Source organism: Neisseriales bacterium, assembly GCA_016699915.1.
In the GTDB taxonomy this organism is placed as follows: domain Bacteria; phylum Pseudomonadota; class Gammaproteobacteria; order Burkholderiales; family Q3-R57-64; genus Q3-R57-64.
Map to the genome: position 1 here is coordinate 634,386 of CP064990.1, position 57,671 is coordinate 692,056.

The following is a 57,671-nucleotide window of genomic DNA, read 5'->3' on the forward strand; positions in this document are numbered from 1 at the left end:
ACCCCAAACCTTGGTCTTTAGCAATGACTTCAAAACGTACATCAGGATGATAAAGCGCCACGATCGATACACCATTTTCTTTAAAAATGATCAATAATTTTGCTAAATCAAGCGATTCTGGTGTTTTAGCAACACTAACATCCAACAAAAAACTTGCGCTAAGCATATTTTTGTTATCGATAGCAAGTTTTTTGTGGAGTGCATCGGCAATCTCCTCTGGTTGGATTGACCGCAACACAATTGACATCAAATCAACAGTCGTTGATTTGATGTCAAAAGCACGCCGACCATGTAAAGCAGCAACACCCATTGAATATCTTAAGTTAACAATAAAACACAATGCAATAATCTTAAAGCAAGCAATTAACCAACCCAGCGATAGGTAAAATTAACAGCTGTCGTTGCTTCGCAGCAATTATTGTGACATCCACTGCATGCATGTTGTGCACAGGCTGGCTCGATATCATCCATAGACTGTACGCGACCTTTACTTATCCAGTACTCTAACATACCTTGCGCAGCCCCCTCTGGAATATCAAAATGCAAAGCAACGTCCTTCAAGCTTGCCTGCTTCACCTTTCTTAAATAATCCCGTAGAGCGATCAACATGCTCGTTTCAATTCAATGGTGGCACGATAACTTGCCCTAGCGGATCGACCGTATCGGCGAAGGATAGCAAAAATCACGATAAATGCTACCGTTATCCCACCTAACCAACCCGATGATTGAGCTGGGGTAACAAAAATATTTACTGCTTGATAGTAAAAAGTAGCCAACATCCACGCAGTAGCAAAGGTCCATACACCCACCAAAGCTGTCCACTTAGCATTCGTCTCGCGATATACAGCACCCAATGCGGCAACACAGGGTGTATAGAGCAAAGTAAAGATCAAAAAAGCAATCACTGAGGCTTGCGTACCAAAAGACTGATGAATTTTGCTCATTGTCTGATATTCAACGTCTTGCTCCTCTGCAACAGCCCGAATACTGTTTTGGCCATCAAATAGAGTTGAAATAAGTGGCAACGCATCCAAAGCAAAAAGACTTTTCAGATTTTCTGGAATCGTCAAAAAAGCCTCTTTGGTACTTGCCCATAAATCAAATTGAGCGTTTTCTTCAGAAGCAGTAACAGGTTCACCCATTTGACTATAAAGCGCATTCAGGGTACCGATAACCGCCTCTTTAGCAAAGATACCCGTGACGATACCAACTGTTGCTGGCCAGTTATCTGCCTGTACACCCAATGGCGCAAAAAATGGCGAGACAGTTTTAGCAATCTGTGATAACACCGATTGCTCAGTATCCTCGTGACCAAAGGTACCTTCTTTACCTAAAGAATTAAAGAAACTCAAAATGACAACCATCAATACAATGACCTTACCAGCACGAATCACAAAACTTTTCAAGCGATCCCATGTCGTACAAAGTAAGTTACGTAAGATTGGTATACGGTAAGGCGGCAATTCCATGATAAAAGGAGCAGCTCCGCCTGGTAGTATCGTATGTTTCAAAATAATACCCGTCACAATCGCAACAACAATACCGCCTATATACAACCCGAAAACAATATTGTGTCCACTTAATGGAAAGAAAATAGCAACCAATAATGCATAAACAGGTAACCTTGCTCCGCATGACATGTAGGGAATCATCATGATTGACATTAAGCGTTCCCTTTTATTTTCAAGGGTACGAGTACCCATGATAGCAGGTACGTTACAACCAAAGCCAACAAGCATCGGTACAAAAGCCTTACCGGGTAATCCTAAAACACGCATACCACGATCAACAACCATCGCTGCCCTTGCTAGGTACCCTGAGTCTTCCAAGAAGGACAAACATAAAAACATAGCACCAATCACTGGCACAAAAGTAGCTACCGTTTGAATACCACCACCTAAACCATTCGATAGGACGGTAATAAGCCAACTTGGCGCTTCGATTTGATTGAGCAAGTGCGCAATGCCTTCTACACATAATGCCCCAAATAAAATATCAAAAAAATCAATAAACGCAGAACCAAAATTGATAGCAATCCAAAACATCACGTACATCACACCTAAGAAGATAGGAATACCAGTTAGGTTACCTAGGGCAAAGCGATCCAGTCGTCCAATCAAACGCTTATTAGCTTGATAGGGTCGGCTGATGGTACGACGACATAAGTGATCAATAGCACTGTATCGAGCGCTGGCTAGAGCAACATCCATTTCGCCATCATAGGCATCGGATAAGGTTTGCCAACAAACATCAAACGCTTTTTGTTCAGCTTTATTGAGCCATTTTGCACCACGATGTAGTAGTAGCTCAAAAAGTGCCCAACGCGTCATGGTATGAATACGACTTTTGCTTGGTAACGCACCCAAAAATTGTTGTAAGGCAACGGACTGTTTTTTGTCTAAAATATTCAACTTAGGAACCGGACAAAGGGGAGAAGCCATAGACTCAGCAATAGTTTGGCGAAGTTGATCCAACCCTTCTTTGCGACTTGCAGAAATAGGAATAACCGGGCAGCCCAACGCATCAGATAATTGTTGGATATCAATTTTTTCATTGTTATGACGCACAGCATCCATCATATTTAACACAACAATCATGGGATGATTTAAATCCAACAGTTGCATCGTTAAATAAAGCCCACGCTGTAGATTAGTCGCATCAACGATATTAAGTAACAGGCTATCTGGTGCAGATAAAACAAAGCGCCGTACAATCAATTCATCTTCTGCAATACCTTCTTCCTTGCTTTCAATAGCATAGGTACCCGGCAAATCAATCACATCAAAACGCTTATTTTGATAGGCATAGTAACCACTTTTCTTATCAACAGTTACCCCTGGCCAATTGCCTGTATATTGATGCGAACCTGTTAGCATGTTAAAAAGCGTCGTTTTGCCGCAATTCGGATTACCGATTAACGCAAGATTAGCCAACATATTCGCACTCCTCAACATCAATTGTCGCCGCTTCACTACGCCGTAAACAAAGACGAGTGCCACACACTTCAATTTCCAATGGATCACCCAGTGGTGCTGCCTGAACCATAGTCACCAAAGCACCCGGTATAACCCCCACGGCAAGAAGCTTCCTACGAAATGGCAAGGCATCTTTCGTTAATTGAGTAATTTTTGCACTACAACCGCAAGCTAACGCTTCGAGTGTCTTGGAAGACATGATGAGACTCTCTTTCCTTCATTTAAAAACCTGTTAACACCTTGAGTTTACAATAATTCTAGTGCTAAATCCACTGTCCATCAGGACTTGTCAATAATCGCTCTAGTAGTTCCTAACTTAAACCGTAACGTAACGCGATCTCCATGGGTCAATTCATCAGGCGCATAAACAGGCGTGCCATCTAATTTGCTCACTGCTACGTAGCCCTTTTGCAGAATCAAATCTGGATTTAATCCAGAAAGTTGAAGATGACATCGATTCACTTTTTCAGTTAGGTAGTTTAGTTTTTGCCGCATCGCATGCTGTAATTTCATCTGTATCTGCTCAATACGATTATTAGCAGGTGCAAGATCCGGTATTTGTTGTCGCAAATACAATGTTGTGTGCGTTAATCGCGTTTGACAATTGCGTAAATGTTGAAAAACAACCTGCGTTAATTGCGTATAAATACCCATCAATCTGTCACGCTGATTTACCCATTTACGCCAAGGAGAAATAAGGCGAGACGCCATATGATCTAGCCGCTGCGCTTTATTGTTAATTTGCCATATAAGGGTACGTTGTAAATTGGAGCGAGCATGATCCAACTGTTTTTGCAAGGTAATATAATCTGAAGATGCCGCAGTCGCCGCTGCGGTAGGCGTAGCGGCTCGGTAATCAGCCGCGAAATCACAAAGTGTAATATCCGTTTCATGACCCACTCCGCTGATTGTCGGGATAGATGAAGTAGTTATTGTGCGTACCACCGCTTCATCATTAAAAGCCGCTAAATCTTCAATACTGCCACCACCACGACAAATAATTAGTACATCTACTTCTTTACGTTGATTAGCCATTTGAATGGCTTGGATAATTTGTAGCGGTGCATCAATACCCTGCACGGATGTTGGGTATAGAATAATAGGTAAACCAGCAGCTTGTTTTTGAATGGTACTCACCACATCTCTTAGCACCGAAGCATGCATGGATGTGATAACACCAATAGCCCGTGGGTAAGAGGGTAAAGGGCGTTTTTTACCAACATCAAAAAGCCCCTCTTGAAACAGCTTATTTTTAAGTTGATTAAATGCCTCGTAGAGTTTGCCAAGCCCAGCTTCTCTGATGACTTCAACAGTAATTTGAAATTCGCCACGTGGTTCGTAAAGCGACACCTGCCCATACAGCTCAACTTGCCCTCCATTGCTTGGCGTGAAGGCTAGTTTCGCCAATTGATACCGAAATATTACACACCGTACTTGTGCTTTGTCATCTTTAAGAGAAAAGTAAGCATGGCCAGAAGAGGATAGAGCCCAGTTGGATATTTCGCCACCGATCCATTGGTGCGGCATATAACCTTCCAAAATAGCTCTGGCTAGACTATTTAATTCAGAAACACGGATAACTGTTTTGGGTAGTTTTAATGAGGCTGTTGGATCAATCAATGAACTCAGTTTCATATCAGACGATCTAATCGCATTATCTTCATTTAAGTAATGTATTAAGTTTTAAAATCATATTAGCATTTTGCACAAAAGATCATTTCGGTTTAGACTGGTCATTATTAACCAATTTGTCATGCATAATAGCGTCATGGATACAAAATTCTTGGCTATTCTAGTTTGCCCTTTATGTAAAGGCAAACTCACCTATCATCCAGATGACCAAGAATTAATCTGCTACACACATCGTCTAGCTTACTCAATACGAGAAGATATCCCAGTAATGTTGCCTCAGGAAGCGCGCCCATTAAATGATAACGAAATTAAACCAACCATTAAACACACATAAAATTACTTAAAACACCTTATGAAGCTTATCCTACTTGGACCACCTGGTGCTGGTAAAGGCACACAATCACATTTTATCCAAACGCAATATGGTATCTTGCAAATTTCAACGGGTGATATTTTACGACAAGCTATTCGACATCAAACTCCACTAGGTAAAATCGCTAAGGAAACTGTTGATAAGGGTCAATTGGTCACTGACGATGTTGTCATAGGGTTGATGTTAACACGCATTGCTGAATCGGACTGTCAGACTGGATTTTTATTAGATGGCTTTCCGCGCAATTTAGCGCAAGCACTTGCCTTAAAAAAGGCCGCTATCACAATGGACTATGTTATTGAAATTGCTGTACCCGATCAAGTACTCGTTAATCGCCTTGCTGGTCGCCGTATACATCCTGCTTCAGGGCGCACCTATCATACTTTATTTAATCCACCTCGGAAGCCTGATCAAGATGATCTGACTGGGGAGCCACTTATACAGCGACCAGATGATGAAGAAACCACGATCAAAGAGCGTTTATCGGTATACCATAATGAAACGAAAATCCTCGTTGATTTTTATCAAAACGAAGCGCGCAATACCGGTAAGCCATGCTATCAGCGTGTAGATGGTACGCAACCAATTGAAGTGGTTAAACATACCATTTTTCAGGTCATTGGAACACCATCACTTTAACCGCTATTACGAAATCCTGCTGCAATACCGTTAATAGTATGATGAATGATAAAAAGCACTTCTTTATCATTTGGTTGCTGGCGAAACCGTTCAAGTAATTTGATTTGAACCCAATTTAATGCGTTCAAATAAGGCAGTCGAATGGATAAGCTATGCGCTAAAGCAGCGTTGTTTTCTAGTAACATAGTCTGGTTAGCAATCCACAAAAAAGCCTGATGCGTGCGATGCCATTCTTGTTCAATTAAACCAAAAATCGCTTCAGCATTTTGTTTATCAGATACCAGTTTCGTGTAGCGCTTAGCAATCGTCATGTCTGTTTTGGCCAATACCTGCTCTAAATTAGAAAGTACCATTTGAAAAAAAGCAGAGCGTTGATATAAATTCTTTAAATGCTGGCGACCGGCTTGACCATGCTTGGCAATAAACATATCAAAAGCACTACCAAAACCAAACCAGCCTGGCAGCATGGTACGAGATTGTGACCAAGAAAATACCCAAGGAATAGCACGTAAATCTTTAAATGAAGATAAATTTTTGCGTGAAACGGGGCGACTGCCAATATTCAATTTAGCAATTTCTTTGATCGGGCACGCTTCTAGAAAATACTGCATAAAGCCTGGCTTTTCAATTAATGCACGATAGGTCTGATAGGCATAACCTGATAATTCATCCATGATATGGATATCTTTGTCGGTAATGGGTTTGCTTAGCAGACTTGCTTCAATTGTAGCCGTTACAATCGCTTCTAAATTACGTGTACTGTTATGTTCATCAGCATATTTAGAAGTAATGACTTCTCCTTGTTCGGTAATACGCAGCCTACCGATCACAGAGCCTTTCGGCTGTGCAATAATGGCCTGATAAGAAGGCCCACCACCGCGCCCAACTGATCCACCACGACCGTGAAAAAGTTGCAGCTTAACACCGAACTGCGCAAATACTTTAACCAGTCTTGCTTCGGCTCGATAGAGTACCCACTGGCTCGTCAAATAGCCACCATCTTTATTGCTATCTGAATAACCCAACATCACTTCTTGACAATTTCCAGCATGGTGAAGTAATGAGCGATACCAAGGAATATTGAAAAGTTTTTGCATAATCTGGTCGCATTGATGCAATACCTTAATGGTCTCAAACAAGGGCACTAATTGAATGTGTGTTCTAGGAATATTATGGTCTAAATAAATGAGCCCTGTTTCTTTACAGATAAGTGCTAAAGCTAAAATTTCACTCACCTGTGAACAATGTGAAATGATGCTTTGCGTAATGGCTTGGGCACCAAAACGCATTTTGATATTAGCTGCTGATCGAAAAACGGCTAATTCTTTTTGGCTCTCCTTACTATAGGACAATAAGTCAGAGTAAAGCGGTCGTGGTTTAGAGAGCTCTCGGACAAGCACCGTTATTTTTTGTGTTTCATCCAGCTCAAGATAGCATTCGAGGCCTGCTTGTTGAAATAACTCATTGACCAATAATTGATGTGATAAAGCATGCTGTCGCAAATCAACGGGCATTAAATAAAAACCAAAAATAGTCACCGATCGCTGTAATTTAGCTAGCGAACCACTGACTAAAAGTTCACTACCGTGCGAAATTAATGAATCGGATAGCACGTGAAGATCCGCAAGAAAGGCATCAGCATTTAGATAAGCATCCTTAGGATCGCGTTGCTTCGGAACATTCAAATTTAAAGATAAAGCAGTCGCCGATAAACGCTGCTCAATTCTTGCAATAGCACGCCGATATGGCTCTTCAAAACGGGCTTTAGTGTAGTCAGGCGAAACACTAGCGAGTGCCTCTAGTTCGGGTGACACAGTGACTTCACGTACAGACAAAGACAACTCTCGATAAAGCACATGCAGCACTTCAAAATAATGCTGAAATAGTACTTCTCCTTGCCGCTTAAAAGTATGCTGTAATACCCTATAACCAATGAGTGGGTTTCCGTCTCGATCCCCTCCTATCCAACTGCCAATTTTTAGAAACGACGGTATGGCTGGTAGAGCTGTTTTTTTCCATAGCGCTTTGAGGGAAGTTTCCAGCTTTTGATAAAAACGTGGTAACACAGCAAAAAAAGATAGAGGATAGTACAGTACGCCGTTTTCAATTTCATTAGATACGGTCATTTCAAAGGAGCGAATAGCAGAAGTTTGCCAAAGCATAAGGATGGTGCGTTGCATTTTTTTAATAATCACCAACCTTTCTTCCTCAATAAGATCATCCTTATCCAATTGATGTAAAAAATTACGCACGGCTCGTTGGCCATCTAAGATACTTTGGCGTTGCACTTCAGTAGGATGTGCAGTCAACACAGGTACGATATTTGCTTGTTCTATCAAAGCAAATAAACGCTTCACTGATACTTTTTTTGTTTTTAATTTCTGTAAAGTATACTGAAGACTGCCTTGACGATGGGATGATCCAAGCAATAAATGTGCTCGGCGGCGACGCTCTCGATGGACATCTTCAGCAATGTTATAAAGTTGCGTATAAAGCGAGCAAGCATGGGCAAGAGCAGCCACTGATCGCAAATCTAGTGATGCTAAAGAACTTTCAATAATTTTTTCGGTAGCCTTGCTACTTGCTAGCAACTGCATCAACTTAAAAACATGCTTACCAGCGTGTCGTAAAATGATTTCGCCGAACAATTGATCAAGAAGCGCTAAATCGCGTTGAATAGGTAAATCTTTATCCGGTTGCATGTCGGTTATATCAATCTATCCTTAGATAGGTAGGTAGCCGTATTATAAGCGATCCTAGAACACCTCTTGCAATATTGGTTACGAAAAAAATAAAGAGTCGATGCAAGGCTAAAGTGTCGCTTGGTTATTTATGTAAATACGACTAAAATGGCATCCGAATAACAAATATTGGGATCGTGACATGGAATTTGCTATAAAAAGTAGCTCGTCAGCAAGCATCGCAAAGAACTGGGTAATTGTCGGAGTATATGAAGACGGTACAATGCCCTTACGTACACAAGAGTTGGACAATTTATCGAGTCATGTCATTAGCGATGCGATACAAGCAAAAGAATTACGTGGCAAAACAGCAGCTTATTTAATTTTCCCATGTAGAAAAATAATCGGCATAGGTCTTGGCGCAAAAGATCGAATTAATTTATCTTCTTATCGCAAAATACTAAAAAGTGCAGCACAAGCACTTAAAAAAACACAAGCTACGCATGTCATCAATTATTTGACCGAACTGTCGGTTAAAGATTGTAAAATAGGTCATCAAATAGCCGAAGCCATCAGCCTATTTGAAGATCAGTACTATCAGTTTCGCCAATTTAAGACGCAGCAAAATGAGCACAATTTTCCGCTACGCAAAGTTACTTTGGTTGTGCCTACTCAAGCCATTCAAGAAGCAAGAATGGGTCTTATTAATGGGCAAGCCATTGCACAAGGCGTAACATTAACTAAAAACTTAGCAAATCTACCTAGCAATATTTGCACACCAGACTATCTAGCTAACCAAGCTTGTCAACTTGCTAAAAAAACAAAAATCAAAGTAAAAGTACTCAAAGAAAAAGAGCTGATAAAGTTAAATATGAACGCCCTTTTAGCCGTGGCTAAAGGAAGCGTTGAATCGCCTCGATTGATTGTGTTGAACTACCAATATGCAACATCCAAAAAAACCAAACCTATTGTTTTAGTTGGTAAGGGTATCACTTTTGATTCGGGTGGTATCTCGCTTAAACCAGCGCTTAACATGGAAAACATGAAATTTGATATGTGTGGTGCCGCTTCTGTTTTGGGTACTTTTCAGGCTGTTGCAACAATGAAACTACCAATTAATTTAATCGGTCTTATTCCCACCTGTGAGAATTTGCCAAGCGGCCATGCCTGTAAGCCTGGTGATATTATTAAGACAATGAGTGGTATGACGGTAGAAATCTTTAATACCGATGCAGAAGGTCGCTTAATTTTATGTGATGCGCTACATTACGCAAAACAATTTAATCCACAATACGTCGTTGATATTGCTACCTTAACCGGAGCTTGTTTGATGACCTTTGGCCATATTGCCAGCGCTTTATTTGCCAACTGTGATGATTTGATCAAAAAAATAGTGGACGCTTCCGAGCAAAGCGGAGATCGCACTTGGCCTATGCCATTATGGGAAGATTACGATCAACAAATTAAAGGGCGGTTAGCTGATCTTGTTAATATTGGTGGTCCAACAGCTGGTTCCATTACAGCAGCAAAATTTCTGTCGCATTTTACTAAAGCATATCATTGGGCACATTTAGATATTGCTGGTATTGCTTATACGAAAGATAAATATGCAACAGGGCGACCAGTGCCATTACTTGTCCAGTTTTTACAGCAATACGCTTTAGAGCTTTAAGTTCAACTATGTCACGCGTTGACTTTTACTATCCTTTAGCAGATGTTATGGCTTTTGCAAGGAAGCTCTTACAAACTGCCTATCACAGGCAGAACCGTGTCTTTGTATTGCTTGCTAATGCTAGCGTGCTGCAAGATTTTAGTGTGCGTTTATGGTGTTTGAAAGATGATGCGTTTGTGCCGCATTGCGATATCCAAGCTAAAGAAGCGTCCGAAACACCTATCATTTTGGGAACAAGTATCCTGGAGCATAATGAAAAATTACCAGCTATTTTGCTGAACTTGACTGAGGATGCCAACCCTAAAAATTATGCCATGTCTTTTGAGCGAGTGTTAGAAATGACGCAAAATACTAAAGAATCACAAGCTGTTGCTCATGAACGGCTTATATATTACCAAAATCAAGCATTTGAAATATACCAGCATGATATGTCAGCAAGTTTGGTAGGATAAACATTCATCGTATGAAGAGGGATTTCCTATCAAATCTATCTTAACTGTAAGATGGTCATTATTCTTTGCAGTACTCGCCTTATGTTGTCATGGCTGTACATCTCAACACTTGCCCGACTCTATCTCTTCACGATTGACCGTGGCAAGCTATCACCCAACACAATTTTCAAACTTGCCCAATTGGCCTGGTCAGTTAACCCAAGCCACCATGAATACTTTTCTAAAAAGTTGTATTAAGCTGACTCATCAACCACATTGGCAAGATGTGTGCAAAAAAGCCAAAGCGCTTTCACAAGAACCTAAAGCTTGGCGAGCTTTTTTTGAAACCGAATTTACGCCCTGGCAAATCGTTACACCATCAACTAATTATGGTCTTATCACCGGATACTATGAACCCCTTTTAAGGGGTGAACGTCTACCTCGCAAAAATACACCCTATTCTATCTATGGAATTCCAAAGGATATGTGGCAAGTACTCTTCCCTAACACTTTACATGATCGGTCTGTTTTAGTAGTACGCCCCTTAGCAAATCAAAAAATGGCAGTTATCGCCAATCGAATAAAACCTGACAAAAATGAATATATCCTTTACCCGAAGAAATTTTGGTTTGATCGCCAAACTACGATCTTATCAACGCGCATGGTAGGCAATGAACTCATTCCCTACTACACACGTAGCGAAATACACCAAGGCTATGGCGTGAAAGATGCACCTGTTATAGCATGGCTAGAAAATTGGGTAGATTTGGCTTATTTGCAAATACAAGGCTCGGGACGCATACAGCTAGAGGACAACCATACAATTCGGATCAGTTATGCGGCTAGTAACGGCCATCCCTTTGTATCAATCGCTAAATGGCTGATAAAATCACAAAAACTAAGTACCATTCAAGCTTCCCAAACTGGCATCAAGCGCTGGCTTAATAAGCATCCTACTGAATTTAAAAAAATATTGACTGTTAATCCACATTACGTTTTCTTCAAAGAGGCACGCATCGCCGAAGAAGAAGGTCCTATTGGTGCTTTAGGGGTTCCATTAAGTAGCACGCTAAGTGTTGCAGTTGATGAGCGTTATATACCGCTTGGCGCTCCCGTTTATATCGCCACACAACATACTACTACCAACCAATTGGTTTTTGCTCAAGATAAAGGAAGCGCGATTAAAGGACCACTTAGACTGGATTGGTTTTTGGGATACGGAAAACAAGCGGGACTTAAAGCCGAGAAAATGCACCAGCTAGGTAGTGTTTGGTTATTTTTACCCAATCATGTTGTGCCATCCGATATAGGACTTGATGCTGATTAGCAAGTACTACAACTCAACCTGGGCACCTAATTCGACAACACGGTCTAAAGGAATCTGAAAAAAATCTGTTGGTCTTAAAGCATTCTTGCTCATCCAAATAAATAAACGTTCGCGCCAAGGTGCCATGCCAGGACGCGATGTAGAAATAAGCGCTTCTTTGGATAAGAAAAATGATGTTTCCATCAGATAAAATGATAACCCTCTTTCTGCACAAGCAGTAATGATACTAGGTATATTAGGCGTTTCTTTAAAACCATAGCGCGCAACAACGCGCGAGAATGTTGGTGACAGAGAACTTACCTCCACACGTTCAGCAGACCCAATAAAAGGTACATCCTCCGTTTTAATCGTCATGATCACAACACGCTCATGCAATACCTTATTGTGTTTTAGGTTATGTAATAAAGCATGTGGCACACCCTTAGCAGTTCTATCTAGGAAGATAGCGGTACCCTGAACACGTTGGGGAGTTGATATTTCTACTTCTTTGATGAAAGCTTGGAGCGGTAAAGCTTGCTCTTGAATACGTTGAGAAAGTATTCGGCGTCCACGCCACCATGTGCTCATCAATGTAAAGATCAATGCACCAATCACAAGTGGTAACCATCCTCCATGCATAATTTTAAAGATATTAGCACTGAAAAAGACCAGATCAATCGCCAAGAAAAGACCGGTTAGCCCCCCCGCTACAAAAATTGGCCAATGCCAATGCCGATGCATCACCACGAAGAAAAGTAAAGTAGAAGTAAGCATCGTACCGGTTACCGCAATACCATAAGCCGCTGCCAAATGGCTGGACGAGCGAAAATCCAACACAATCACTAAGACAATGGCCAATAATACCCAATTAATAAAAGGCAAATAAATTTGACCCATTTCTTGTACAGAAGTATGACGAATTTGCATGCGTGGACAAAAACCCAGCTGTATAGCTTGACGCGTTAAAGAGTAAGCTCCAGAAATAACCGATTGCGAAGCAATAACCGTTGCAATAGTAGCCAAACAAACCAAGGGAAGAAGCGCCCAATTGGGTGCTAATAAGAAAAACGGGCTCTCTGCTAGTGCTTCAGGGTGACGCAGTAATAAAGCGCCCTGCCCAAGGTAATTTAAAACTAAACTCGGTAAGACAAGACTAAACCATGCATATTGGATTGGACGACGTCCAAAATGACCCATATCAGCATAGAGTGCTTCGGCACCTGTGAGAGCTAATACAACGGCTCCTAATCCCAACAAGGAATGGCTGCCATAGGTCCATATAAAATGGATGCCGTGCCAAGGATTTAAAGCAAACAAGATGCTAGGCATTTGCCAAATATTAAGTAGGCCTAGTATAGCAAGCGTCAAAAACCATATAAACATAATAGGGCCAAAACAAATCCCTACCCTCGCTGTACCAAAACGCTGAATCAAAAACAAAACCAGTAAAATCACGATAGCCATCGGCAACACATAAGGCGCCAATGCCACATTAACAATTTGCAATCCTTCAGAAGCAGACAACACAGAAATAGCAGGCGTAATGGCAGAGTCACCATAAAACAAAGCAGTACCCATCAAACCCAATAAGATAACAACCCAGCGTGCACTAAGCCGCAGTCGCTTACGTGCCAACGCCATTAATACCATGATGCCACCTTCTTGATGGCTGTCTGCTTTCAAAATAAATAGGACATATTTGAAGCAAACCACCAACATAATGGCCCAAAAAATTAGCGATATAAATCCCAATACATTGAAGGGCTCAGCAGACAAACCTTCTGCTAAAAAACATTCTTTGACAGCATATAACGGGCTTGTACCAATATCGCCGTACACGACACCAAGTGCTGCAAGCGTGATACCAGTAAGTGACTGATTACGGATTGCAAATTCAGTAGACATAAAACCAATGAAGAGCCTGAAAGTCGCCATTGTGGCTGACAAAGTGATAAGATGCAAATCTTTTAAAGAGAATAGTGGTTGTTTTTGCCATGGATACTGACAATCAGTAATTCCTATTCACCCAACCGTAACGGCTAATATTTATTGGGATGTTTGTATGCGTGCTTCTGCATTTTTTATGCCTACTTCTAAAGAAACTCCCGCTGAAGCAGAATTAATCAGTCATAAACTGATGCTGCGGGCAGGTTTAATCAAAAGGGTGGCAGCAGGTATCTATACATGGATGCCTTTAGGGTTATTGGTATTACGCAAAGTGGAAGCTATTGTACGCGAGGAAATGAATAAAATTGGCGCAATAGAATTACTCATGCCCGCTCTTCAACCTGCTGAATTATGGCAAACTTCAGGTCGCTGGACATTATATGACCAAGAGCTCTTACGATTAAAAGATCGGCATGAACGCGATCTTTGCATCGGGCCTACTTATGAAGAAGTGATCACAGATTTAGTGAAAAAAGAAATCAGACACCATAAACAATTACCGCTGATTTTTTACCAAATTCAAACAAAATTTCGTGATGAAATCCGTCCACGTTTTGGCGTTATGCGTGCGCGGGAATTCATGATGAAAGACGCTTATTCTTTCCACGCTGATAAAACTTGCCTACAAAAAACTTATCAACGGTTATATGATAGCTATTGTCGTATTTTTACAAGAATTGGGTTTCAATTTCGCACAGTCGTTGCAGACACAGGAACAATCGGCGGGTCTTTTTCTCATGAATTTCAAGTGCTAGCCGATACGGGGGAAGATATAGTCGCTTATTGCCTACATTCCGATTACGCTGCCAATATTGAATTAGCTGCCATCCATCCCCCCAAATCTACTATAAGACCAACACCTACTCTTCCTATACAAAAAGTACATACACCCGCAATTAAAACGATTGAAGATTTATCGAAATTTTTGCACTGCCCTGCATCGGCTGTAATCAAATCAATTGTAGTTGATGGTGAAAAAAGCGAGCAACCCGTATTACTATTACTACGTGGCGACAATGTACTAAATGAAGCAAAAGCAAGTAAATTACCCGGCATTAAATCTCCTCTAACGTTTTCTAGCATAACAACAATTCAACAGTATTTTGGTGCTGAACCGGGTTTTGTCGGACCCATTCCGTTTTCGGGTTTGGTCTACGCAGATTACAACTTAATAAATCAGTCGGACTGGATAACAGGCGCTAATCAAAATCACTACCATTTTATGGGCGCAAATTTTGGACGCGATTGCCCAGAACCTATTTTTGTTGATCTACGTCAGGCTGAGACAGGCGATCCAAGCCCGTGTGGCAAAGGGTTACTTAAGTTAGCTCGTGGCATTGAAGTAGGTCATATTTTTCAATTAGGCACGAAATATTCGCTCGCCATGCAAGCTATGTTTTTGAATAAAGACAATACTAAACAGCCTATTGAGATGGGCTGCTATGGAATCGGTATCTCACGGATTGTAGCGGCATTCATCGAACAACATCATGATGAACAGGGAATCATTTTTAATGAAGCTATTGCGCCGTTTGATCTCGTTATTGTTCCACTAGGCTACCATCAACACGAAAAAGTACGCAATATTGCCGATACACTATATCAAGCACTCGCAGGTACAGGGCGACATATTTTGTTAGACGATCGCAACGAACGGGCTGGTATACTACTGACTGATTCAGAATTGGTTGGGATACCGCATCGCTTTGTCGTTGGAGAACGCAGTATTCAAAAAAACCAAGTGGAATACCAAAACCGGCAAAACAAAACAACCCAAACACTACCTTTAGAATCTGCAATATCTTTTGTTTTAAATCAATTTGCTACAATAGCTTAACGCCGTAATATTTCTGATTGATATCACAATGCATACGTTATCCATAAAACCAGCGAAAAAATTACCGTGCCGTTTGCCGAATCAAGCAACGCGCATTAAAATTAGACAGCTCACATATAGACAAAATAAGCCCGCTGCACACCAACCTGTTCGAATACAAAAAATATTATCGGCATCCGGACTAGGTTCTAGGCGTCATATTGAAGCGGCCATATTTAATAAAGCTATCACAGTTAATGGACAAATCGCACAATTAGGTCAATGCATTACCCCATCTGATCACATTATGATGGACAATAAACCCGTGCGATTAATTTGGTCTGATACACTGCCGAGAATTATTCTTTACAACAAACCAGAAGGTGAAATCGTAACACGTAAAGACCCTAGTGGTCGTGTTAGTGTTTTTGATCGCCTGCCACAAACAAAAAGTAGTCGCTGGATTAGCATTGGCAGGCTGGATTTAAATAGTTGCGGCTTATTGATCTTAACAACGCATGGAGGACTTGCACACCATTTCATGCATCCTCGCTTTGAAATTGATAGGAAGTATGCGGTACGAGTGTTAGGTATCCTAACTGACGCACAAAAAAAACAGCTTTATCAAGGCATCATGTTACCAACAGGACTTGCTCGTGTAGTAGCTATTCAAGAAGTAGCTCACCATAAACTAGGATCTGCTAATAAGTGGTATCACGTTACCTTAAAAGAGGGTAAAAACCGAGAAGTAAGAGCTTTATTTGCAGCCATTGGATTAACCGTTAGCCGTTTGATCCGAATACAATTTGGTCCAGTTGTATTGCCAACCCGCTTAAAGTGCGGTCAGTATCAAGAATTAAATGCTGTAGAAGTAGCAAATATTTTAAAATGGGCAAAATTTCCAATACACCGTGGATAACAGTTGGCTAATTAAACGTTGGAATTTTTAAAATAATTGCTTGGGATGAAAAATTACATTACAAAACGCGGCTGGCAAAAACTCTCCAGTGAGCTTTGTCAGTTAGTTCGCCATGAACGGCAAAAAATAGTCGAGCTAGTCAGTTGGGCAGCCAAAAACGGAGATCGCTCGGAAAACGGCGACTATTTATATGGGAAGAGTCGACTCAGAGAAATTGACCGACGCATTCGCTTTTTAAGCAAACAACTGGAAAATGCGGAAGTCGTGGAAACCACCCATCATCAAGATAATCCGCAAATTTTCTTTGGTGCAACCGTTACCATCCAACGTAATAATCAAACACTACAAACAGTCACTATTGTAGGCATTGATGAATCAGATGCTCAGCAAGGCTATATTAGTTGGATATCTCCACTTGCTCGTGCATTACTGCGAGCAAAAATAGGTGACTCAATACAGTTTAACGGTCCAAATGGTGCAGAAAACATCCAAATTATACAAGTATCCTACAACCCGACCATGTAACCTCAAAAAATTGGGCGCATCTATCATTATGATAGACCAGCTTCTTGCCGTAAAATTAATGATCTATCTATTTTTTCCCACGAAAACTCAGGTTCTTCACGACCAAAATGGCCGTAAACTGCTGTTTTTTTATAAATAGGACGTAATAAATCTAACATTTCAATAATTTTTTTAGGTCGTAAGTCAAAATGACGCTTAACAAGCACCTCAATATCCTTAGAAGGAATGGCATTGGTTCCAAATGTATCAATAGCGATAGAAATTGGCTCGGCAATACCAATAGCATAAGATATTTGAATCTGACATTGCCTAGCAAGCTTGGCCGCAACAATATTTTTTGCAATATAGCGACCCGCATAGGCCGCTGAGCGATCTACCTTCGTCGGATCCTTGCCTGAAAATGCTCCACCACCATGAGGTGCTGCAGCACCATAAGTATCCACCATGATTTTTCTTCCTGTTAAACCACAATCTCCATTAGGGCCACCCGTTACAAAACGCCCCGTTGGATTAATAAAATATTTTGTTTGCTTTGTTAACATGTGCGGAGGCAATATAGGTTTGATGATTTCCTCAATGACTGCTTCTTTTAAGTCATCATAAGCAATGTCTGGATCGTGCTGTGTGGATAATACAATTGTATCAATACGACTAGGCTGTCCTGTTTGCTGATCATATACGCAGGTAATCTGGCTTTTTGCATCGGGTCTTAGCCATGGTAAGCAACCATTTTTTCTAAGCTCCGCTTGACGCTGCATTAAACGATGCGCATAGTAGATTGAAAAAGGCATCAAGGTAGGCGTTTCATCGCAAGCATAACCAAACATGATGCCTTGATCACCCGCGCCTTGATCTAGATCAATGCCTTCTCCTTCATTAACACCTTGTGCTATATCTGTGGATTGTCCACCGTAACAGGGTATTATCTTGCAAGTCTGACTATCAAACCCTAACTCACTGTTATCATAGCCAATTAAACGGATCGTTTCGCGAACAATTGATTCATAATCGATCTTTGCTTTTGTAGTAATCTCACCTGCCAACACGACTAAATTTTTACTAACAAGTGTTTCGGCTGCCACACGCGCATAAAGGTCTTGGCTAATTGCATCATCTAAAATAGCATCAGAAATTTGATCGGCTATTTTATCGGGATGGCCTTCTGATACCGATTCAGATGTAAAAAAATATTCGCTCATATTCACTTTTCATTTAAATAATGCTTATTTCAAAGATAAATAAAGCTAAAATTAGCATATACCCGTACTACCAAAACCACCATCAGCTCGGTTACTTGGCAAAAAATCTTCCACAACATTAAAATGCACTTGAACAACAGGAACGACTACCAATTGTGCAATGCGTTCCATTGGGGATAACGTAAAGGCTTCTTGTCCACGATTCCACACAGAAATAAAAATCTGTCCTTGGTAATCGGAATCAATCAAACCCACTAAATTACCCAGCACAATGCCATGTTTATGACCTAACCCAGAGCGAGGCAATATCAGTGCTGCTAGTCTTGCCTCAGCAAGATGGATCGCAATGCCTGTTGGCACTAAAATCGTTGTATTAGGTAAAAGCACAATTGACTGATCAATCACCGCGTAAAGATCAAGTCCAGCGGAGCCGTCTGTAGCATAGCGTGGTAACTGATTACTTAGCCGCTTATCAAGAATTTTAAGGTCAACGCCAGTACGGATTCGATCAATCATATAGAAATGACATAACGATTGATCATGCAATTTTGCATATGAATTAGAGCCATTTTTTTAATTAATCAACACAGTAAAATAAGTTCTTGCTATGCGTTACACAATCCAATAGACAACCATCGTTGAGTCTACTATACTTCGGCGCCTCTAATCAAGGAAGTGAATTGTGCATACCACCATATTACCCGTCCCACCGGAAGCCTCCTATCGCGAACTGACTTGGCGTGGTATGTTGCTCGCTGCAGTCATGACAGCTATTTTCACTGCTTCAGATGTCTATCTTGGCCTTAAAATTGGCTTAACTTCCTCTTCTGCTATTCCTGCTGCTGTCATTTCGATGGCTGTACTAAGTTCATTTGCTGGCTCCAATATTCTCGAAAACAATATGGTTCAAACACAAGCTTCAGCAGCAGGGACACAATCACGTATTATTTTTGCGTTACCAGCATTAATCATGATTGGCTACTGGAAAAATTTTTCCTTTCTTGAAACAACTCTCATTGCATTGGCTGGTGGCATGTTAGGCGTGGTATTTTCTATCCCATTACGACGCGCCCTCGTCGTCAATAGTCAACTACCTTATCCAGAAGGCGTAGCAGCAGCAGAAATTTTAAAAGTAGGTAGCGCTATCCGAGAAAGTCATACGAAAAATCATACGCAATCCACTGACAAACCACGTGATATTCAGGATATTCTTTCAGGTAGTTTATTTGCCGCTATCATTAACTTATTAACAACAGGATTACAGCTTTTATCAGGAAGTTGCGCTTATTGGATTCACACAAGTTATGGCGGTATGTTTCAGTTATCAGCTGGTTTTTCATTGGCAATGACTGGCGCAGGCTACCTCATTGGTGCTACAACAGGTTTATCAATATTCATTGGATTATTGTTGGGTTGGGGCATCATTTTGCCTTATTTGACTGCCACAACACCTGTTCCAACAAATTTTTCATCAAACCTGCCCGCTTTTGCAATGATGCTTTGGCAAACAAAAGCACGTTTAATTGGTGCGGGTGTCATGACAGTTGGTGCGTTATGGACGATTATTGCTCTATTCAAACCATTGATGGATGGATTGCAAACTTCTTTTCGTGCCAAACGAAAAACCGATGCAATCCATAACATTAGAACAGAACAAGATCTATCATCTAGTACGATGATTGGCATCATAACAATAGCACTAATCATATTAACTGGGGCGTTTTATTGTTTTGCTGCTGATATATCGACCAACCCAACAAAATTAGTATTATTAATCAGCTCATCTATTCTTTTTACTTTTGTGATAGGTTTTTTAGTTGCTTCAGTTTGTGGCTATATGGCTGGTGTTTTTGGTTCATCTGGTAGCCCTATTTCAGGTATTGCTATCATCGCTATTATGGGTGCATCGTTGTTATTACTGGCTGTAGGACATATTACTGGGCTCACAAAAACGGATGCAGGAATACATTTTGCGATGGCTTTAGCAATTTTTATCACCAGCGTTATTATTACGATTGCTTGTATTGCCAATGATAATCTTCAGGATCTCAATACAGGATATTTAGTCGGCGCCACACCGTGGCGGCAGCAAGTAGCATTACTAATTGGCTGCGCTATTGGTTCACTTGTTATTGCACCGATCATGCAATTAGTTTATCAAGCTTATGGTTTTATCGGAGCTATGCCAAGACCAAATATGGATCTTTCGCAAGCTTTAATTGCCCCACAAGCCACACTCGTTAGCATCATTGCAACAGGTATCTTCAACGGAACAATTGCTTGGAAAATGATTTACATCGGGGTCGGTATGGGCGTTGTCCTACTATTCATTGATCACTTACTAAAAAAATTCACCCGTTTTCACTTACCACCTTTAGCTGTCGGTATCGGTTTATACTTACCACCAAGCGTTGAAATGCCACTTGTTATTGGCGCGGTTCTGGGCTGCTTGATTGATTACATATTACGAAAAAAATTACCTAGCAACGATACACAAAGCGCTATACGCATAAAACAAGTAAATCGACGAGGCACACTACTTGCTTCAGGCCTTATTGTAGGGGAAAGCATAGTGGGCGTATTCATGGCTATCATCATTGTTGCCAGTGTTGCGCAAGGCGGATCCGATGCACCATTATCTTTATTGCCCTATTTAGGAGGTGATACATACCGACCCATTGCAGAGTGGCTAGGGCTAAGCGTTTTTATTATTTCTTGCATTATTTTTGTCAGAAAAATTATTGTAATAAAATAAATCTGATTTTAGACCATAGGTATTTTTTTCGTAATCCCTCAATCTAATGAATGCTACTCAACAGCAGCTTATCAACATGGTAAACTCATACAATCGGAATGATGTTTTTCGAAAGTACGCATATATCGCAACTCGTCAATTGGTACTTTGATGAGTGCTGCGGCTTTATTTTCATCAATATAGCCCTCGCCCAAAGCACGAAACACTAATTGCTCAAAAAACTGCGTTGTCTCTACGGGATACGCATCGCCAGGCTCTTGAATATGCCAACCATTGATTTTAAATTGACGTAATTGTCTATTAAATGCACTAACAGGCAAAATCTCTAAAGCTTTGGCTCGATATAAAGTCGCCATCATACTGATACCAAATTTTTTCTTAATTAGCATCAGTTCACTTAATTCAATATGTTTGCGATAAGTACCTAGTATTTGTTTGGCTGGCTGGCTCGGTAGCAAAAAAGCACCCGCAAAATAGTGGCATGCTAATTCCTCATCCACGGCAGGATCCAATCGATTAGCTAATATAAGGTGACCCAATTCATAGGCTAACGTGAAACGCTGGTGGTCACCAGGCCAATTGCGATCAACCACAATAATAGGCGTTTGGCCAATCCAAGCAGTTAAACCATCAAATTTCTTATAACTTGTTTCGTCCATATGAGTGGTTATCACTCGAATGCCATGGCTTTCTAAGATATCAACAAAGTGCATAATATCAACTAAACCCAATGCCCAATATTGGCGAATTTTATAGGTAACTTGCTCAATATCACGCAATGCAGTAATGCGTTTAGGCAAACGAAGTGGCAAACTAAAAGGGATAATGGGAACCGATGGAAAGAGGCGCTCTAAATCAATACGTTCTTCAACTTGACTAATAATATCCCATTGAATTGCTTCTAATCGTTTCTTCGAAAGACGGTAGCGGGTACGATATTTCACTGCTTGCAAAGTAATTTTTTGAGGCAAAAAGAAATAGGTGGGACATACACCCAATGCATCGGCTAGCTTTGCGACGACTGAAGAAGAAGGATTAACTCCTTCGTCTTCGTAACGTTTGATCGCAGCATGCGTCAAACCAATACGATTACCCAATGCACGCAAAGAAAAACCAGCAGACTTTCTAGCACGTCGTAACCGCCACCCTACAACTGCCCCACCCCATTTTTGATCTCTCTCAAAAAGCTCTTGTTGAGAAACCCGGTACATTGTATATATCACCCCAAAACGATCATCCTGACTTTATTATCGTAAAGTCAGTCACTCATCCTTACATCAGCATTACACTACATACAAAAAGATGGTGCCCGAGACCAGAATCGAACTGGTACGACTTTTTAAGTCGACGGATTTTAAGTCCGTTGTGTCTACCTGTTCCACCACTCGGGCTACTCATCAACTGCATGATCTACCCATAACTGGAGGCGGGAGTCGGAATCGAACCGGCGTAGACGGCTTTGCAGGCCGCTGCATAACCACTTTGCTACCCCGCCATTTTATCGTGACGCTTTAAGTGCATGACTATATGCGGGAAATGGAGCGGGAAACGAGTCTCGAACTCGCGACCTCAACCTTGGCAAGGTTGCGCTCTACCAACTGAGCTATTCCCGCACAAACTCCAATCATCTTTGATTATAAAGCCTTATATAACACTGTCAACTATTGAAATAGACTATTTAACTTGATCAAACGATTCACGAATAGCAATATTTAAATAAAATAACATTGACCCTATCGTGAGCAAAACAGCAATCCACATCAAAATATTACCTAACAACAGCGTTGGAACAAATGGAAGAAGCGGATTCGCCCAAAGGAGTACTACTATAGCTGTAATCTGCATCGCTGTTTTAAATTTGCCGATCCAATGCACAGCAACGCTTTTTTGTTGTCCGATTTGCGCCATCCATTCTCTTAACGCGGATACTGCAATTTCCCGACTGATAATAATCATCGCCAACACTGCAGGCATTCGCCCAAAATCAACCAATAAGGTTAACGCTACGACAATCATACATTTATCTGCTACCGGGTCTAAAAAGGCTCCAAATGCTGAAGATTGTCCTAATTTACGCGCCAAAAAACCGTCCAACCAGTCGGTGAATCCAGCAACACCAAATAGCAGCACGCTGATACCATTTTTTGTTGCTTCCAGCAATAATGTGTCAGGTATATAGAATATCGCAACAAATGCAGGTAATAGCGCAATGCGTAGCCAAGTTAATATATTGGGAATGCTCAACAACATAGTATTAGCTCATGAATGTTAATTTCAAGATAAGCAAGTCTATCTTAATTTCGTTGCACTTACTCATGTAAAGCTTGATAAATTTTTTCAGCCAGAGCATGACCAATTTGATTGATTTGTGCAATATCTTCAACGCTCGCCGCTGTAACACCTTTGAGTCCTTCAAAATGAGTGAGCAATAATTGCCTGCGTTTTGGACCAATACCCACTATATTTTCTAGGCAAGAAGTACGTCTTGCCATTGCACGACGGCGACGGTGAGCACCCACTGCAAATCGGTGCGCTTCATCACGAATCAATTGAAGTAGTAAAAAACCTAAGTGATCCGCTGGCAACTGTACTGTTTGGCAACGATAGGACAAAATAAGCCGTTCTTTACCCACTTCTCTGTTTTCAGCTTTAGCAATACCGATCACGGGCAACTTCAACGATAATGCTTGCAATACTTCAAGAGCAACAGCAACTTGACCTTGCCCACCATCGATAAGTATGGCGTCTGGGTATGATGTATTCTCTTGAATGGGTCGCGCATAGCGCCTCTGTAATACTTCCCGCATTGCTCCATAATCATCTCCAGACTTGGCGTTACAAATACGATAAGAGCGGTATTCGGATCGCTGCATTTGTCGGCGATCATACACAACGCAAGAAGCCATCGTTGCTTCGCCTTGTGTATGACTCACATCAAAACATTCGATACGCTCAAGTGGGTATATCCCCAGGATCGCTTGCAACGCATCATGCTTTGCCTGTGCAGTAGCAGTATGTTGCTGCTTTTGTGTCAAAGCTAATCGGATATTCTTTTCAGCCATTTGCAACCAAACTAATTTTTCTCCCCTTGGGCGAGAAATAAATAAGCAATGTTTATTAACATCTTGGATCAGGTAGTCTTGCAAACAATTGCTTGGCGCATAACGAAGCACCACTTTATCCGGTAAGGGGTAACGGGTATAGTGTTGCATTAAAAATACCTCCGTCACAGTACGCTCATCAACCATGTTAGCGTGAAGTGGAAAAAAATTTTTATCGCCTAAGTGATTTCCATTACGGATCATCACTAGATTAATACCTGTCAATTGGCCTTCTGATGCAACGGCAATAACATCCACCTGGCTCACTACATTGTGGCTTGATATAAACTGCTTGGCTTGGATTGTGGTTAGTGCTTGGATTTGATTACGCAATCTTGTTGCCTCCTCAAAAATCAATTGATTAGCAGCTAGATGCATACGTTTTGATAAATCGCTCACCAATTTTTTTGTATGACCCGACAAAAATAGAGCGGCATCCCGCACAGCATGTTGGTAAGCTGAATGCGTAATCTTATTGGTACATGGTGCTGAGCAATATTTAATTTGGTAAAGTAAACAAGGACGTGAACGATTTTTAAAAACGGTATCATGACAAGTCCGTAATTGGAAAACACGTTGCAAAACTTCCATACTGGTACGTGCTGCTGTGCTGTGGGGAAAAGGCCCAAAATACTGATGGCACTTATTAGGCGTATCCCGGCAATAAGATAATTGCGGCCATTCATGGGAAGACAACCTCAGATAGGGGTAGCTTTTGTCGTCCCGAAATAAAATGTTATAACGCGGTAAAAGTGATTGAATCAACTGATACTCTAATAGTAGAGCTTCAGTCTCTGATCTTGTTACCGTTGTATCAATCCCACCAACATGTTGCATCATGTGGCCGATACGAGGAGATAAGGTATGATATTGGAAGTAACTTTTAACGCGTCGCTTCAAATCGACAGCTTTGCCAACATAAAGTACCTTGCCTGCTTTGCTGAGCATTCGATATACACCAGGTAAATGCGGTAAGCTTTCAGCGTATTGCCTCAAGGGTAAAAGAGCACTTGGCAAACTATTTTTTGATTTCAAGGATCACGATCCAATTGATTGGGTAGCCATATCCACAGTATAATACGGAGTCTTTATTATGACATCTATAGGGCTTTGGTGATGCTTGTAACTGAACAAGCCTATACTTTTGATGATGTGTTGCTGTTGCCTGCTTATTCTGCTGTGTTACCACGCGACACCGTATTGCATACTTTTCTGACACGTCACATCGCTTTAAAAATTCCACTTGTATCAGCTGCTATGGATACGGTTACCGAGTCACGTTTGGCAATCGCCCTTGCTCAAGAGGGTGGTATTGGTATTTTGCATAAAAATATGTCGGCTGCTAAGCAAGCCCAAGAAGTGCAACGTGTCAAGCGTTATGAAAGTGGCGTTGTACAGGAGCCGATTACCGTTAATCCACATACGCTCATTCGGGATCTGATGCAATTGGCCAAAAAACACCGTATTTCAGGATTTCCAGTACTGGATAATCAACAAGTTGTCGGAATTGTTACAAATCGTGATTTACGTTTTGAAACACGTCTTGATCAGCCCATCTCAACCATCATGACCCCACGAGAAAAGCTTATCACAATCCAAGCAGGTGATTCGCCTGAAAAAGCACGCGATCTGATGCAACAACATCGACTAGAGCGCATTTTAATTATTGATACAGCTTGGCATCTTAAAGGGTTAATCACTGTTAAGGATATTATCAAAACCAGCGAACACCCTAATGCCAATAAAGACAAACAAGGTCGACTATTGGTTGGTGCAGCTGTTGGCACAACTGGCGACACAGGTTCACGCATTGAACAACTCATTGAAGCGGGCGTTGATGTTATTGTCGTTGACACGGCCCATGGCCATAGTGAACGTGTTCTTAAAATTATCCGCTGGATTAAACAACACCAACCCAATATCGACGTTGTTGGCGGTAATATTGCAACCGCATCCGGTGCATTAGCATTAGCTGATGCGGGCGCTGATGGCGTTAAAGTGGGTATTGGTCCCGGATCCATCTGCACAACACGTATTGTAGCAGGCGTTGGTGTGCCGCAATTGACTGCTATTCACAATGTTGCAAAAGCCCTAGAAAAAAAAGATGTGCCGTTGATTGCTGATGGAGGCATCCGCTTTTCAGGCGACATTGCCAAAGCGCTTGCGGCTGGCGCTAACTCAGTTATGCTTGGCGGTATTCTAGCTGGTGTAGAAGAAGCTCCAGGAGAAATTGAACTATATCAAGGACGCACTTACAAAGCTTATCGGGGCATGGGTTCTTTGGGCGCTATGTCTCAAGGCTCTTCGGATCGTTATTATCAAGAAAACGAAGTAGATCGCAGTAAGTTTGTGCCGGAAGGTATTGAAGGTAGAGTGCCTTGTAAGGGATTGATGAAACCAGTTATTCACCAACTCATTGGGGGGTTACGTGCCTCCATGGGTTATTTGGGCTGTAAAACAATCGCTGAAATGCATCAAAAAGCAGCGTTTGTTGCTATTACACAGTCAGGCATGAAAGAATCGCATGTTCACGACGTGCAAATTACTAAGGAAGCGCCAAACTATCACATCAGTCGTCTCTGAATTATGGCTATCAACAGACTTTACCGATCCGCTTACAGCAATTTTATTGACCGCTTTTTAGCAACACATGAGGCTGTACAAATTTCCCGTGCTACACTGCGTAAAACTTGGTGGCAAAATGAGTTGGATGAAGATACTGCTCGTCGCTTTAAAGCATCTTCTGTGCCTAAAAAATCTTACACATATGAATAATTAATCACACTATTTAGGAATTAAAGGCAATGAATTTATCGAATATTGGACCCGGTCAAGCAATACCTAATAACTTTAACGTTATTATCGAAATCAGCGCACACAGCGATCCTATTAAATATGAATTGGACAAAGTAGGCGATATCATCGCCGTGGATCGCTTTTTAGGTACTGCTATGTCTTACCCTGCCAATTATGGATTTGTACCCCAAACACTATCTGAAGACGGCGACCCGGTTGATGTTTTAGTTGTATCTCCTTTTTCGCTCCCACCAGGTGTACTGATTCGCTGTCGTGCTTTGGGCATGCTAAAAATGGAGGATGAATCAGGGGTTGACGCAAAAATCATTGCCGTGCCAATTGAAAAAGTCTGCCCTATGTATCGTACCATCCAATCATTAGAAGATTTACCAGAATTATTGCGTAACCAAATTAAACATTTTTTTGAACACTACAAAGATCTCGAAAAAGGCAAATGGGTAAAAATACGAGGTTGGACAGATCTTGCCTCAGCACATCAAGAACTCATAGATGGTATTGCACGATTTCAGTAGTGCGGATGGATATAACCTTGTTTGGCAAGGTTTAACGGATCAACTGATGCACAAGCCGGATTGCCGATAATAAACTTTCTGGCTTGGCGTTGCCAGTACCAGCTAGATTGAGTGCTGTACCATGATCAACTGAAGCACGAATAATCGGTAACCCGAGCGTCATATTTACGCTTTGACCAAAACGCAAGCTTTTTAAAATAGGCAGCCCTTGATCATGAAACATCATGAATATCGCATCTGCTTTGGCAAGTTTTGCTTGCTGATAAATCGTATCAGCAGGAAATGGGCCTTCTAAAAACATGCCTTGTTGCCGTAATTTGTGAACCACAGGCTCAATGATTTGTATTTCTTCTTGTCCCAAGAATCCTGATTCTCCGGCATGTGGATTAAGACCTGCTATAAAAATATGTGGCGTAGGAAGATGAAAGGTATGGATAAGATCATGGTGCAATACTTTAATCATCGCTTCGAGTTGATCAAAAGTAATGGCATCTGGTACCTGCCGAAGTGGGATATGTGTTGTAGCAAGCGCTATACGCAAACGAAACGCAACAAACATCATCACAGGATGCCGCACATGCAATTTGTTGGCAAAATATTCAGTGTGGCCACAAAATGTAATCCCTGCACGATTGATCAGGGCTTTGTGAACCGGACATGTTATGAGTGCTGCAAATTGATTTGCCATACAACCTGCTAACGCTGTATCAAGCAACCGCAAAACATAAGCAGCATTATTTTCATCTAACTGGCCCGCAATACAAGATTTAGTAAGTGGCACGTGGCAAATGAATATACGCCCTGCTTGGTGCGATTTGTTTTCTTGAAATTCATCCAAAGTCACCGCTAAACGTAACTGCGCTGCTCGTTCCTCTAATAAATCACGATCGCCAATTAATACAAGTGAACGGCGTGCTGAGCGTGATGCTGCATATAAAGCAATATCAGGACCAATGCCAGCAGGTTCACCCGTCGTAATAGCAACAATGGGATGATTCATTCAATGCAATAACCGTTTTTCGATATAAGCAGAATGGCGCAATTGCTGCAGATAATCCGAAAACACTTCTTGAGCATTCTGCTGCATAAGTTGTTGGCGTACAATATTCTTAAGTATCGCATCCGTATCTGAGGCACGAATACCAAGTACTTTAATCACATGCCAACCGAACTGCGTTTGTACAGGTTCACTGACTGTATTAAGTGGCAACCTCAAAAAAGCGTTTTCAAACGCTGTAGCTGTTTGACCTAACTCTACCCAACCAATATCTCCCCCTTTTGCGCGACTCGTATCCTCTGAATATTGTTCAGCTAACGTCGCAAAATCTTCTCCTTTATCAAGACGTGCTTTAATGCTTTTAATTTGATCCAAAGCCACTTTTGCGCTGTCTTGATCACTTACTTTAAGCAAAATATGCAAAATATGATATTGCTCAGATTGCTTTTGATCGATATGTAATGGTCGCATACCATTTAGTTTGAAGACCGATAGACCATTTGGCACTGAAATCAAATCGGTGTAGTCCCCTGCCCTCAATGGGGTTATGATTTTGGCGAGCTGATCGGGTAATTGGTAAGCAGCCTGCCAAGCAGGCTGATCAACTCGTAGCACGATATGGTTTTGAGCAAGCATCGCTGTGACTTCATCTATAGATTGGCCTGCCTTAAGCGACAAAAAAGCTTGCTCAACTTGTTGAATAGCTTGTTCTGAACGACTTTGGTCAAGTCCATCTGGAAATATAAAAGATATTTTTTCAATTGAATATTCATTCAGAGAAAATTTAGTTGGATTTGTTTTGATCGCCTGGATAATATCACTATCTGTAATATGGATACGCTCATTAATCACCCGTTTTCGTAAAGCCTCAATCACTATTTCGCGCTGAATCATTTGATACAGCTCTTGCTGCGTAGTCATTGGTTGTGTAGCAAGCAATTGACGCTCAAATTCCTCTAAAGTCATCTGATGCTGCTCTGCATTAGATTTAAGTAGATTTTTTGCGTCTTCTTGTGTGATACGCAATCCCAAATTCTGAGCCTCTTCCATGATGACGGCTTCATCAATCATCCTTTCTAAAATATAGTCACGCAGAACGTCATCAGCAGGCAATTTAGTATGTTGCGCAACAAGCTTAACTTTCGCAGCCTCTACACGTTTATTTAAGGCAATAGAAGTAATTGCTGTTTTGCCAACAATGGCAACAATCTGATTGGTGTGGGCAGCTGAAACCATTAATAAAGTCGTTTCTTGATTCGCTACAGCAGCAGCGCTTAGCGCAATCCAACACACCATACTAATCAATTTGCTTAATTTCATGATGGTAACTCAATATACAATATCAATTTTTCAACCCAGTCATTCTAACAGCCTATAGGTTATTATTGGACGATATGTTGCGACAAGCTCAATTAAAAGCATGGCTAGCTACTTACTATCCCGAACCCATTCACCTAGAATTTGCAGCAGCTGACGCAGAATTTCGACGCTATTTTCGCTTATTTTTACCCGATGGTCATTGTTTTATTATCATGGATGCATTACCCCACAAAATGCATATCGCTTCTTATATTCAAGTGCGCGAACAATTTTCTATGTTAAACGTGCCAAAAATTTTTCGCTTTAATCAAAAAAAAGGATTTATGGTGCTTGAAGATATGGGCGATACTACTTATTTAACAGCTTGCATGCACTCAACAGATCATGCTTATCATCAAGCCTTATTATTTGATGCTGTGGATGAATTAATCACCCTACAACAAGCCAGTCAGCCTAATTGTTTACCCATTTATCACGCTCTGTTACTGCGCAAAGAAGTGGAGGAGTTTATCGCCTGGTTTTGCCGCTACGAATTGCAACACCCATTTAATCCACGACAAAAAGCCTGTTGGGATGCTTTTTTAGCCATACTACTTCCTGCATTAACACAACAACCGAAGGTATTCGTGCATCATGATTACATGGTGCGCAACATTATGTATACGGGCGCAAGACCAGGTATCTTAGATTTTCAAGATGCCGTATATGGTCCCATTACTTATGATATCGCTTCTTTATTAAAGGATGCCTTTATTGAGTGGGATGAAACACTCATCCATAACGTAGCGCTGAGATATTGGACACAAGCACAAGCAGCACATTTACCTGTACCCAATATTTTTTCAGTCTTTTGTCAAACAGTAGATTGGATGAGTATTCAGCGCCACTTAAAAGTAATCGGTGTTTTTGCTAGGTTATATCACCGGGATGGCAAAAAACAATACTTACCAGAAATTCGAAGGTTTCTAAACTACCTAGATCAAACTACGAGCCGTTATAAGGTATTTTGGCCATTTAATCAATTATTGCATGAATTAACCGATCACTATGTTGTCTCCTGATCAAGTCAGATAGAATACCTGTATGCAACCTGATGAATCTTCTTCCCTAACGCAATTGACTAAATCGCCTGCCTTGCCAGCGCAAACAAGACGCGTATTGGGTATTGATCCAGGTAGCTGTATAACAGGGTTTGGCATCATTGATATCATAGGGCATCGCCACCAGTATGTCGCATCAGGTACGATTGCTACTGCCTCGCATGCTGTGCTATCTGATCGCTTATTAACTATCCTTTCACATCTATTTGAGATTATTGACACCTACCAGCCTACCGAAGCGGCTGTTGAAAAAGTATTTGTCAATGTCAACCCTACAGCAACGTTGATGCTAGGGCAAGCAAGAGGAGCCTGTATCAGTGCTTTGGTATTACGGAAACTGCCCGTTACCGAATATACAGCGCTTCAAGTCAAGCAATCAGTCGTCGGCCACGGTAAAGCCGCCAAAGAACAAGTTCAACATATGGTCAAGCAGCTCTTAAAACTTGATGGCATACCACAGTCTGATGCAGCTGATGCTATCGCGGTTGCCTTGACACATGCCCATCATAGTTTTGCAAAACAAAACCCGCTACTTAAAGATAAGCAAATTAAACATGGGCGTTTTATATAGTCACGCTAAACCACGCAACGTTCCACATTCAATACAGAACCCACTTGGCCAATTTTCGCTAAGATATGATCTAGATGCATCGTATTATTAACGCGCAGGCGAAAATGAACGCGCATCAAATAATTATCCGATGTTTTTTGTGTATTGACTCCTTCAATACTAGCCGATGCTTGTGAAATCGCGGCAGTAACTTGTGCTAATGCATTGAGCTCATTATAAATGAGTACACGAATAGCCGTTTCATAGGTGCGTATGTTCTGAGAGATCAATTCAACCATCATGCTTTTGTCTGGGTCAATATGTTTTATATATTTACAGCGATATTGATGGACTACAAGTCCATTGCGTTCATTAATCAAACCCGTAACCGCATCGCCTGGTATCGGTTGGCAGCATGACGCAAAAAAAACTCCTCCTTCATTGCCCGCTATGGCAATCGGTTTCGTTTGTGTAGCCAAATGGCCACAAGATAAATGCGCTAACTGTCTGCTAAGCACAATGGCCGATGCATATCCCATGCCTACTTCTGACAAAATCGTATCAAAATTGTTTGTTCGCGGTGAAAATACACGTAGGTAATCCGCCTTGAGTACGTCGGATAATACAATGGGTGGACTGGTCAAAACACTTAGTACACGATCAAGTAATTGTTGGCCAATTTGTACAGCCTGTTTTGGCGCTAAATGCTTCATGCGGTGACGAATAGCAAATATTGCACGATGACTCACTGCAAAATCTAACCAAGCCGGGTCTGGTTCATGGTTGTCACGTACCATAACGTTAACAATATCGCCATTGCGTAGCATGGTTTCTAGAGGCTTATCAATATGATTAACCTGCGCTCGATAGCAACCATTACCCGTTTCTTGGCTAATTGCATAAGCAAAGTCAATCACCGTTGCACCACGTGGCAAGGTTACAACCTTGCCCTGCGTCGTAAAAACATACAATTCACTTGGCAATAAATCTGTTTTGATTTGCTTGAGAAAATTAGTTGCCTCTTGATCATCGATCGCTAATATATTTTGTAGCCACTGATCCGTACCCTGATTAAGTTGCTGCATATCCAGCGCATCAACTTGGTTTTTCCAATAAGCAACAACACCAAACTCAGCAACTGCATACATCGCTTGAGTGAAAATCTGCACTTCAATTGGTAGACTTTCCGGACCAAACAGGGTCGTATGTAATCCTTGATAACGATTATTTTTTGGAACAGCAACATAATCTTTGATCTTATTGGAAATAGGTTTATATAGCTCGTGTAGAGCGCCAAGTGCTGCATAGCAATTTGCTCTATCTTTGACAATGATCTGACAACTATACATATCCAAAATATCGAAAAATGGTAATTTTTTCTCACGCATTTTTCGATAAATACGGTATATATTTTTTTCGTATTCCATAACATCTGCTGCAATATTGTGTTGCGTTAATTGCTTTTGAATGGCATGGAGTACTTCTCCAATTATGTGCATTTGATGCTGTCGCACTTTCTTCATGGATTTTTGAATGACCTGATAGCGATTTGGAAAAAGAGCTTGGAAAGCAAGATCTTCCAGCGTACGACAAAGTTGATGAAAACCAAACCTCCTTGCAATTGGAGCGTAAATATGCAAAGTCTCTTCTGCGATGCGTCGTCTTTTTTCGAGCCTAGTAATACCACTGAGCGTTTGCATATTATGTAGGCGATCTGCTAGCTTAATAACGATCACACGCATATCTTTTGCCGTGGCAATAATCATTTTGCGAAAATTCTCAGCACGTTCCACGTCCTGAGAAGGTACGGCTAAACGTGACAATTTGGATAACCCATCCACCAAATCCGCAACTTCGCTACCAAAAACTTGTATGAGTTCTTTCTTATCAACCGCTGTATCTTCAATCACGTCATGTAAAAGTGCTGCAGTGATGGACGTTGCATCCATACGCCAGCTCAAAAGCTGTGTTGCAACAGCTATAGGATGTGTAATATAGGGTATGCCGCTTTCACGTTGTTGAGAAGCATGTGCTGCTTGTGCAAAATCAAGCGCTAAATGGAGTAACTTAATGGAGGGTGCGAGAAGATAACAGGCGGCTTCATCAAAAAAAGACTGCTTAATCTGCTCATCAAGGCAGTCTTCGTGATCAGAGCTATCACAGCTTGTCATCGCTTGGCTATACCCAAATCAATGTGTGGGAGTACTTAAAATATCCTTATTCACATGACCTGCTGCAATTTCTCGAAGCGCCAAAACAGTTGGTTTGTCATGCGTATGTTCAATATAAGGCGTTGCTCCGGAAGCTAACTGTCTTGCTCGCATCGCTGTAACCAATGTGAGCTCAAACCGATTAGGAATATTCCCTAATGCATCATCTACCGTAATACGTGCCATGTTTCATCTCCTTTTTTTATTGGCGTAGATCCTATGCTATACAACAAAATGATTTTTTTAGCAATAAAGTGATCATTTTTATTCATCTTTTTCATAACTTATCAATATATGATATGGCGCCAAATTTGACCTGCTATGACCAAACTACTCTGAAGAACTTACGAATAATACTCAGTAAGCGATAGGCCATATAATGGTAGGTTTCTTGTATTAAAAAACGCACACGCAACCCCCTTGTTTGATATCGTGTTGTTTTCGTTGCAGAGGGTAACGCCTCAATATCTAAATCCCTCGCAATCTGCATGGCACGGCACATATGATAGTGATCACTAACAATCAAAAAGGAGCGCAAACCAACTGCGCGAGCCTCTTTGGCAGCATTATTTAAGTTGTCATAAGTTGTCCGAGAGCGATTTTCAATCAAAATATCACGTGGCGGTATACCTTGTTTAATGGCATAACGACGCCCCACTTCCGCTTCAGTTGGATAAAGATGTTGTGGCGTACCGCCCGTAAAAATTAACATGCGCACATGCTGCGTACGGTATAACCAAATTGCATGATTGATGCGCTCCTGAAATATTGGTGATGGTTTATTGCCCCAAACTGCAGCGCCCAGTACTAAAGCAGCATCAGCCCGATAATCTGTCTGATCAATACGATAGCCATAGCGATAAATAGACCAAGCAACATACAAGGTAACGAAACAGAGCAATAAACCACTCAATAGTAATCCATACAAAAAGTAACGCATGGATAAATAGCGCTTTAAGAACAATTATGAAATTCCTTGACTAAATAGTGCAAATACCGCATCGCCTGTTTGTTGTCAGCGTGGTAACACGCTTGTGCTAAAGCCATCAAGTTTTTATCAAATAACTTGGGTAGTTTGCTAGTTTTTTTAAGCTGCACGATGCGTGGATGTTGCGTAGGCAAAACGGTCGCATCTTCCCAAAGCTCTTCGTGGATTTTTTCGCCTGGACGTATACCCGTAAAGCATATTTCAATATCACCCTTTTGGGAGATACCCTCTTTCAAGGTTAAGCCCGATAAACTAATCATGCGTTTAGCCAAATCCACGATACGAATAGGTTCACCCATATCTAATACAAATATTTCGCCACCCTGACCCATCGCTCCTGCTTGAATCACAAGTTCTGCTGCCTCTGTTAATGCCATAAAATACCGCGTCATATCAGGATGTGTAATGGTAATCGGACCACCCTTTGCAATTTGCTGACGGAAAAGAGGTACAACTGAACCTGAACTACCTAATACATTACCAAAGCGCACAATAATAAGGCGTGTTGTTTTATGAACACTTTGTTTCATTTGCAAAATCAATTCAGCTAACCGCTTCGTTGCTCCCATTACACTTGTTGGTTTTACCGCTTTATCGGTCGAAATAAACACTAGGGTATTAACTTGGCAATCAATGGCCGCTTGGACTAAAGCATCTGTCCCAAGCGCATTATTTGCAATACCAATAATCGGATTATTTTCTACAAGCGGTACATGTTTATAGGCAGCTGCATGATAAATCGTATTTACTTGATGTGATTGCAAAACAGATACCACTTTCTTGCTATCCATGATCGAGCAAAGGATCGCTTCGCGTGGCACTTGGGGAGCACACTGTTGCAAAGATTGATCAATCTGATATAAAGCATATTCAGAGTGGTCTAGTAAAATCAATTTATGAGGCTGCAGCATTGCAATTTGATGACATAATGCAGACCCAATTGATCCGCCAGCTCCGGTCACTAATACCTGCTTATTCGCAATATCCGCGCAAAGTAGCGTCTGATCAGGAGGCACGATATCTCTGCCTAATAAATCATCAATATCAATTTCTTTTAATTCTTGTACGATTGCCTCGCCCGAGACAATGTCGACCATACTAGGTAAACGTTTAATTGGCACGCAAAGGTCAGTGAGGGACTCAATAATTTTTTTCTGACGCGAACGACTCACCGAAGGCATGGCAAGCAATATGGCGCCCGCATTGGTCTTATGCAATAAATCTTTTGCTGCTTTAGGAGGATAGACCGATAAACCGCGGTAGGTATGCCCCCATAGCGCTGCATTGTCATCTAATAATGCAACAGGCTGATACTCAAGACTACTTCGTAGCGCAGCAACAAGCTGTAATCCAGCATGCCCTGCCCCATAAATTAACACTGGTATAGCAGAAGCTTTATGGCCGTCCAAACGCCGAAAAAGACCGCGCAATAAAAAACGAATGCCGCCAATATAGGCCATCGCAAATACCCAAAAAATGATGACAGCACTTCTTGGAAAAACAGTCATATCTAATAGAGCCATCACCGCCATTAACATCAAAACAGTCAGTGAGACACCATAAAATACTGTCCAAACAATTTGATCATCAATATATTTAAGAGCAGCGCGGTATAAGCCTAGTTTCGTAAAAATAGGTAATATCCATATAATCGGGATCACAAAGATCCACCAATAAGGATTGAGGGCAGTGTCCCACACGCCGCCTAAGCGTAATAAAACAGCAGAAAGGAGGGCAAGCGGCAGTAATACAGCGTCCATCAAAATGAGCCAAACCATTTTGGGCGACTGTTTGAGTAGCAATGTATTGAACCGACTCATTTTCTTATTTTATGACAGTATCAATATCGTGGACTATCGCAGATTGTGAAGCGATGCTATTTTTGATCAATAACATGGTGGGCCCAGCTGGACTTGAACCAGCGACCAACGGATTCTGCTTTATGTTGCTTTCGCAACTCGCTGGACTATGTCTTCACCCTATCACATGGACTTAGGTGGGCGCCGTATAGTCTCTACACCTTCTGTTGATAGTCACACCAACAGCTTGGCTCGGCGTTACCATGAATCGTTATTTTTAGGTTTCGCCGAATTTGACGCCATTCACTATCGAGTTTCCTCATATAGTGCACAGTTATCTATGAGTCCGCTGCTCTGACCAACTGAGCTATAGGCCCTCTTTTACATACATTATTTCATGCTACTTGTGTTAGGGCAAGTAGCCTTACCTACGTTATATTTTCAGTGTTTACTGGGTCCACGATCCAAGAAACTACGCAATCGCTCAGAGCGCGTAGGATGACGTAATTTGCGTAGCGCCTTGGCCTCAATCTGACGGATACGCTCCCTCGTTACATCAAACTGTTTACCCACTTCTTCTAATGTATGATCCGTATTCATGTCCATACCAAAACGCATACGCAATACCTTAGCTTCTCTGGGGGTAAGCGTATCGAGTACTTCTCCTGCAACCTCTTTTAAACTAGCATAAATCGCCGCATCAGCTGGCGATAAATGACTCTCATCCTCAATAAAATCGCCTAAGTGTGAATCCCCATCCTCGCCAACAGGCAAACCCATTGAAATCGGTTCCTTAGAGATTTTGAGAATTTTGCGAACTTTATCTTCTGGCATATCCATTAATTTAGCCAGTTCATGGGGATCAGGATTGCGTCCCGTATCTTGTAAAATTTGTCGCTGAATGCGATTCATTTTATTGATGGTTTCAATCATATGTACCGGAATACGAATAGTCCGAGCTTGATCAGCAATAGAACGAGTAATCGCTTGACGAATCCACCACGTGGCATAAGTAGAAAATTTGTAACCACGCCGATATTCGAATTTATCCACCGCCTTCATCAAACCAATATTGCCCTCTTGAATCAGATCCAAAAACTGCAAACCCCGATTGGTATATTTTTTTGCAATAGAGATCACTAAACGCAAATTGGCTTCAATCATTTCCTGTTTTGCAAAACTGGTCAATTCTTCCCCTTTAAGCATTTGCTGATGAATCCCTTTTAATTCACCAATAGAAAGTCCTGATACGTCCTGTATAGCGCAAAGACTTTGCTGTATTTCAATCACACTATGTTTAATACGTTTTAACGCAGCATCCCAGGCATGATGATGCTGAATTTCTTCCTCTATCCACTGTAAATTAGTGGCATTATCCGGAAACTGTTTCAAAAAGTAATCGCAATCCATGCGGGCGCGTGATACACAAAGGGTTCGAATATTACTTTCACAATGTTGAATATGCCGAATCGTTTCGCGTAGATCGTTACATAAACTCTCAATTTGTTTGGAAACAAAACGCACTTTCGTAAAAGCCTTCGCAATGCGGGCTTGCCACTTCAAATAACTCTTACTCTGACTGCCATATCGCGCTAAAGCTTGCATCATTTTACGAAAATCGATTTCCACTTCTGCAAAATGTTCAATCACCTTTTGCCGTAGTATTTTCATATCAGCTGCTTTGGACGCAGCCAGCATGGCGGCTTCTGCATCCTGTTCATCCATCAGGCTGATGTCTTCATCGCCTTCTACTCGCTTTTCTCGCGCAGGCAATGACGATGCTACTGTTAAGATGGCTTCAACCTCGGCCTCTTGTGCATCCTCTGTTAAGACGCTATCAATTACTTCATCAGCTGCCAACTCATCTTTTTTAATTCGTTCAATTTGCTTTAAAACGGCTCTGATGATGCTAGGACAAGCCGAGATTGCCTGAATCATATTGGTTAAACCAGCTTCAATACGTTTGGCAATTGCAATTTCTTTTTCTCGGCTTAAAAGATCCACCACACCCATTTCTCGCATATACATACGGGTAGGATCCGTCGTGCGACCAAACTCCGTATCAACGGAAGTCCAAGCAGCTTCTTCCGTAACATCTTCATCTGGTGCAGCCGATGTTGCATCCAACATCAATAGTGTTTCAGCATCCGGAGCCGTTTCAGTTACTTGAATCCCAAGGCTGGTAATCGTATTGATGATGTTGTCAACTTGATCACTATCGGCCGTAATATCTTCTGGTAAATGATCATGTACCTCAGACAAAATCAGATACCCACGCGCTTTGCCTAATTCAATCAACTGACGAAAACGCCCCCTTTGCTCTTCGATCGTCGATCGCGACTCATCTTTCAAAGGGTTTTTTTCTGCGTGTTGCATGGATTGACCGCCTTTTCCTGTCAAAAAAACATAATCTTTAATTTTAACACAGCTATGGTTTTTTCAGTAGCCCAACGAGCTTGTGTTTATCCGCATCGGTAGAAGCTTGATAAGGTTTATTGACCAATTGATCTATATGTAATTTAAACTGTGCTTGTCGTAAGTAATCGGCGAAGAGTCGCTTATTGCCATCACGAAAAGCTTGTCTTGCCTCTTTACTCGTATCCATCAATTCACCTGTTTCCCGATAGATTGTTAAGACACGCTTGAGCATCGCTTCGCAAGGCGTACCGCGCAAACCCTCCATCAAGGCAGCGCTTGATGGAATAGAATCGTACTGTTGAATTTTATCAACCAATCCTACAAAACAATCCATATCATCCTTAAGTTGACCCATGTCTTCTATCATATCTGGCAAGGCAACATCTTCTATCCAACTGGGGTTCATTAATAATATAGCAAACTGCTTGTAGATCAGTGAAGTAACTTGAAGCCGTTGAGAAGTCCTGGGTACTTGATAGTGATACGGCCTACTTTGCTTGGTATGATGCTGACTAAATAATGCCTCAAAATCAGTTATAGTCATGCGCGTTAATTCAGCCAATCGATTGCGAATCATATAGGATAAAAGCGGCGCTTGCTTTAACTTGACTAACCAAGGCAATGCACGATGCACTAGTTTAGCACGGCCTTCTGGTGAATCAAGATGGATGCTATCCACTAACTGACGAATCAGATAAGTCGATAAGGGCACACTCTCTTTGGCTAGCTTATCGGTAAAAATAGCGGCTGAATGGCTCCTGATGAAGCTATCTGGATCATGTTCGGATGGTAAAAACAAAAACGATATACTCTTACCATCCCGCATAACAGGTAAGCTATTTTCTAACGCTCTAAAAGCCGCCTTATGGCCTGCCTCATCCCCATCGAAACAAAAATAGATATCATCAGCATATTGCAAAAGTTTTCTCATTTGTTCAGGCGTAGTTGCCGTGCCCAATGTAGCGACCGTATCACCAATTCCATGCTGCACGAGCGCAATAACATCCATATACCCTTCCACCACTACCACACGACGAGTTTGGTAAAGTGCTTGCCGTACTTCAAAAAATCCGTAGAGCTCTTGACCTTTCTTAAATAAGACGGTCTCTGGCGAATTAAGATATTTGGGCTCTTTTTTGCTATCCATGGTGCGTCCACCAAAACCAATAACAAAGCCTTTTGGGTTACGAATTGGAAACATGATGCGGTCGCGAAAACGGCAGTAGTGGGTATTTTGTTTTTCTGAAGGGCTTATTAGCCCAACTTGATCAAGTAGCAAATGACTCGTTGGGTATTGTTTAAGCAGCAATTGTGTATCGTCTGGTGCATAGCCGATGCCAAATTTTTGAATCATCTCATCCGATACACCGCGTTTTTTAAGATAATCAAGGCTCTTGGCTGATTGGGTCAAACAAGACTGATAAAACTCGGCTACCTGCATTAACAACTTTTCAAGCGAAAGATAAGACTTCTGGGTTGGGCGACTGGACAAAGTTGCGTGGGGCACTGGCATATTCACGCTTTGCGCAAGCTGTTCTACCGCCTCAACAAAACTTAACCCTTGATATTGCATGATAAAGCCAATGGCTGTGCCATGTGCTCCACAGCCAAAACAATGGAAAAACTGCTTATGTGGACTAACCGTAAAAGAGGGGGTTTTTTCTTGATGGAAAGGGCAGCAAGCCATGTAATTCTGACCGCCTTTTTTAAGAGGTACATAGCGGTCAATCACATCAACAACATCAACTTTATCAAGTAACTGATGGAGAAAATCTTGTGGGATCATGGTTTTAGCGTTAGTACGCTCAACAGGTACTCAACCGACAAGATAACGCCAAACGTTTGGCGAACTATTCAACTCAAACAAAAAACTAGAAGAGTTTGGGAGGCAACATTTGGCTTCTTAAGCGCTTGAAATGCCGTTTAACGGCTGCTGCAGCTTTCCTTTTACGTTCTGTTGTAGGCTTTTCGTAAAATTCGCGTGCCCGCAACTCCGTTAGCAAACCTGTTTTTTCAACGGCACGTTTGAAACGCCGTGCAGCAAGCTCAAATGGCTCATTTTCTTTTAGCTTAATACTTGTCATGAAAACTGATTCCTTAGGTTAGGATCACAAGTAAAAAAATTACTAGCCGACCATTTTAACAACAATCACAAAACCTGTGAAGGCTAATTTATAAGCATCGCAAAAAGATTGAAGCATATAGCTTCATTTTGAATCATTGACTCAACCATTTATTGGACTAATGTGGCTATGCTACAATACTTCTAGTAAGGGGGACGTAGCTCAGCTGGGAGAGCGTCGCGTTCGCAATGCGAAGGTCGGGAGTTCGATCCTCCTCGTCTCCACCAACCAATCAACATTTCAATTCCTCATTTCCATTGGAGGTGGTTTTAATTACTGAGTTGCTCGTCTTAGTCAAGAATGATTCCACTCGCTCAAAAAAACAAAAATTGCAAAAAAATCATTCAAAAACAAAATGCTGCTATTGGATTCCTGGTAGGATAGATGCGTCAAAAAATTTACCTGTTAAACAGCAGAACGTTTTATTTCTTTAATCTGTAAAATTTTCGATAGTTTACCAACAAGATGTAGTCGCTTTTGATCTCCGACAGCTAATCCGAGTAACGATTTTGCAATAGGCCTGCTTTCATTTACAATACCATTATCAAGATCATCTTTGGTGTTTGTTATTTGAATCGTCAAAATATCTTCTGGGTTCGCTAAATCAATGTAATGTATAACGTCGCCAACCTCTACCGTTAGTTCAGTTTTTGTGCTGGTGCTTTTGTTATCCTTTGTCAAAATTGTTGATGTGTCAATATACCGATTTTCTACTGTTGAATCTTATGTTTGCTCAGAATCTTCAATGGTTTCTTTAAGATCATTATTTGATACTATGTCTAGCTCTAGAGTATTAACAACACGCTGTTCGCAATAAAGACTGGGTACTACACCATCAGAGCTGGTAGGATATACATTATTTTCGCTCAACGCTCCAATAAGGTCTTCAATCATTTCTTCTCTTCGTCTAAACCATGTTGAAGCAAGACACCGCCAAAAAACCCAGCCTGCTCTCTCTAACATTCTTTGGCGCGCTATATCATCCTCCCATTTTTCTGGGCCGTGATACTGGTCACCATCACATTCAATAGCTAAACGTGCATCATTCTCACCTTCTACAACCATATCAATTCGAAATAATTGACCAATTTGTACCTGGGGAATTACCCTATACCCACGCTCTGTTAGTACATCGTACACTGCTTTTTCGAATTCTGATTCGCATAATTCGCGCGTATCCTTTCTACAACTTTCATTGTAGGAAAACGGTGCAGAAAAATGCGCAATTAGACTACGTCGAAACTTATCAGCTGGACTTAGCTGTTCGATAGAAACAGACCTAACTAAATACATACGATCACGGGCACGCGAAGCTGCTACATTAAATCGTTGAGCATAAGTCTCTCTAGTTAAAGGAGCGCCTAATTCGTTGGGCGCAACTACCATCGATAAAAATACAATATCTCGCTCTTTGCCCTGGAAATCACTTGCACCACCATAAGCAATTCGATGCTTGTCCCATACTTCAGAGCCTAGCTCTTGTATTAACATATCACGAATTCGACAGGCTTGTTGTTTGGCTAGTAAAGATACAATACCAATTGAACGGCTAGACAAGGACTCATCGTTAACTATTTTTTTAATTTCTGCCACAATAAATTTTGCTTCTGCGATATTTTCATCTCCTGCTCGATATCCATCTTGGATAAGAACATCAATCAGCGGTGGATCAAGCCTTTCAGACATTTTTGGTAATCGAATAGGTATAAGTTCATGATTGTAAAATTCACGTTTTGAATACTCAATGATTGGATGAACACATCTAAAATGTTCCTTGAGCATGACGGTATTATTTGCATAAACAGTTTTAAATAAATCGTATATTGATCTTTCTGGCGACATGACTGATTTATAAATCCCAACTTGATTACCTAGACATTGATCCATTAAATGCCTAATTTTTTCTTCCAATCCTACCCCTTCTGGAGATACTTGTTTATCATCGCCCACAATTAGAACTTTTTGAGCGCGCAGTAATACTGGTAAGGCCACTAAATCAGATTGCGAAGCTTCATCTACAATAACAAGATCAAAATCCCCTAAATTAGGTGGCAACGATTCAGAAACTCTATCATGTCGCATAATCCAGCAAGGTACAGCCCAATTTGCTTGGGAAGCTGCATCCCGTGCATTTTTGCGATAACGAACTTCACGTTTACCAGTTCCTTTTCCCATTTTTTGAATAGCAGCAAGATAAGCTTGGAGTGCAGAACGTACCTTTGGCGAAGCATTTTCTTCAATTTTTAACCAAGTTCTTTTTACAATGACATCTTGGTAGGTCTTAGCTAATCTAGTTTCGGTATCATGTCTATCTTTGGATAAAGTTTGAAGTTGCTTTTGGCAGTCAATTTCTTCAAGATAAACCGCTAAACGCTTTAGTTTCCAACTTTATTGCAAATTGTTGGGTAACAAATGGTCAATAGCACCACTCACTGGTTGCTGTAAACGCATTGCATACTCAGGGGCTCCAGATTGCTTGATAAGTTCGGTGACACGAACCACTACATCCAGCTGAGGGCGTAGTTTCAAAACGCGAGAAAGTTCGGCAGTTAATTCCAACCAAGTTTCTTGTATCTTGCTATCTGTTACAAGCGGATCACCTAACGTTTGATTTAAAAAAGCACGAATTGCCTCAACAATTAACCCGCTTTTGTTTGTCAAAATTTTCTGAAATTCTGATTTTTGTGCCCATACATTTGCCAGCCGGCTTTTTGATAAATGATGGTTGAGTACAACAATCAACTCATCAACAATATCTTTATTGCCAATCGCCAAATCAGAGTTCAACCAGAGCGGAAATAGTTTTTTGGCTTTTAAGGAAATTTTTTGTTTCAATTCAACTTGTTTTCCTATATTTTCAAAAACAAGTAAAAACTCATAAGCTTGCTGAGCGCTTTTTGCAGAAACAGCAACCCTTGGCAAACCAACTTCCGGTGCAATAACATTCCAACGAATAGTAAGCTCTTTTAAGTCTTTCTGAAATTTAATATAGCTGGCAACATGTTTCCATTCATCTTCATCGCGCGGATCATGACCGAGGATCCTAATATCCTTAATTGCTTTTTTCTCTGCGGATTTACCAAGCAATCCGGAAAGACCAAATGGATATTTGCCTTCAGATAGTCTTTTTATCGCTTCCAGTAATTCTGGTTGCATTTCATCCGGAACAGATACTGGTTTTTTGATAAAGCGCTCGCGTACTCCTGGGATTCGCTTGAATTTTTCTCCAAGTTCATATAGATTTTTTACAAAATCTCGCTTTGAACGGTCTTCTATGTTTTGCGTAACTAATAAGAGCCATTTATAATCAGCCGCTTTTAAAGTTTCGCGTATTTTCTGCAATTTTTTTATATCTTCACTTAAAGCCCGAACAGCTTCAAAAGTTTTTTGAGTGGTATCCATAAGATTTGGCATACCATCAGCTTCGGCTTCTTTTTTTAATTCCTCCAACCTTGAAATATCTTGGTGAATTTGTAAAATTTCTTCCGCTTTTGGTAATTCAATCATTTGTGGTAATGATGATTTTACATATGCAATATCATGACCAAGTTTCCTACGAACATCCTTCAATGCCTTGATATCTTCGTTGTTGAAAAGAGGATCGAATTGAGAAGAGATAGTTATGGTATCTTCAATCCATTCATAATTTCCTTTATTCTCAATTAATTCTAAGGTAGCGACATAAGGATCAATCTCAGCTTCATTGATAGCAATTTTTCCAAAAATCTTTTTTGCGAGCACTGAAATATCCCAATCAATTTTTGCGAGCTTGCTGTGTAAAGCATCAATATTTTCTTCCAAATGATTAATTTCTTTTGCAGTGGTACTGCGATCTACACTTTGAATGGCAGATGAGATTTTTTGTATAGAATATTCAAATTGCTTTTGTCCATCTTGATCATTAGTTAACAATGGTATGGCTAGGGGTTTAATCTCATCAGGCAATTGTTGATGCAAAACACTTAAGGCTGGATCTTTCATGGATGTAACTAATATGCGTTTACCATTGGCAAGAAAATGGCAAATAATATTTGCGATAGTATGGGTTTTTCCAGTTCCAGGAGGTCCTTGGACAACAACTCCACTATGAGACTCAAGACGCTGGATAATTTTAACTTGCTCACCATTAAAGGGCTTAGGAAAATAAAAGTCTTTCGAATTATGCTCAAGATTCATTCCATCACGGTAAACAGTAGAAAAACCTCTAAATTCTGCCAGCTTAATCTCCGGATTTTCAGTATCTGGCTCAGTAATGATTGCTAATACAGCTGGTGGAAATGCTTCTTGTTCTTCAACAGCTTTGATCATGCGATCAAGATCTTGTAAATAAGCACTATGAGTTCTCGGCCTAGCAAATAGTATCCAAGTATCGGTTACTTTTAATCGATCATCTGCCTTCGGAACAGCACGATCACTCGGTTGAGTTTGGTCTAGCCAATAAATACCATGGGCATCTAAATTAGTTGCAGCATTTCTCAAAAGTGGCTCATATGTACTATGATCAAATGGTGAAATAACAACTTGAAGTTCATCGAAAAATTCTTTTGCGGCTTTTTCAAGACCAGTTGTTCCGTAATTTTTTTGAGAAACATACCAGTCTAATTCGACTCTTGGCTCGATATTGCTTCTTGGGCGAATCTCAATAGCAGCTGTTTTTTGATTAAGAGTAAGCTCGACTAATTGCCCAATGATCGGATAGCGAACGGTAGTTGCATTTGTTTTCCAAACTCCAACACCTATGCCCCATACAAGCTCAGGTTGCGCTTCAACAATTTCGCCATCAAGCTGTTGTTTTAATGTGTAAAGTTCGCTATATAACTTAATAGTATGAAGACGTTTCTTTTCCTCAAGAGACCAGGGTACCCACTGAAGCGCAACGTATTCATCGAAAAGCTTCTGAACCTTCATTGATTCATTATAGTTTTCGATATTGATAAGTGCATCTGGATCAACAAATGGTCCTTTGCTTTCGCTTTCCTCTAGAGCTTGCTTTGGGAAATGCGTACCTGTTTTTATTAAAGAAGCACCACTTACCGTCGCGAGAAGTGTTGGTTCATTTTGCGGACCGTGCGTAAAACTAACCCATGGGCGAAGCCATATATTTGTAATCTCTGGTGGAGAAGTTTCGTGCAATCTATCAACGGACAACCAAATTTCATCATCATCTTGCTGAGAGATATTAAAGTGTATCCCAATCGCTCCGCTTAAATTCTCCTCATAAAGCAAAAAATTGTTATGTGCAGATATATTTGCCACTGGGTTTCCGCGAAGACGAGTTGATTGAGAGCAAAACTGCAATAATTCAATCAACCTTTGCTTTTGCATGTTCACGGTGATTACCTTGATTAAGCCAGTAAAGGTGGAAATTTTGAGCTAGTAAGTGACAAAAAGAACTCTAAAAGCACAAAATCTGTCTGTATGGTAACAAGCTTTTGAAAATAGAAACCAAAGTATGAAAATAGCGATGCTTGTGGTTTTTTGAAAGCGGCCATATTCCTGCATTGAGCGAAACGGGTTCTGCTTGCAAAAAAGGCTGAATTTTTTATTACTCCAACCATTTTTTAAACCACTGCCATTTCTTAGGAACAAAACGAACACCTTCTAAGCTTTTAGTTGCTTGCGCAAAATTATCTAAAGCCACTTTGGAACTACTTAATACATTAGCCAATGATCCAATTTCTCTTTGGAGAGTGAATAAACCATCTGCACTTAACTTCATATTGTTCTTCATGACATCTAGATGATTATTTGCTGTTTTAAACCCATCTCCAAATGAAGAAAACTGGGTTAATAAATTTCCTGTGGCTCCCGTAATATTTTCAAAGGAAGCAACAAAAGATTTTTTGGTTTCGGTAAAACTAACAGCCACTTCCTTGAGCTCATTAAGAGACTTCAAAAAACTTGCAATTGATTGATCAACACCTTTAGCATTTAAGTTAGTCACCATCTTTTGGTTGGCCTGACACAATTCATTCCCAACTTCATTGAAAGAACTATTGGCTTTTTTGGTCATTTCCTGTAGATCAGCAAAGCATGTTTTTAACGCTTCCGCATAATTGTTAGAATGTCTTGACATAGACTCCTGTGATTTGTTCATCTCCTGCACTAAACCATTTACATCCTTTTTAAGTTGGCTGGTAAGGCCACTGATTTCATTACCTAATTGACCGTTTAATGCACTAATTTCTCTTCGGAAAACGCTTAATTGATCATTTAGTGCTCGGTAAATCTTTTTAGGGTCAGCGCCATTCGTGTCAAACGTCGACTGAGCAGCTAAGAGAATTCTAGCCCATAAGCCAAACATCGTTGCCGTTAACCCCACCCCAAACTGGAATATAGCATGCTGAATCAATTGAGACTTATTTAAGTCATTAGAAGAATACAAAGCTTCAAAAATAAAAATGCTTGCTAAAGCACAAATCGTTAGAATAAAACCAAGATAATAGGCTAAATCGGCAGCATCAGGATCATCGACTAGACCTTGTGATTTAATAGAAAAGAAATAACCAAAGATAGTTACTGTATTGATAAAAAATATAGCAATCCCAAGCTTAATATGGCTAGATTCACTTACACCAGATTTAAAATATATAATCGAGGTAATGAGCAAAACAATTCCACAACCAAGAAAACGAGAGAATAAATCGCTGGCTTTTTTCTCAATCTCACTTGCTGTATTTTTAGTTAACTTAACATCCAAATTCATATAAAACCTCTATAATTAGGCACATCAATATTATTTAGAACGATCGGCAATTTCACTGGGGTCACAAGTAAACAGAATGCTATGCTCCTGAGACTGAAATAAAGCTCTCCAAAACGCAACAACGCCTTCCTTTTGCGGTTTTGATAAAATTTGACAAATAGCAACATTGCTACGCTCTTTTTGCTTGGTATTTTTTAAATATCCAAGTAAGTTTTTGCCTAATATATCGGTCCATTTTTTGCAAGCGGAACCCGTTTCGCTAAATGTAGGGATGTTGCCGCTTTCAAAAAACCACAAGTATCGCTGTTTTCATATAAATCCGAGAAAACGATCAGTTTACTACCAGCCTTCCAGTAAGTTGCATTCGATGTAACCGTTACTAAAGCCTCCACAATATGAGAACGACCCGCATCCCACCTTTGTAAGATATCATCAACCGCCTTTTTAACATGACCCAAAGCAACATCCTTCACTCTCTTTTCTTCAGTCGCAGAAAGATCGGTCAAAAGCCAAGTTGTATTGGGAGGAAAGGAGCAATAGCTTGCCACCGGCGTCATCTCTGCAGGTTTTTGGTCAGAAAGTAAATAAATACTCGTTTTTTCAATTTTCTTACCCCCTGTAATCCATGACCAAAATCCTTGTTCAACAAAAGCTGTTTCCTTAATCAGCCGATATAAATCCTCTATTTTGCCTTCGGGAATTTTGTCAGTTATGTCAACAAAAATAATATTTCTTTTGCCAATATAACTCTCATTTGCTGGGCAAACACAACGAGGTTCCAATTCTCCTTTTTTGCACTCAACAAATGTTGGAGGTTTAAAAAAATAGGCTACGCCAAACAAACATAATGCGAATACAATAGCAAAAAGCATCATACGCTTAGCTAAAACGCTTTCACCTGAGGTTTTTTGAGTAAGCGCCCTGTAATTTTTCATTTCAATTCAGAATGTACTCATCTTCTGCATTTGCTTGCGCTACTTTTTTTGAGCCATGTTTTTTATCCTCGGGCATTTTGGGGAAGTTAAGTAAATCAGTTATGTCAGATTTTTGCCACCAAACTTGCAAACTTTTCTTCTGGGAAAGAATTGATTTTTGCAATGTTTGAGCTTGTTGATGAATACCTTCCTTATTTTTTATAAAGTCTTCTAACTGTGTTTTATAACTTTCCAACTGCGTATTCTCAGATAGGCTTTGTATTTTTTGTGGGTAGTCATCAGTACCATTGGGCTGATGTGCACTGATGGTAATTTTAAAAATCTCTTGCAGTTGTTGATAAGCAAAATCAACCTGTTTTCGATCTTCTTCCCAAGCTTTTATTTCTCTTGCAATTTCTGGCAGATTCCCATTAAAGTCATCATAGGTTGACAAAATTCGCATGCCTAAATTATCTAAATCCAGATCCGCGCGTTGCTTAAGATCGGTACAATACACCCCACGAGCATTTTGCGCTTCCGCTAATCGCTTCGACCATTTATCAAACATTCTGGCGTAATGTCCATAACCGGGATAGGGATCATCTAATTGATAGCCTTTTTGAAAAGCTGCAATACCCATACTAATACCGATTAAGAACAACACCATGCTTTCTAACCAAAATGCATCATTAAATCCTTCGTTCGCACTAATATAGCGATACCTATAAAAGGCAATAATGCCATTAATGATTAAAATTGCTAAGATGGAAAAAATAAGGTACCACGCGCCACGCTTGGCTTTTCTTTTATTAATATGGTTTTTAATCCGATATGCAAAACCAAAAACTGTGTTCGATACAATATTCAGTGCAGCTATACCAAAAGCTACAAATAAAAAAGTTAAAAAATTGATTCCCTGCCTTAAGAAAAAAGCGTTGAATAACGCTTCAGCAATACCAAAAAACACTAACCAGTATAACGCATTCTTTCGATCAGAGTAAATTGCAGAAACGCTAATACCATTTGCCCCCTTAAATACCTCTAAATCCTTTTTAGTTTCTTGATATTTCTTAACAATGCGATCTACTTCAGCTTGATTCTGCGCCACCCACGATCTGATTTTACCTTCAAGGTCTTCTGGTGCGGCATGAGACAGCTCACTATATAAACCAGACTTTAACAATGCGGATAAATGCTGCAAATCACCAAAATACTGCTTGATAGCGCCAACATGAAATTTGGCGCACTCTGTATCCACCATAATACTATCTGTGCGTAAAGTAGCTTCATAGGGATGAATTTGGTTAGGTTTTAGATCATCACCACTTTGAATAGCTTGATAGGCTTTTATTCTTGCCTCATCTTGCTTTTCTTGCAAGCTTAACCAAGCCAACATTGCTTCAAAACCAATTAACTTGCGCTTTTTTAGACCAAAAAAATGAGCAACCGGCTCCAAAAGTTCATCAATTTCTCCAAATGCCAACAATTTTATGTTTACTATTTTAACATTATTTTGTTAGGATGTGCACCTTTAAAAATTAAAGCTAATCAAAATGACTTTATGTAATTTTGAGCATGAATAGACATAAACGAGAAGTTTCAAGGGAAAGGCTCATCGGTATATCCTTTATTGATATTTTGATTCAGGCTATATTTGTTTTGTTTTTGGCGCTTGGGGTTGGGTATATGGATCCGATAGAGCGCGAAGAGGCAGAAGAGGCAAAACGAAAGTTACATGATATTTGTCACAGATTTAATAAGGATTCAACCAAACCCTGTTACGATTATCTAATACAAATAGCAACAAAAGAGGCAAAAGGGCAGAAAGGATCACTACATTTATGTATAGCACCAAAATCCTTTAACAAATCAATTCCCTCTGTGTTTTTTTAAGGTACATTCTCCTACCCAAATTAGGTTTTTACGTTTCAGTCCTGAATATAAAACTTATTTGTTAAAAAATGGACAAATCCAAAAACTCAAGAAAGCTCAGGCTATCCGAGCGGGTTTATATCCCATTGACTCTATTGAGTCAACCTTCGGATTTATTAGAGAAGAGAAGTGCTATCACAAGGTAGAGAGAGGATGGGAAGGTAGATGGGATCCCAGCCAAGTAAGTAAAGGCTTCCAAACTTTATTAAAATTGCAAGAATCTTCTTCTAAAAAATAAACTCACCTTGAGCCTTACGATCTAATTCGGTACATACCAACCCAATAGATTGTTGACGAAATCAATAAACCAACAAACCATGCATAAGTGTAAATGTTGTTAAAAATGCTTGGAATATTTGTGAAACTTGCTGGAAAAGCTGCCCCTAAAAATCCAGGAATATTGGGTAGCACACCCAATATAAAAGCTAGTAACGCTATCTTGTTCCATCCATTCCCATAGTGGTAAATGCCTTTGAGTTGATAAAGCGCTTCAACATTCAGTTTTGTGCGGCGAATTAAAAAATAATCCACAATCAAAATTCCGGTAATAGGTCCTAATAAGGAAGAGTAGCCGATTAACCACGTAAAAATATAGCCATCTGTTGTCTCAATCACTTTCCAAGGCATCATTAAAATAGCTAAAGCTGCGGTTATATAGCCGCCCACCTTGTAAGAAATCTTCTGTGGATACAATGCTGAAAAGTCGTAACTAGGTCCCACCATATTAGCTGCCAAATTCACGCTGATAGTATCAACCAATAACACAATTAAAGCCACCAATACCGCAATGCCCGTCATACGACCAGCAAGCGTAATCGGATCCCATAATGCTTCGCCATAAATCACAATCGTTGCCGAAGTCACTAAAACCGCAAGTAAAGACAACATGGCCATGGGAATTGGCAAACCAACCATTTGGCCAATCACTTGTTCGCGCTGATTTTTGGTAAATCGCGTAAAGTCAGCAATACTTAAGGCTAATGCCGCCCAAAACCCGACCATCGCCGTTAAAGAAGGCCAAAAAACTTGCCAAAACTGCCCAGCTTTAGCGCCTCCCGCTTCAAACTGAGAAGGTTGATCCAAAATAGGGCCTAGTCCTCCGGCTTGATGGTATACCCATCCCAATAACACAAAACAGATCACAATCTTAATGGGAGCAGTATAAGTTTCAAGTTTGCGTATCGAATCAATCCCATGCACAATAAACCACAATTGCAAGAACCAAAAGGCCATAAAACAGACCAATTGGGCAAAATTGATGCCCAAAAATGGCAAAATAGCACCCCCTATGGGTACGCCGAGAATCAAACTACCAAGCGTGTAAATCATTTGACCACCAATCCACGTATCAATGCCATACCACCCACAAGCAACCAGGGCACGCAAAAAGGCGGGTAATTTAGCGCCCAAAGTACCAAAAGATGAGCGCATCAATACTGCGCAAGGTATCCCATATTTGACACCCGCATGGCCAATTAAGAGCATCGGGATTAACACAATGACATTGCCTAAGAAGATCGTTGCAACAGCCTGCTTCCATGACATCCCATTCATGATCAGGCTGCCTGATAACATGTAAGCGGTGATACACATCACCATCCCAATCCATAAGGCTGCAAAATGATACCAGGCCCAAGTACGCGCTTGCACGGAAGTTGGCATCAAATCAGGGTTCGATAAATGAGCATCCATCGTTATATTTTCAAGTTGATCCAAAGCGGATTATTGTACAATTAATGTTGGCTCTACTTTAAAAAAAGTAGCACTTAGCAACAAAAAGCAGTCATCTTGACACGCTTTCTTTATAATAGCGCCTGCTTGTTAATGTTTTCATACTTTAATGGTCGATTGCATTAGGCATAACCTATGAATACGTTCTCTTTTTTTCGATCTTCTTTATTCTTATCCATCAACCGGTATATCGGTAAAATTGGTGGTGTGGCTATGATCATGATCCTAGGCCACTATGACACAAATGTTGTGGCGGCTTTTTCCCTGCTATTGGCTGGCATCTCCATTTTTTTTATGGCTGCTATAGCGGGTCAAATGGGTTTGCAATCAGAATTTGCAAGGCTCAAAGCGCAGAATAAAGATAGTGCAGGATTACTGGCTGGCTCGATCATGCTATTTGGTGGATTAGCGGGTATTTTATATCTTGCTATCTCGGTCATGGGAGCTGATTACTTTATTAGGGGGAAAGATCCCATTTTTGAGAGTGCTCGCCAGAGTTTTGGGCTACTAACTATCTCCATTCCGCTTTTAGCACTCAACAATATCTGTGCCATGTTTTTAGAGGGTAATGGCCGTGCTGCTGTTGTATCCATCGTACGTATTGGACAAGTATTTTGTGGTATTACTATCGTAGTTAGCATCGCTTTACTAATAGGGTTGAGCCTATTTAAAGTGATTAGCGTCTATGTTATTTTAGATGCAACCGCATTATGTGTATTGGGACTATACATTCACAAAAAACAACTGGTTTCTTTTCTTGATTTGTCATTCAACAATATTAAACAAGTTTTTCGACCCTTTACGATCGGGGCACCTGCTGCACTTTGCCAAGCTGCTACGTCTTTTGCCACTTTTCAATTAACAAGTCTTGTAACGGGATTAGGAGTACCTGCTGCAATCGCTTTATCAACCATCATATCGTTAACACTTTTGCTACAAATTCCGATTATTGGGGTTAGTCAACAGGTCGGCTTAGAGGTAGCCAAACAACATAGTCTTAAACAGCCTATTTGGGCTAGCACGAAAAAAGGCTCTATGACGATTTTGATCATTCTGAGCATCGGGATATTAGCTATCTTTTTGAATCGCTCAACACTCGGTTTGATGGTAGCTAATGACGCTACGACCCAAATGGTTTTTGTAGAATCGATTGGTAGCGTCATTTTATACATGATTGCTAGCATCGCATCGCTTTATCTATTGAACTTGCTTCGTTCCTGTGGAGACTATGTGATTCCACAGGTTATTGCTACACTCTGCGGTGCGTTGGGATTTGCCGCATGGGTCATTTGGGTCAGGCAACCTATCTCTTTTGTAGAAAGCATCAATACCTATATTGTATTTAGTATTTTATCAAGCCTAATGCTACTGGGCAGACTGCTCTACCTGAATACTAAGGTAAAAAATAGTCATGCCTAAACATCGTCCAGCACTAATTTGGGTAAACCTTTCACAATTTTCAGGGAATACAAACTGACGGTAATAACACGCAAGAAAAGCTTTAATGGATAAGCAGCATCCTTCATTTTTTCCGTTGCCCAGCAGTTTGCATCATTAAGAAGGGTGCTTTCCTTGTGTACGCTCATACCTTGACGCTCCATAACCCATTCTAAAGCTGACTTACCGTTAACCACATAGCGGTAAACATCTAAGGGAATCTTACGTGTTGTTAACCATTCGTTATAAACGACACGGTTTTGCCAAGGCTTTTCCAGCTTCTATAAAAGCATTAAAATCCGTATAGATTCTGACGCAAGGAATATGTAGCAATACTTTGGTAAGATTATTGGTGTAGCTTGTTTTATAGGCTTCAGAATATTAAGACACCATAAACATGGTATAAAGATATTTTCTTTGGTAAGAGTTTGGTTAGGATATGCAGGTAGCGGCTTGCTTAAATAGCATGAATCTTGCCATCAGTCTCCTTTGTAACAAGACTAACCATTTTTGTCAACATACTACTACTCTACTTGTTTGGTACCAAATATCTTATCGCCCGCATCTCCCAAACCTGGAATAATGTAACCATTCTCATTAAGATGGCTATCTAAGGCAGCGGTAAAAATTTCTACATCCGGATGCCGTTTATTCACTAATGCTACGCCTTCTGGCGCTGAAACCATCGTTACCGCTCGAACATGTTGACAGCCTTTTGTTTTAAGTAAATCAATGGTTGCACACATTGACCCACCTGTTGCTAGCATCGGATCAATGATCAGCGCTAAACGCTGATTAAGCGAACCGACAAACTTATCAAAATAAGGAACTGGCTCTAAAGTTGCTTCATTGCGATAAAGCCCCATCACACTGATCTTAGCCGAAGGAATCATATCAATAACCCCATCGAGCATACCTAATCCTGCCCGTAAAATAGGTACCACATTGATTTTTTTACCCTTGATGCGAAATACATCAACTGACCCACACCACCCTTCAATACTCGTTAACTCAAGATCTAAATCACGGGTTGCTTCGTAGGTTAACAATCTTGCCAATTCTTTGGTCAATAGTCGAAATTGTGATGTACTGATATCACGCGCTCTCATTAAACCTAACTTATGTTGCACCAAGGGATGTTTGACAATGTGAACCCCTAGTTTCGTCATGGGCACTCCTTCAAAACAATTGGCAAGATTAAGATGCTTCATTTTACTCTCTAGACTTTAATTTTAGGGTAAAAATTCCTATTTTTAGAAGAATAGCATCCTGTTTTAAAGGGTAAGCACATTCAATACATACATTTCAACTAATTCTCCTAACCACATCAAACATGTTACAATTTTGGCTGATCAAATCAGGTAGGATCAGACTAGGATATGAGATATGAAAAAATATTGTTGGCTTGCTGCATTAGTCATCGCGAGTAGTTTGCCAGTTTTATCTTGTGCCGACGATGCTCCGCTTCTCCCAAAGTCTCACTCTGAATCACTGCCTTCTTTTTTTGATTTTTGGGATTACGATATCACCGTTGAAGCTGGCATTGAAAAAACACTCTCCAAAGACGAATCTTTCAACCTATCTCACCCAATACTGATAGGTAATTTTGACCTAGAAGTAAAGGGAGTTTTTCCGGTTGCGCCAACCACTTCAAAGACGAGCTTATTATGGGGAACCCATATGCGCTTGTCGCCACAGCACTTAGCCATTAAAGATGTTTACGCGGGTGTAGGTTTTCAGTTTGGGCAGTTAAAGTATGGTTTATTGACAACACTACCTGAGAACCCTCTTGCTGATTACTGGAAGGGAGAAGGCGCTAATAATATCGCTATTTATAATAATTTTGACACACTACTAAAAAATGCTTATCGTTTTCAATCCACTCCGTTAAACGGCTTTTCTTTTCATCTCATTCGAGGAACCAGCGGTTATATCACGGGTGCAACCAACAAACCCGATATTACCTTTACCATTTCTGACATTCCTGTCACAGGTTATGGATTCCAGTTTCAAGATAAAGGTTTAACGATGGGCTACACTACTTTTACAAAAGAAGGCGATGCACAAACAACTGTCGCACCGCGAGGAACCTATATTTTGACAACACCCTCAACGCCTTCCCCTGGTGGATTTCCAGATATGCCAGGATTTGGTAGAAATGAGCGATCTACATCACCATCCACCTCAACTCAGTCTTCTGCTGATACATCGAATAAAGATATTTATATACAACGGCAGATTAAAATTGGCTATGACCAACACCCGCTATGGTGGCAATTAGGCTACCAACAAAAACAAAGTCGGGAAGGCTGGGGAGATGTCTCATCGGTCATGCCCGTTACACCGAGTCAAAAAGCAATCGACGTCATTAAAGAAGATATTGGTTTGCTCAATGAAATACTCCAAAATCCGGACATTAAATTCACTTGGCCTTGGTTTAAAACACATGAAATTTTAGCAGGGATAGGTTATACCTTTGGCCAATTCCGACCTAAGGCCATGGTGGTTTTTGGTACCATTGACAAGAGCAGTCGTCGTAATATCTGTATTGATGTATCGCAATGCGATGACTCGATCTGTCAAGTCGCAGAACAACGTTATGGTCAAATCATTGAACGAGAAGTTCCCATGTCCGACTATCGACAATATATCTTAGGCATAGATTATCTTGTCAATACGCACACCACTTTGGGTGTCTCTTGTGGAAAAATAAATTGGCTTAACCATGACTATGGGAGTGATGAAACCCTCCAAGAACTGGGTGCTTGGCAAAATAAACAAAGTTTTGGGTTACATATTAGTCATCGGTTCTAAAAAAATAGCTTGTGACCTGTCTATCACCTCTAACGTACCTTTCAAAAATAAGGTGTGTTATCGCGTTGTATGACCTGTTAGTAATGGTAATCCAACCAGCGAAAAGGTCATCGGCACAACAGGTAAATCTCGCAGACCTAAAAGCAAAAACGCTTGATTTAATTTGATCGTTTATTCTAAAAAGTTATATTGCCCTCTAGCCTATCATCGCCACATTACTGAACCAATATGCCCACTTCACAATTAATTTTTAATCTCAATTTGCCTAGTCACTATGACTTTAATCATTTTATTGTCGGAGACAATCATGAAGCACTGGCCATGCTTGCCTCAAAGAACACGGAACGATTCATTGCATTATGGGGCTATTCAGGCGCTGGTAAAACGCACCTACTTAAAGCTTGGATTCAGCAAGCAACAATACAAAAACTACCTGCTCTTTATATTGATGCGCGACACACAAAACTTACACATGCCATAAAACACGCGAACCAGCTTGCTGTTGATCATATCGAAGCACTCGATACAGAATCGCAAACTACGCTATTTGCGATATATAACGCTTTTCGTACAACACCGTCTGCTCGCTTATTGATCGCATCAAATTGTCCTCCCTCACAATTAGTGCTGCGCGATGATTTGCGATCGCGTATCAGTGCAGGGTTAGTCTATGAAATTCACGCACTCAGCGATGAACACAAATTCATCGCGCTACGCACTTATGCTCAGGCGAAACAAATTAATATACCGGATAACATATTGCGATACTTGCTGCATCACTTCCAGCGCAACCTTTCCGCTTTAACTTTGCTTATAGATACACTGGATCGTGAAGCGTTATCCCATCATCATCCCATTACCTTGCCATTTTTAAAATCCATTTTATCTATTTAGCGTAATACACTCAATCTGGGCACTTATTAACTGTCTTTGACTCGTTTTAACAATGCTAGTCAAGGATAGCAAAACACGTTACAATGTGCGCTTAATATTCACCCTCAATAAGGAATGACTATGCTTGCTGCTCCTGCTGTTAGTTCGTCAATAGCCAGTATCTTTTCCTCACCCATGATCCCGATGCTCTTGATTTTCTTTGGATTTTGGTATTTTTTCATTATTCGCCCCCAAATCAAACGTAATAAATCCGACCAAGCGATGCGAAGTGCCCTATCTAAAGGAGACGAAGTGATGGTGCTCGGAGGGCTCATTGGACGTATTGCCAAAACCGATGAGCAGTTTATTAGCATTGAAGTTGCTAAAGGCGTAACGATTCAATTACAACGCACTAGCGTCAATGCAAAATTACCGGAAGGCACCTATAAAGCATCATAA

The 57,671-nt window shown here is 40.7% G+C and carries 48 protein-coding genes, 4 tRNA genes and 1 pseudogene (1 of these 53 only partly in view); 20 read left to right on the forward strand and 33 right to left on the reverse strand.

Going from position 1 to position 57,671, the window contains the following annotated elements; all coding sequences use genetic code 11:
* The 5 genes from minC to IPK86_03030 form a co-directional block, all read right to left on the reverse strand.
* Positions 1-310 carry the start of a septum site-determining protein MinC gene (minC, locus tag IPK86_03010; protein QQS16413.1) on the reverse strand. 380 nt of this gene lie to the left of the window's left edge, so 310 of the gene's 690 nt are visible here — the first part of the coding sequence; its start codon is at positions 308-310; its stop codon lies beyond the left edge, outside the window.
* A gap of 53 nt (positions 311-363) precedes the next feature.
* Positions 364-609: a hypothetical protein gene (locus IPK86_03015; protein QQS16414.1), complete on the reverse strand. Its 246-nt coding sequence runs from the start codon at positions 607-609 to the stop codon at positions 364-366.
* On the reverse strand, positions 603-2,936 hold the full coding sequence (feoB, locus tag IPK86_03020) for a Fe(2+) transporter permease subunit FeoB (protein ID QQS16415.1): 2,334 nt from the start codon (positions 2,934-2,936) through the stop codon (positions 603-605). Before feoB ends, IPK86_03015 begins: the two co-directional genes overlap by 7 nt.
* A complete protein-coding gene (locus IPK86_03025; GenBank protein QQS16416.1) occupies positions 2,926-3,174 on the reverse strand; it encodes a ferrous iron transport protein A in 249 nt (82 codons plus the stop codon). Before IPK86_03025 ends, feoB begins: the two co-directional genes overlap by 11 nt.
* Before the next feature lie 80 nt (positions 3,175-3,254).
* Positions 3,255-4,610, reverse strand: a complete 1,356-nt coding sequence (locus IPK86_03030) for an exodeoxyribonuclease VII large subunit (protein QQS16417.1) — start codon at positions 4,608-4,610, stop codon at positions 3,255-3,257.
* A gap of 133 nt (positions 4,611-4,743) precedes the next feature.
* Here IPK86_03030 and IPK86_03035 point away from each other — a divergent pair, with 133 nt between their 5' ends.
* Together IPK86_03035 and adk are read left to right on the forward strand one after the other, a co-directional pair.
* Positions 4,744-4,941 carry a Trm112 family protein gene (locus tag IPK86_03035; GenBank protein QQS17059.1) on the forward strand — a complete coding sequence of 66 codons (198 nt, stop codon included), beginning with the start codon at positions 4,744-4,746 and terminating at the stop codon, positions 4,939-4,941.
* An 18-nt stretch (positions 4,942-4,959) separates the two neighbouring features.
* On the forward strand, positions 4,960-5,619 hold the full coding sequence (gene adk / locus IPK86_03040; GenBank protein QQS16418.1) for an adenylate kinase: 660 nt from the start codon (positions 4,960-4,962) through the stop codon (positions 5,617-5,619).
* Here the strand turns inward: adk and ppc are convergent.
* On the reverse strand, positions 5,616-8,321 hold the full coding sequence (ppc, locus tag IPK86_03045) for a phosphoenolpyruvate carboxylase (GenBank protein ID QQS16419.1): 2,706 nt from the start codon (positions 8,319-8,321) through the stop codon (positions 5,616-5,618). The two genes, adk and ppc, sit on opposite strands and share 4 nt — an antisense overlap.
* A gap of 181 nt (positions 8,322-8,502) precedes the next feature.
* Between ppc and IPK86_03050 the strand changes: the two genes are divergently transcribed.
* The 3 genes from IPK86_03050 (at position 8,503) to IPK86_03060 (ending at position 11,730) form a co-directional block, all read left to right on the forward strand.
* A complete protein-coding gene (locus IPK86_03050) occupies positions 8,503-9,972 on the forward strand; it encodes a leucyl aminopeptidase (protein QQS16420.1) in 1,470 nt (489 codons plus the stop codon).
* Between the two features lie 8 nt (positions 9,973-9,980).
* A complete protein-coding gene (locus tag IPK86_03055; protein ID QQS16421.1) occupies positions 9,981-10,424 on the forward strand; it encodes a DNA polymerase III subunit chi in 444 nt (147 codons plus the stop codon).
* 139 nt (positions 10,425-10,563) lie between these two features.
* On the forward strand, positions 10,564-11,730 hold the full coding sequence (locus IPK86_03060; protein ID QQS16422.1) for an MltA domain-containing protein: 1,167 nt from the start codon (positions 10,564-10,566) through the stop codon (positions 11,728-11,730).
* 6 nt (positions 11,731-11,736) lie between these two features.
* Here the strand turns inward: IPK86_03060 and IPK86_03065 are convergent, their stop codons facing one another.
* Entirely contained in the window at positions 11,737-13,614 is a 1,878-nt protein-coding gene (locus IPK86_03065; protein QQS16423.1) for a potassium transporter Kup, read from the reverse strand.
* A gap of 157 nt (positions 13,615-13,771) precedes the next feature.
* On the opposite strand from IPK86_03065, the gene IPK86_03070 reads away from it, so the two are divergent.
* The 3 genes from IPK86_03070 to greB are packed head-to-tail and all read left to right on the forward strand — an operon-like array spanning position 13,772 to position 16,916.
* On the forward strand, positions 13,772-15,493 hold the full coding sequence (locus IPK86_03070; GenBank protein ID QQS16424.1) for a proline--tRNA ligase: 1,722 nt from the start codon (positions 13,772-13,774) through the stop codon (positions 15,491-15,493).
* Between the two features lie 28 nt (positions 15,494-15,521).
* Entirely contained in the window at positions 15,522-16,391 is an 870-nt protein-coding gene (locus IPK86_03075; protein QQS16425.1) for an rRNA pseudouridine synthase, read from the forward strand.
* Positions 16,392-16,436: 45 nt separating this feature from the next.
* Positions 16,437-16,916 (forward strand): transcription elongation factor GreB, encoded by a 480-nt coding sequence (greB, locus tag IPK86_03080; GenBank protein ID QQS16426.1) that lies wholly within the window; start codon positions 16,437-16,439, stop codon positions 16,914-16,916.
* Positions 16,917-16,942: 26 nt separating this feature from the next.
* Here the strand turns inward: greB and IPK86_03085 are convergent, their stop codons facing one another.
* Complete coding sequence (locus IPK86_03085; protein ID QQS16427.1) at positions 16,943-18,115, reverse strand: methionine adenosyltransferase; 1,173 nt, start codon at positions 18,113-18,115, stop codon at positions 16,943-16,945.
* A gap of 51 nt (positions 18,116-18,166) precedes the next feature.
* On the reverse strand, positions 18,167-18,631 hold the full coding sequence (gene dut, locus IPK86_03090; protein ID QQS16428.1) for a dUTP diphosphatase: 465 nt from the start codon (positions 18,629-18,631) through the stop codon (positions 18,167-18,169).
* Between the two features lie 229 nt (positions 18,632-18,860).
* On the opposite strand from dut, the gene IPK86_03095 reads away from it, so the two are divergent.
* A complete protein-coding gene (locus tag IPK86_03095) occupies positions 18,861-20,870 on the forward strand; it encodes an oligopeptide transporter, OPT family (protein ID QQS17060.1) in 2,010 nt (669 codons plus the stop codon).
* A 71-nt stretch (positions 20,871-20,941) separates the two neighbouring features.
* On the opposite strand, the gene IPK86_03100 is transcribed toward IPK86_03095, so the two are convergent.
* The 6 genes from IPK86_03100 to uvrC form a co-directional block, all read right to left on the reverse strand.
* On the reverse strand, positions 20,942-22,081 hold the full coding sequence (locus IPK86_03100; GenBank protein ID QQS16429.1) for an ImmA/IrrE family metallo-endopeptidase: 1,140 nt from the start codon (positions 22,079-22,081) through the stop codon (positions 20,942-20,944).
* A gap of 92 nt (positions 22,082-22,173) precedes the next feature.
* Positions 22,174-22,261 (reverse strand) — tRNA-Leu (locus tag IPK86_03105).
* Positions 22,262-22,291: 30 nt separating this feature from the next.
* Positions 22,292-22,365: transfer RNA gene (locus IPK86_03110), tRNA-Cys, on the reverse strand.
* A gap of 42 nt (positions 22,366-22,407) precedes the next feature.
* Positions 22,408-22,483: transfer RNA gene (locus tag IPK86_03115), tRNA-Gly, on the reverse strand.
* Positions 22,484-22,544: 61 nt separating this feature from the next.
* Positions 22,545-23,120: a CDP-diacylglycerol--glycerol-3-phosphate 3-phosphatidyltransferase gene (pgsA, locus tag IPK86_03120; GenBank protein QQS16430.1), complete on the reverse strand. Its 576-nt coding sequence runs from the start codon at positions 23,118-23,120 to the stop codon at positions 22,545-22,547.
* 59 nt (positions 23,121-23,179) lie between these two features.
* A complete protein-coding gene (gene uvrC / locus IPK86_03125) occupies positions 23,180-24,919 on the reverse strand; it encodes an excinuclease ABC subunit UvrC (protein ID QQS17061.1) in 1,740 nt (579 codons plus the stop codon).
* A gap of 168 nt (positions 24,920-25,087) precedes the next feature.
* Here uvrC and guaB point away from each other — a divergent pair, with 168 nt between their 5' ends.
* The 3 genes from guaB to ppa are packed head-to-tail and all read left to right on the forward strand — an operon-like array spanning position 25,088 to position 27,300.
* Entirely contained in the window at positions 25,088-26,554 is a 1,467-nt protein-coding gene (gene guaB, locus IPK86_03130) for an IMP dehydrogenase (GenBank protein QQS16431.1), read from the forward strand.
* 3 nt (positions 26,555-26,557) lie between these two features.
* On the forward strand, positions 26,558-26,746 hold the full coding sequence (locus IPK86_03135) for a DUF3460 family protein (protein QQS16432.1): 189 nt from the start codon (positions 26,558-26,560) through the stop codon (positions 26,744-26,746).
* A gap of 29 nt (positions 26,747-26,775) precedes the next feature.
* Positions 26,776-27,300, forward strand: a complete 525-nt coding sequence (gene ppa, locus IPK86_03140; protein QQS16433.1) for an inorganic diphosphatase — start codon at positions 26,776-26,778, stop codon at positions 27,298-27,300.
* Positions 27,301-27,331: 31 nt separating this feature from the next.
* Here ppa and pdxA read toward each other — a convergent pair whose 3' ends face one another.
* Positions 27,332-28,300 carry a 4-hydroxythreonine-4-phosphate dehydrogenase PdxA gene (gene pdxA, locus IPK86_03145; protein ID QQS16434.1) on the reverse strand — a complete coding sequence of 323 codons (969 nt, stop codon included), beginning with the start codon at positions 28,298-28,300 and terminating at the stop codon, positions 27,332-27,334.
* Positions 28,301-29,617, reverse strand: coding sequence for a peptidylprolyl isomerase (locus IPK86_03150; protein QQS16435.1), 1,317 nt, complete (start codon positions 29,615-29,617; stop codon positions 28,301-28,303).
* Positions 29,618-29,691: 74 nt separating this feature from the next.
* Here IPK86_03150 and IPK86_03155 point away from each other — a divergent pair, with 74 nt between their 5' ends.
* Positions 29,692-30,678 (forward strand): phosphotransferase, encoded by a 987-nt coding sequence (locus IPK86_03155; protein ID QQS16436.1) that lies wholly within the window; start codon positions 29,692-29,694, stop codon positions 30,676-30,678.
* A 22-nt stretch (positions 30,679-30,700) separates the two neighbouring features.
* The gene (gene ruvC / locus IPK86_03160) at positions 30,701-31,288 is read left to right on the forward strand and encodes a crossover junction endodeoxyribonuclease RuvC (GenBank protein QQS16437.1); all 588 of its coding nucleotides are present in this window, start codon (positions 30,701-30,703) and stop codon (positions 31,286-31,288) included.
* A gap of 5 nt (positions 31,289-31,293) precedes the next feature.
* Here ruvC and IPK86_03165 read toward each other — a convergent pair whose 3' ends face one another.
* The 7 genes from IPK86_03165 to IPK86_03195 form a co-directional block, all read right to left on the reverse strand.
* Positions 31,294-33,438, reverse strand: a complete 2,145-nt coding sequence (locus IPK86_03165) for a bifunctional (p)ppGpp synthetase/guanosine-3',5'-bis(diphosphate) 3'-pyrophosphohydrolase (GenBank protein ID QQS16438.1) — start codon at positions 33,436-33,438, stop codon at positions 31,294-31,296.
* A gap of 18 nt (positions 33,439-33,456) precedes the next feature.
* Positions 33,457-33,663 (reverse strand): DNA-directed RNA polymerase subunit omega, encoded by a 207-nt coding sequence (locus IPK86_03170; protein ID QQS16439.1) that lies wholly within the window; start codon positions 33,661-33,663, stop codon positions 33,457-33,459.
* Positions 33,664-33,796: 133 nt separating this feature from the next.
* Complete coding sequence (locus tag IPK86_03175) at positions 33,797-34,417, reverse strand: YdcF family protein (GenBank protein ID QQS16440.1); 621 nt, start codon at positions 34,415-34,417, stop codon at positions 33,797-33,799.
* A gap of 14 nt (positions 34,418-34,431) precedes the next feature.
* Positions 34,432-36,285: a polysaccharide biosynthesis protein gene (locus tag IPK86_03180; protein ID QQS16441.1), complete on the reverse strand. Its 1,854-nt coding sequence runs from the start codon at positions 36,283-36,285 to the stop codon at positions 34,432-34,434.
* 420 nt (positions 36,286-36,705) lie between these two features.
* The gene (rpoD, locus tag IPK86_03185) at positions 36,706-38,640 is read right to left on the reverse strand and encodes an RNA polymerase sigma factor RpoD (protein ID QQS16442.1); all 1,935 of its coding nucleotides are present in this window, start codon (positions 38,638-38,640) and stop codon (positions 36,706-36,708) included.
* A gap of 52 nt (positions 38,641-38,692) precedes the next feature.
* The gene (locus tag IPK86_03190; protein ID QQS16443.1) at positions 38,693-40,468 is read right to left on the reverse strand and encodes a DNA primase; all 1,776 of its coding nucleotides are present in this window, start codon (positions 40,466-40,468) and stop codon (positions 38,693-38,695) included.
* Between the two features lie 85 nt (positions 40,469-40,553).
* On the reverse strand, positions 40,554-40,766 hold the full coding sequence (locus tag IPK86_03195; GenBank protein QQS16444.1) for a 30S ribosomal protein S21: 213 nt from the start codon (positions 40,764-40,766) through the stop codon (positions 40,554-40,556).
* Positions 40,767-40,956: 190 nt separating this feature from the next.
* Between IPK86_03195 and IPK86_03200 the strand changes: the two genes are divergently transcribed.
* Positions 40,957-41,032: transfer RNA gene (locus IPK86_03200), tRNA-Ala, on the forward strand.
* A 178-nt stretch (positions 41,033-41,210) separates the two neighbouring features.
* Here IPK86_03200 and IPK86_03205 read toward each other — a convergent pair.
* The 6 genes from IPK86_03205 to IPK86_03230 form a co-directional block, all read right to left on the reverse strand.
* Positions 41,211-41,486 (reverse strand): GreA/GreB family elongation factor, encoded by a 276-nt coding sequence (locus tag IPK86_03205; GenBank protein ID QQS16445.1) that lies wholly within the window; start codon positions 41,484-41,486, stop codon positions 41,211-41,213.
* A 42-nt stretch (positions 41,487-41,528) separates the two neighbouring features.
* Positions 41,529-42,980, reverse strand: a complete 1,452-nt coding sequence (locus IPK86_03210) for a hypothetical protein (GenBank protein QQS16446.1) — start codon at positions 42,978-42,980, stop codon at positions 41,529-41,531.
* Positions 42,981-43,193: 213 nt separating this feature from the next.
* Positions 43,194-46,136 (reverse strand): hypothetical protein, encoded by a 2,943-nt coding sequence (locus IPK86_03215; protein QQS16447.1) that lies wholly within the window; start codon positions 46,134-46,136, stop codon positions 43,194-43,196.
* A 214-nt stretch (positions 46,137-46,350) separates the two neighbouring features.
* Positions 46,351-47,511, reverse strand: a complete 1,161-nt coding sequence (locus tag IPK86_03220; GenBank protein QQS16448.1) for a hypothetical protein — start codon at positions 47,509-47,511, stop codon at positions 46,351-46,353.
* A gap of 218 nt (positions 47,512-47,729) precedes the next feature.
* Entirely contained in the window at positions 47,730-48,386 is a 657-nt protein-coding gene (locus tag IPK86_03225) for a hypothetical protein (protein QQS16449.1), read from the reverse strand.
* 61 nt (positions 48,387-48,447) lie between these two features.
* Positions 48,448-49,908 (reverse strand): hypothetical protein, encoded by a 1,461-nt coding sequence (locus IPK86_03230; protein QQS16450.1) that lies wholly within the window; start codon positions 49,906-49,908, stop codon positions 48,448-48,450.
* A 92-nt stretch (positions 49,909-50,000) separates the two neighbouring features.
* Between IPK86_03230 and IPK86_03235 the strand changes: the two genes are divergently transcribed.
* Positions 50,001-50,318, forward strand: coding sequence for a hypothetical protein (locus IPK86_03235; protein QQS16451.1), 318 nt, complete (start codon positions 50,001-50,003; stop codon positions 50,316-50,318).
* A gap of 291 nt (positions 50,319-50,609) precedes the next feature.
* On the opposite strand, the gene IPK86_03240 is transcribed toward IPK86_03235, so the two are convergent.
* Positions 50,610-52,049 carry an NCS1 family nucleobase:cation symporter-1 gene (locus tag IPK86_03240; GenBank protein ID QQS16452.1) on the reverse strand — a complete coding sequence of 480 codons (1,440 nt, stop codon included), beginning with the start codon at positions 52,047-52,049 and terminating at the stop codon, positions 50,610-50,612.
* 174 nt (positions 52,050-52,223) lie between these two features.
* On the opposite strand from IPK86_03240, the gene IPK86_03245 reads away from it, so the two are divergent.
* The gene (locus tag IPK86_03245) at positions 52,224-53,507 is read left to right on the forward strand and encodes a hypothetical protein (GenBank protein QQS16453.1); all 1,284 of its coding nucleotides are present in this window, start codon (positions 52,224-52,226) and stop codon (positions 53,505-53,507) included.
* On the opposite strand, the pseudogene IPK86_03250 reads toward IPK86_03245, so the two are convergent.
* Both IPK86_03250 and upp read right to left on the reverse strand, forming a co-directional pair.
* Positions 53,504-53,935, reverse strand: a pseudogene (locus IPK86_03250) (hypothetical protein). The gene IPK86_03245 and the pseudogene IPK86_03250 sit on opposite strands and share 4 nt — an antisense overlap.
* A 114-nt stretch (positions 53,936-54,049) precedes the next feature.
* Positions 54,050-54,694 carry a uracil phosphoribosyltransferase gene (gene upp / locus IPK86_03255; GenBank protein QQS16454.1) on the reverse strand — a complete coding sequence of 215 codons (645 nt, stop codon included), beginning with the start codon at positions 54,692-54,694 and terminating at the stop codon, positions 54,050-54,052.
* A 217-nt stretch (positions 54,695-54,911) separates the two neighbouring features.
* On the opposite strand from upp, the gene IPK86_03260 reads away from it, so the two are divergent.
* The 3 genes from IPK86_03260 (at position 54,912) to yajC (ending at position 57,671) form a co-directional block, all read left to right on the forward strand.
* Positions 54,912-56,339 (forward strand): hypothetical protein, encoded by a 1,428-nt coding sequence (locus tag IPK86_03260; protein ID QQS16455.1) that lies wholly within the window; start codon positions 54,912-54,914, stop codon positions 56,337-56,339.
* 228 nt (positions 56,340-56,567) lie between these two features.
* Positions 56,568-57,233, forward strand: coding sequence for a DnaA regulatory inactivator Hda (gene hda / locus IPK86_03265; protein QQS16456.1), 666 nt, complete (start codon positions 56,568-56,570; stop codon positions 57,231-57,233).
* A 114-nt stretch (positions 57,234-57,347) separates the two neighbouring features.
* Positions 57,348-57,671 carry a preprotein translocase subunit YajC gene (gene yajC, locus IPK86_03270; protein QQS16457.1) on the forward strand — a complete coding sequence of 108 codons (324 nt, stop codon included), beginning with the start codon at positions 57,348-57,350 and terminating at the stop codon, positions 57,669-57,671.

Coding starts and splice junctions, on each gene's coding strand:
- IPK86_03085 (QQS16427.1), bottom strand. CDS start 18,115: ATGAGCGAATATTTTTTTACATCTGAATCGGTATCAGAAGGCCATCCC.
- IPK86_03035 (QQS17059.1), top strand. CDS start 4,744: ATGGATACAAAATTCTTGGCTATTCTAGTTTGCCCTTTATGTAAAGGC.
- IPK86_03075 (QQS16425.1), top strand. CDS start 15,522: ATGCATACGTTATCCATAAAACCAGCGAAAAAATTACCGTGCCGTTTG.
- IPK86_03055 (QQS16421.1), top strand. CDS start 9,981: ATGTCACGCGTTGACTTTTACTATCCTTTAGCAGATGTTATGGCTTTT.
- dut (QQS16428.1), bottom strand. CDS start 18,631: ATGATTGATCGAATCCGTACTGGCGTTGACCTTAAAATTCTTGATAAG.
- uvrC (QQS17061.1), bottom strand. CDS start 24,919: ATGCTCAGCAAAGCAGGCAAGGTACTTTATGTTGGCAAAGCTGTCGAT.
- IPK86_03070 (QQS16424.1), top strand. CDS start 13,772: ATGCGTGCTTCTGCATTTTTTATGCCTACTTCTAAAGAAACTCCCGCT.
- yajC (QQS16457.1), top strand. CDS start 57,348: ATGACTATGCTTGCTGCTCCTGCTGTTAGTTCGTCAATAGCCAGTATC.
- IPK86_03050 (QQS16420.1), top strand. CDS start 8,503: ATGGAATTTGCTATAAAAAGTAGCTCGTCAGCAAGCATCGCAAAGAAC.
- IPK86_03195 (QQS16444.1), bottom strand. CDS start 40,766: ATGACAAGTATTAAGCTAAAAGAAAATGAGCCATTTGAGCTTGCTGCA.
- IPK86_03170 (QQS16439.1), bottom strand. CDS start 33,663: ATGGCACGTATTACGGTAGATGATGCATTAGGGAATATTCCTAATCGG.
- pgsA (QQS16430.1), bottom strand. CDS start 23,120: ATGTTGTTGAGCATTCCCAATATATTAACTTGGCTACGCATTGCGCTA.
- rpoD (QQS16442.1), bottom strand. CDS start 38,640: ATGCAACACGCAGAAAAAAACCCTTTGAAAGATGAGTCGCGATCGACG.
- ruvC (QQS16437.1), top strand. CDS start 30,701: ATGCAACCTGATGAATCTTCTTCCCTAACGCAATTGACTAAATCGCCT.
- IPK86_03220 (QQS16448.1), bottom strand. CDS start 47,511: ATGAATTTGGATGTTAAGTTAACTAAAAATACAGCAAGTGAGATTGAG.
- IPK86_03240 (QQS16452.1), bottom strand. CDS start 52,049: ATGGATGCTCATTTATCGAACCCTGATTTGATGCCAACTTCCGTGCAA.
- IPK86_03190 (QQS16443.1), bottom strand. CDS start 40,468: ATGATCCCACAAGATTTTCTCCATCAGTTACTTGATAAAGTTGATGTT.
- greB (QQS16426.1), top strand. CDS start 16,437: ATGAAAAATTACATTACAAAACGCGGCTGGCAAAAACTCTCCAGTGAG.
- IPK86_03155 (QQS16436.1), top strand. CDS start 29,692: ATGTTGCGACAAGCTCAATTAAAAGCATGGCTAGCTACTTACTATCCC.
- IPK86_03065 (QQS16423.1), bottom strand. CDS start 13,614: ATGTCTACTGAATTTGCAATCCGTAATCAGTCACTTACTGGTATCACG.
- IPK86_03245 (QQS16453.1), top strand. CDS start 52,224: ATGAATACGTTCTCTTTTTTTCGATCTTCTTTATTCTTATCCATCAAC.
- IPK86_03260 (QQS16455.1), top strand. CDS start 54,912: ATGAAAAAATATTGTTGGCTTGCTGCATTAGTCATCGCGAGTAGTTTG.
- guaB (QQS16431.1), top strand. CDS start 25,088: ATGCTTGTAACTGAACAAGCCTATACTTTTGATGATGTGTTGCTGTTG.
- IPK86_03095 (QQS17060.1), top strand. CDS start 18,861: ATGTTGCTCGCTGCAGTCATGACAGCTATTTTCACTGCTTCAGATGTC.
- IPK86_03030 (QQS16417.1), bottom strand. CDS start 4,610: ATGAAACTGAGTTCATTGATTGATCCAACAGCCTCATTAAAACTACCC.
- upp (QQS16454.1), bottom strand. CDS start 54,694: ATGACGAAACTAGGGGTTCACATTGTCAAACATCCCTTGGTGCAACAT.
- IPK86_03175 (QQS16440.1), bottom strand. CDS start 34,417: ATGCGTTACTTTTTGTATGGATTACTATTGAGTGGTTTATTGCTCTGT.
- adk (QQS16418.1), top strand. CDS start 4,960: ATGAAGCTTATCCTACTTGGACCACCTGGTGCTGGTAAAGGCACACAA.
- IPK86_03210 (QQS16446.1), bottom strand. CDS start 42,980: ATGGGAAAAGGAACTGGTAAACGTGAAGTTCGTTATCGCAAAAATGCA.
- ppc (QQS16419.1), bottom strand. CDS start 8,321: ATGCAACCGGATAAAGATTTACCTATTCAACGCGATTTAGCGCTTCTT.
- IPK86_03180 (QQS16441.1), bottom strand. CDS start 36,285: ATGAGTCGGTTCAATACATTGCTACTCAAACAGTCGCCCAAAATGGTT.
- IPK86_03015 (QQS16414.1), bottom strand. CDS start 609: ATGTTGATCGCTCTACGGGATTATTTAAGAAAGGTGAAGCAGGCAAGC.
- IPK86_03100 (QQS16429.1), bottom strand. CDS start 22,081: ATGTACCGGGTTTCTCAACAAGAGCTTTTTGAGAGAGATCAAAAATGG.
- IPK86_03235 (QQS16451.1), top strand. CDS start 50,001: ATGAATAGACATAAACGAGAAGTTTCAAGGGAAAGGCTCATCGGTATA.
- IPK86_03150 (QQS16435.1), bottom strand. CDS start 29,617: ATGAAATTAAGCAAATTGATTAGTATGGTGTGTTGGATTGCGCTAAGC.
- IPK86_03225 (QQS16449.1), bottom strand. CDS start 48,386: ATGATGCTTTTTGCTATTGTATTCGCATTATGTTTGTTTGGCGTAGCC.
- ppa (QQS16433.1), top strand. CDS start 26,776: ATGAATTTATCGAATATTGGACCCGGTCAAGCAATACCTAATAACTTT.
- hda (QQS16456.1), top strand. CDS start 56,568: ATGCCCACTTCACAATTAATTTTTAATCTCAATTTGCCTAGTCACTAT.
- pdxA (QQS16434.1), bottom strand. CDS start 28,300: ATGAATCATCCCATTGTTGCTATTACGACGGGTGAACCTGCTGGCATT.
- IPK86_03025 (QQS16416.1), bottom strand. CDS start 3,174: ATGTCTTCCAAGACACTCGAAGCGTTAGCTTGCGGTTGTAGTGCAAAA.
- feoB (QQS16415.1), bottom strand. CDS start 2,936: ATGTTGGCTAATCTTGCGTTAATCGGTAATCCGAATTGCGGCAAAACG.
- IPK86_03135 (QQS16432.1), top strand. CDS start 26,558: ATGGCTATCAACAGACTTTACCGATCCGCTTACAGCAATTTTATTGAC.
- IPK86_03165 (QQS16438.1), bottom strand. CDS start 33,438: ATGACAAGCTGTGATAGCTCTGATCACGAAGACTGCCTTGATGAGCAG.